A 57671-nucleotide genomic window follows, 5' to 3' on the forward strand; every position below is an offset into this window, starting at 1 on the left:
CCGGAGACAGAACACAGGTTGACCTTCCAAAAGGTGTAAAATCAGGCCTGATTGCAGCAGAAGACACACTTAAGGGTGTAAGCGGACTATCATTCGTTCACTTGGAACAAAGTGATGTTGTGCGGCATCCGCTTGTGGCCAGGATTATTCAGGCATACCAAAAAGAAGATAGCCAATGAACCTTTAAGCCGCCGTTTTGGCGGTTTTTTCTTTAGATGATAAAATCGGCAGGTAATTACCATGGAATTATTTGCTATTAATGAAATGTTTAGGTAACCTGTTGTTAGATAGGTCTTTTTCATTGGTGAAAACCAACAGAAAAACTGTTATGATCTTACATAATTAATAATTAAAATATTTAAGAATATTGGAAGTTTTTTTACCCAGGACAGGAGGGGTAAATGTGCCAAATCTTCAGCAAAGTATGACTACAATCAGAAATTTACTTAATATGACCTTTTTTCGTGTTCTCTTATTTTTTCTTTTGGGAGTTGCTATGTATTTTTCCATGTATAGCAATGTGAAACCTGAAAAGCTGGATTTAAGTCTGTTCTCTGTAGCTGAACAGACAATAAGGTCACCCATAACAATAGAGGATAAAGCAAGCACAGAAAGAAAGAGAAAAGAAGCTGAAAATAATGTTAAGGATATTTACGTTGTAAAAAAAGAGATTGCCCAAAACAGAGTTGACCTGGTTACCTCCATTTTCGGGTCAGTTTCGGAAGTGAATGAAGAAGTAAAAGAAGAGATGGAAGAGAAAAAGAAGGCTGCTGCAAATGAGTCAGACAAAGATGTAGTGGAACCGGACCCTTCCGCCCCTGGTCCTGAAGAGAAATTGTCCATGGTTAAAGAAAAACTCACTGATGACGTAACACGTGAAGTATCGGATGGCGTCTTCCTTACCTTGCTGCAGGCCAAGGAGGGTGAACTGAGCATTGCGAAAGACCTTACTGTTACTGCCATCAATAAAATCATGAATAATGAAATTCCGGCCGAACAGGTGGAGAACGCTAAGAAGCGCGTTGAAGAAGAACTGAAGTTCACCAGCTTAAATTCAGAAATAAAAAAAGCCGCAATAGAGCTGGGGCGCTATGCAATATATCAAAATCAATTTTATGATCCTGCTGCCACAGAAGAATTGCGGCAGCAGACCATTGAGAGTGTCGAGCCAGTAAAAATCCTTCAGGGACAGATCATTGTTGAAGAAAATCAGCTGATCAGCAGGGACATATACCGACAGCTTGAACTTGTAGGGCTTCTGGACAGTGTTAATTCGATTCAGCCTTTTATCGGCTTATCTCTAATCATTGTCATTGTTTTATCAGCCCTATATTATTATTTCCACGAACTGAATGTACAGAGAGAATTAAAGCAAAGCTATTTATTGCTGTTCAGCCTTGTCTTTATCTTATCGATATTGCTTATGAAGGTCATAAGCCTTTTCCAATACGCTGATTACTCAGAGATAGGGTATATATATCCTGCAGCAATGGGAGCTATGCTGATCAAGATACTGATTGATGAAAAGCTTGCAATGTACTACACAATTATTATGGCTATCAGCGGAAGCATCATTTTTAATGAAGGTGTTACAGGGACATTCCAGCTGACATCAGCCATTTACATCCTTTGCAGCGGATTGGCGGCCATATTGTTTTTAAGTAAGCAGAATCGCCGCTCCAAAATATTGCAGGCTGGTTTATTTGTATCTGCGGTAAACATCCTTGTTATCTTTTCAATGCTTTTCTTAAGAAATGGCCACTATGAGACGATTGAATATGGATTTTACTTTGTAATCGCTCTGATTTCAGGAATCTCATCTGCAGTCCTGGCCATTGGCTTGCTGCCATATTTTGAGGCGGGATTTGGAATCTTGTCTACTATGAGGCTGATTGAGCTATCCAATCCTAATCATCCGCTGCTGAGAAAGATACTAACTGAATCTCCCGGAACCTACCATCATAGTGTAATGGTTGCAAATCTCTCCGAGTCAGCTTGTGAAGCTATTGGGGCAAATGGACTTTTAGCAAGGGTGGGCTGCTACTATCACGATATCGGCAAGACGAAACGGCCGCAGTTTTTTATCGAAAATCAGGTGAATATTGAAAATCCGCATGATCGGCTTCCTCCCCAGACCAGTAAGAATATTATTATCGCCCATGCCGCAGATGGTGCTGAAATGCTGAGAAAGCATAAGATGCCTAAGGAGATAGTGGATATTGCCGAACAGCATCATGGAACAACATTGCTGAAATATTTTTACTACAAAGCAAATCAGAATGGTCTCGAGGTAAAAGAAGAGGACTACCGCTATCCTGGACCTAAACCGCAATCAAAAGAGTCGGCAGTCATTGGCATTGCGGATAGCGTAGAAGCTGCAGTCCGTTCGATGGCACATCCTACAACAGAGCAAATAGAGGATTTAGTCAAAAAGATAATCGCAGACAGGCTTCAGGATGGACAGCTGAATGAATGTGATTTAACCTTAAAAGAACTGGAAACTGTTTCACACTCGTTCTGTGAAACGTTAAACGGAATTTTCCATTCACGTATTGAGTATCCTGAAATGACAAAACAGAAGGTGAAACAGGCATGAATTTAAACATTGATTTTTTAGACGAAACGACTGAGCTCCAGGAAAATGATATAGCCAAAATCAAAGAGTTAATTAACTTTGCGGCTTCAAAAGAATCTGTGGAGCCTGAAAGCGAAGTATCCATTACTTTTGTGACCAATGAGCGCATCCGCGAAATCAACAGGGAGTACCGGGATAAAGATCGGCCGACAGATGTTATTTCTTTCGCGATGGAAGAGCTGGGTGAAGGTGAAGTTGAACTGATTGGTGCTGATATGCCGCGAATCCTGGGGGATATCATTATCGCTACTGCTAAGGCGAAGGAGCAGGCGGAGGAGTATGGACATTCTTTTATTAGGGAGCTTGGCTTTTTGGCGGTTCATGGCTTCCTGCATCTTCTTGGCTATGATCATGAAAATCCGGAAGATGAGAAAAAAATGTTTTCCCGCCAGAAGGATATACTTGATGAATTCGGGCTCACAAGATAAAAAAGTCCGAAAACACAATGTCCTCAAATCCTTTGTGTTTGCTTTTTCCGGAATTAGAATGGCGTTAGTGAATGAAAGGAATCTGCAGATACATTTGGCAGTATCCCTGGCTGTCATGTTTTCTGGAATATATTTTGGCATTACCAGGCTTGAATGGATGATCATTCTGCTGGCCATCGGGGGAATGTTCTCACTTGAATTGCTGAATACAGCCATTGAAAGGGCTGTGGATCTGTCAACAGAAGATTACCATCCCCTTGCCAAACAGGCGAAGGATATAGCCGCTGGAGCGGTGCTGGTGTTTGCTATTATAAGTGTAATAATAGGCGGAGTAATATTCCTCCCTAAAATCCTGAAATTTTTGCAGTAAAGTGAAGCTGTCCGAATGGGCAGCTTTGCTTTTTTGCTTTTTCTATATTAATAATTATGGCTGACCGTAATCTGCTTTGAATTATCGGGCCTGAGTTTGAAAACGTTCACTGAATCAGCTAAAATGACAGAACAGCATTAAATTTCACAGGCCGGGGAGATTTTGAGGGATGCCACTTAGATATCAATGGCCAGATAAAATTTAAACAGCCTGCATATTTTTAGAAAATTCAATTTTTTTATTACGTTTTTGCTACAAACGATGAAAATCAAAGTAAAATGTTGTAAAATAAGAGAGAAGCGGCTGCTTTTCACAGAAAGAAGCTTTGCGAGCCCCAAGGCCCATGATTGCATCGGGAGCAGTTCCGTTTTACAGGAAAGGAAGAAATATTTGTGAATAACGATCAACTAATACAGGAAGCAAAGATTGCAAGAGATAGAGCATATGTGCCATATTCAAAATTCAAAGTGGGAGCGGCGCTATTAAGCAGTGACGGTCAGGTTTTTCACGGCTGCAACATAGAAAATGCAGCGTACAGCATGTGTAATTGCGCTGAAAGGACTGCTCTCTTCAAAGCATATTCTGATGGCGTAAAAAACTTTTCAGCCATTGCTGTTGTTGCGGACACAGACCGTCCTGTCCCCCCATGCGGTGCATGCAGACAGGTAATATCCGAATTATGTCCGCCTGAAATGAAAGTTGTTTTAACCAACTTAAAAGGGGATATTAAAGAATTAACAGTTGAAGAATTACTGCCAGGAGCATTTTCACCGGAGGACTTACATGAATAATACACAACAAGGACACAAATCAGGCTTTATTTCCATAATCGGCAGACCAAACGTAGGAAAGTCAACATTCTTAAATCGCGTAATTGGGCAGAAAATTGCCATTATGAGTGATAAGCCGCAAACAACGCGCAATAAAGTTCAGGGTGTCCTGACAACCAATGACGCTCAATTTATTTTTATTGATACGCCAGGAATCCATAAGCCAAAGCATAAACTGGGAGACTTTATGATGAAAGTTGCCCAAAACACACTGAAAGAAGTGGATGTCATCCTGTTTATGGTAAATGCCCAGGAAGGCTTTGGACGCGGTGAAGAATTCATACTTGAGAAATTTCAGTCAGTCCGTACGCCAATTTTCCTTGTGATCAATAAGATTGACCAGGTGCATCCAGATGAACTTTTTAAAATTATTGAGTCTTACAAGGAAAAGTACGATTTCAGTGAAATTATCCCCATTTCTGCTTTGGAAGGCAATAATGTAGAGACGCTCTTAGAACAGATTAAAAAATATATTCCGGAAGGGCCGCAGTTTTATCCTGCTGATCAGGTAACAGATCACCCTGAGAGATTTATCGTTTCTGAACTGATCAGGGAAAAAGCGCTGCATTTAACAAGAGAGGAAATACCGCACTCGCTTGCTGTAACTATTGATAAAATGGAGCGCCGCGAAGATAAAGAAGTCGTTCATGTCATGGCTACGATCATTGTGGAACGTGACTCCCAGAAAGGCATTGTCATTGGAAAGCAAGGAAAAATGCTCAAGGAAATCGGAAAAAGAGCAAGGGTGGATATTGAAAATCTTCTTGGATCACAGGTTTTTCTGGAGCTGTGGGTCAAAGTCCAGAAAGACTGGCGCAATAAAATGTCTCAGCTCCGCGATTTTGGCTTCCGTGAAGATGAGTACTGAACCAGCCCTAATTAAAGTATTATCCATTTCTGGTTTATATGCATACAGGTGATTGACAATATTTTCGTCTCATGATTTTACAAAGACAGGCTATGATATAGATAAATGTATTGGGATAAAGAATTGCTAGTTGAATAACTGAAAGGTGGGGTTTTCGATGATGGATTTTACCTGGAGAGTGTTTTCCCAGACAGGAAACATTGACACATATCTTCTCTTCAAGGAGCTAGAAAAGGAAACTCAGGATATACCCGGCAGCAATGACGAAGAGCTAGCAGAAGCTGATTTTCCCATCTCATAGGTTTGTCGAAAGACAGGGATGGTGTCACGGTTGCTTGATAAATGTGAAGGCATTGTCATCAGGACAACTAATTATAGTGAAACAAATAAGATAGTTACTTTATATACCCGTGAATGGGGAAAAGTTGGTGTGATGGCACGAGGAGCGAAAAAACCGAACAGCAGACTTGCTGCTGTCACCCAGCTTTTTACATACGGGAATTTTTTAGTTCAGCGCGGAAGCGGTCTGGGCACCCTGCAGCAGGGTGACATGATTTCATCCATGCGATCTATTAAAGAAGATATTTTTCTTACGGCTTATGCAAGCTATATTGTCGATTTAACGGATAAAAGCAGTGAGGATAAGAAGCCCAACCCATTTTTGTTCGAATTGCTGCATCAAACGCTAAATTTAATAAACGAAGGATATGATCCGGAGATTCTCACGAACATTTATGAAATGAAAATGCTGAATGGTTTGGGTTTATATCCAGTTCTTGATCAATGTTCTGTCTGCGGAAGCACTGACGGGCATTTTGCATTTTCAATCCGGGAAAACGGCCTCATTTGTCACCGCTGTCTTGATAAGGATCCTTATCATTATAAAGTATCACAGGCGACAATTAAGCTGCTGCGCCTGTTTTATTTTTTTGACTTGTCCAGGCTCGGCAATATCTCTGTTAAACCGGAAACCAAAGCTGAATTGAAAAAGATTATCTCTGCTTATTATGAAGAGTATTCCGGCTTAAGCCTTAAGACTAAGAAGTTTTTGAATCAAATGGACAAGTTTAATGATCTGATGTAATGAGCTCGTCTTGCTTTTTATTAAAGATTGACAATCCAATGTGATTCCGCTATGATTCAAATTAATAAAATATTATTGCTGTGAAGGAGAAGAGTACTTAACTTTTTCTCATTAAAGCGAACCCGGGACAGTGGGAGCCGGGTATGGATAGTTAAGGAAGGGCGCTCTGGAGCAATTTTGTCTATTGACAACCAAAGAGGCTGCGTTCAAACTCGCAGCAAATAGGGTGGAACCGCGGGTAACTCTCGTCCCTATGCCATTTGGCATAGAGACGGGAGTTTTTTATGTTCCGCAGGAAAAGCGAGCAGCCTGGAGCGGAAATCAACGGACAACATTGAGAGACGAAATATAACTATTTATACGAAAGAGGTGTCCTATGAATATTCAAAACATGATATTAACACTTCAAAAACATTGGTCTGAACAGGGTTGTATCCTGATGCAGGCTTATGATACTGAAAAGGGCGCAGGTACTATGAGCCCATATACATTTTTACGTGCAATCGGACCAGAGCCGTGGAATGTGGCTTATGTAGAGCCTTCACGCCGTCCGGCTGATGGCCGATATGGAGAGAATCCCAACCGGCTTTATCAGCATCATCAATTTCAGGTGATCATGAAGCCATCCCCTGATAATATCCAGGAGCTGTATCTTGATTCACTTAAGGCACTGGGCATTGATCCGCTTGAACATGACATCCGGTTTGTGGAAGATAACTGGGAGAATCCTTCACTGGGCTGTGCGGGCTTAGGGTGGGAAGTGTGGCTTGATGGAATGGAAATAACACAGTTCACATACTTCCAGCAGGTAGGCGGATTGGAATGCAAGCCTGTGTCTGTTGAAATTACATATGGAATTGAAAGGCTTGCCTCTTACATCCAGGATAAGGAAAATGTCTTTGACCTTGAATGGACAGAAGGATTTACAGTTAGGGACATTTTCCTGCAGCCCGAGTTTGAGCATTCGAAATACACGTTTGAAACATCAGATCAGGAAATGCTCTTCAATTTGTTCAATATTTATGAGAAAGAAGCACATAGGCAAATGGATGAAGGGCTTGTACACCCGGCTTATGACTATGTATTGAAATGTTCCCATACTTTTAACCTGCTCGATGCCAGGGGAGCGATCTCAGTAACAGAAAGAACAGGCTATATTGCAAGGTGCCGTAATCTGGCCAGAAAAATAGCCAAGACCTTTTATGAAGAGAGGGAAAAACTTGGCTTCCCAATTCTAAAGGATAAGGAGGAAGGCTCTCATGAATAAGAAAGATCTTCTGCTGGAAATTGGACTCGAAGAAATGCCTGCCAGATTTGTCACTAATTCAATGAATCAGCTTTCAGATAAAGTGAAATCATGGCTTTTGGAAAAGAAAATATCTTTTGAAGAGATCAGCGCTTTCTCCTCTCCCCGCCGTTTGGCTGTTCTTGTAAGGGGAGTGGATACCGCCCAGGAGGACATAAATGAGGAAGCGAAAGGACCTGCGAAAAAAATCGCTTTAACAGAAGATGGAGAATGGTCAAAAGCTGCGGTTGGATTCAGCCGGGGTCAGGGAGCTTCTATTGAAGATATATTTTTTAAAGAAATTAACGGCGTTGAATACGCCCATGTCAGCAAATTCATTAAAGGTCAGGAAACAGCTGCTCTTCTGCCTGAACTTCAGCAGATTATTACCTCGCTATCATTCCCGAAGAACATGCGCTGGGCAAACCAGGATTTGCGTTTTATCAGGCCGATCAAATGGCTTATTGCATTATTCGGAAATGAAGTCATTCCTTTTTCAATCACAAATGTCCAGACCTCCAATCTTACAAGAGGTCACCGCTTTTTAGGGGAAGAGATTGAGATTAACAATCCTGCTGATTATGAAAAGGCATTGCTGGCTCAATATGTGATCACTAACCCTCAGGAAAGAAAAAGTGCCATTCTCTCTCAATTGGAAAAAATTGAGGAAGAACATGGCTGGGTTGTCCCGGTGGATGAAGATTTATTGGAAGAAGTAAATAATCTGGTTGAGTACCCGACTGCATTATATGGCAAGTTTGAAGAAGAATACCTTGAGCTTCCGGAAGAGGTGTTAATTACTTCCATGAAAGAGCATCAGCGCTATTTCCCGGTAAAGTCCAAAGATGGCACTCTTCTTCCTTACTTTGTTACAGTCCGGAATGGTTCTCATGAACATTTGGAAAAAGTGGCTAAAGGAAATGAGAAGGTATTGCGGGCAAGGCTTTCTGATGCAGCTTTCTTCTACAGAGAAGACCAAAAAACGGATATCTCAGCATCGCTCGAAAAACTCAATAACATTGTGTATCACGAAGAAATTGGAACCCTTGCTGAAAAGGTAAACCGTGTCCGCCAGCTGGCAGCAAAGCTGAGTGAGATTCTTGACTTCAGTGGTGAAGCAAAAGCAGTGACAGACCGCGCTGCTGAAATCTCTAAGTTTGACCTTGTTTCACATATGGTTTACGAATTTCCTGAGCTGCAAGGGTTTATGGGAGAAAAATACGCCTTGCAAAAAGGTGAAAAGGAACCTGTGGCGCGTGCAATTAATGAACATTACATGCCGCGCAATGCAGAGGACCAGACGCCGGAAAGTGATGCTGGTGCAGTGCTTTCCATTGCTGAGAAGCTGGACACGATTGTGTCATCCTTTGCAATTGGAATTATTCCAAGCGGTTCCCAGGATCCATATGCTTTAAGAAGACAGGCATCCGGTATCATCCAGACGTTACTGGCTAAACACTGGGATTTGAAACTCGAAGAATTGATCGCATTATCTATAGAGACCGTGCTTAATGCGAATATAGGAAAGAAATCAAAAAATGATTTAATGCAGGAATTAGTTTCTTTCTTTAAATTAAGAATTAAATATATGCTGCAGGAAAAAGCAATACGCTATGACTTAATTGAAGCTGTATTAGGAAATGATATCGGCTCAGTGCCTTCACTTGTGAATAGGGCTCAGGTATTGGAATCCAACAAGGATGCAGATGGCTTCAAGGAAAGCATTGAAGCTCTTAGCCGGGTAATCAACATTGCTTCTAAGGCTGAAGATAAAGGGGATATTGACAGCGGCTTATTTGAAAATGAAAATGAAAAAGCTCTGTTCAGTAAATATTTATCAGTAACCGAGGAGTTGAAAAAAGAGGTTAAAGAGGAAGAAGCCTTTAACTTGCTAATCAGCTTGAAACCTGAAATTGATCAGTACTTTGAGCATACTATGGTAATGGATGAGAATCAGGAAATTCGCCGCAATAGGCTGCATCAAATGGCACATTTGTCTGATGTGATAAAGAAATTTGCAAATATGAACGAAATAATTGTTAAGTAATAAGCTAAAACTTTGCGTCTTATGCTTGAATACGATTAAAATCTAAGATGAGGACAGCTGCCGTGGCTGTCAGGAAAGAGCCTGTTTATCACACTGACGGGCTCTTTCGTATTTTGGGCATATTAGGCAGCGTAAATCAAACTATAGATGAAACACATCTTTTCATTTATGACAAATAGTATATAATAATTATATAAAAGTATAACCTTATTATAGTGGGAAATGAGTGCCAAAAGCATCTCCTTTTCAGATTAGGTGGTGAGAAAAATCGAATTAAATAAAAGGCAGGAAAAAATAATAGAAATCGTTAAGGAAAACGGGCCGATCACTGGTGAGAGTATTGCGGAACAGCTTAATTTAACGAGGGCAACACTAAGGCCGGATCTGGCTATATTAACGATGGCAGGCTATTTAGATGCCCGTCCGCGTGTAGGCTATTTTTATACAGGGAAGACTGGGGCGCAGCTGCTGACTGAAAACCTTCAAAAGCTATATGTAAGGGATTATCAATCTATTCCTGTAGTGGTTAATGAGAATGTGTCGGTATATGATGCAATTGTGACAATGTTTCTGGAAGATGTCGGCACGTTATTTGTTGTCGATCAGGGTTCACTGCTTGTTGGGGTTCTGTCAAGGAAGGATTTACTCCGTGCAAGTATTGGCAAGCAGGAGCTAAATTCCATCCCTGTAAATATCATTATGACCAGAATGCCTAACATTACCATGTGTGAAAAAGATGATTTGCTTATCGAAGTTGCCAAAAAGCTGATTGAAAAGCAGATCGACGCCCTTCCTGTTGTAAAAAAGACGGAGAAAGGGTTTGAAGTAAACGGCAGGATAACCAAAACAAATCTGACGAAAGCATTCTTGGCTCTAGCCGGGGAAAAGTAGCAGTGAAAGAAGGAGATGGTGTTAAAGGATGGAAAAATTGCCAGTCATTTATGTCGTTTCAGACTCAGTGGGAGAAACGGCTGAACTTGTAACAAAAGCTGCAACGAGCCAATTCAATGGCAGCGATATATCTATCAAGCGTTTTCCATATGTTGAAGAAAAAGTACATATTGATGAAGTTATTTCACTCGCAAAGCTTGATAATGGGATGATAGCCTATACGATGGTCAAGCCGGACATGAGGAAATATATTAACCAGCGGGCTGCTGAAGAAGGGATATATGCTTTTGATATTGTTGGCCCTTTAATGGATCAAATCCAAAGAGCCTGCGGCATTACACCGCTTTTCGAACCAGGACTGGTCAGAAAGCTGGATGAAGATTATTTTAAAAAGATTGAAGCAATCGAGTTCGCTGTAAAATATGATGATGGCCGTGACCCCCGTGGTATATTAAAGGCTGATATAGTGCTTATCGGTGTATCAAGGACTTCAAAAACACCTCTTTCCCAGTATCTTGCCCACAAGCGCCTTAAAGTGGCTAACGTGCCCCTTGTGCCTGAAGTCGATCCTCCAGAAGAGCTGTTTCTAGTCCCGCCGGATAAGTGCTTCGGTCTGAAAATCAGTCCTGAAAAATTAAACTTTATTCGAAGAGAACGCCTGATATCATTAGGTCTAAGCGATAATGCCAGCTATGCAAATATAGAGAGAATCAAAGAAGAAATAGGTTACTTTGAAAAAACCGTTTCCAAAATTAAATGCCCGGTTATTGATGTTACGAACAAAGCAGTAGAAGAAACAGCCAATATGATCCTAAATCAATACCGGAAAAACTTTCCAAAAAGCTAGCACATAAATTCTTTATGTGCCTTTTCTTTTTTTTACCCGGCAAGGTTACAAGGGCTTTTTTCATATAAAAACTGCAAAATTAAATTATATTCTTGCCAGATAAAATAATGGCAAAATAGAGATTAATGTACTATAATAAAAAATTGTGATAAAAATGTATCCGAATAGGTTTAGAGTTCATTGCCAAGGAATAAACTATTTATTGTGGCATGTCAAGCTTTCGACCAAGAAAAAATTCGACATATCTCACTATGCAAAAGTTATTCATGTAAAGAAGGATTATGCGGAGTGATGTAGAATTATTAGAACATTAGGCAAACCAATCATTAAGGTGGATGCTGATTCCTGTCCTGTAAAAGAAGAAATTGTCGAAATAGCCAATTCCTTTACTGTGGACGCAGTGTTTGTTGCTTCTTATGCCCATATGCAAAATGACCTGAATGGGGCTGTCTGGAAATTTGTTGACAGCAGTAAGGAAGCTGCAGATTTATTCATAATGAACAATGTGAAAACAGGAGATGCAGTTGTAACTCAAGATATTGGATTGGCATCAACTCTTTTGTTAAAGGGTGTTTATGTCCTTTATCCCAGGGGAATTTTATTTGAGGAAAGTGAAATTCGAACCGCTTTGGAAATGAGGCACCTTTCAGCCAAGGCGCGAAGAAGAGGGGTTTATGGGAAAGGCCCAAAACCATTTAGTCAAGAGGACCGATCCAGGTTTGTGCAGCAGCTGACAAAGATTTTGTCGAATTTTGAAGGGATTCAGTAACGTTTATCGAATACCTCAGTAAGTAATGGAGTTGTTCATATGGCAGAACGGATCGCCGAGGAGAAAGTAAATGAGATTCGGCAAGCTGTAGATATTGTTGATGTCATTGGCGACTATATCCAATTAAACAAGCAAGGACGCAACTACTTTGGGCTTTGTCCTTTTCATGGCGAAAATACTCCTTCCTTTTCTGTATCACCCGAAAAGCAAATCTACCATTGCTTTGGATGCGGAGCAGGAGGCAATGCGTTTTCTTTCATAATGGATTTAGAAGGATATTCCTTTCAGGAAGCCGCATTAAAACTCGCTGAAAAGGGAAATATCAAGCTCGAAATTGATGCATCCGCAGCATCAGCAAAATCAATGCCTGTGGATATACAGCAGATGATGGAAGCCCATGAGCTTCTGCGTAAATTTTATCACCATCTGCTTGTAAACACAAAAGATGGTCAGCATGCATTAGAATATTTGCTGAATAGAGGCTTTACGATGGAATCGATTGAGAAATTTCAAATCGGTTATTCATTAAAGTCCTGGGATTTTGTCTTCAAGTTCCTGACTAAAAGAAAGTTCCCCGAAGGCGTCATGGAAAGAGCAGGACTGATCATCAAAAGGGAGAAAGATGGGAACTATTTTGACCGCTTCAGAGATAGAATTATGTTCCCGATTTTTGACCGCAGCGGAAATACGATTGCTTTCTCAGGGAGATCCCTTGGGGCCGATGAGCCCAAATATTTAAATAGCCCTGAAACAGCAATCTTTAATAAAAGCAAAACTTTATATAATTTTCATTTGGCGAGACCACAGATTAAAAAATTGCAGAGAGCCGTTCTTTTTGAAGGGTTTGCAGATGTAATCGCCGCTGATCGTGCTGGCGTCGGTAATGGTGTTGGTACGATGGGCACTGCTTTAACTGAAGAACATGTTGCTTCCTTAAGAAGAAATGTTCAATCAATCACGATCTGTTATGATTCCGATAATGCCGGTATCGAAGCCGCATACCGGGCAGCAAACCTGCTAACGGAAGCAGGCTGCCAGATCAGAGTGGCACTGATGCCTGACGGCTATGATCCGGATGATTATATTAAAGAATACGGAGAAGAAAAATTTCGTCATGATGTAATCGAATCCAGCATAACCTTTATGGCATTTAAACTTCTTTATCTCCGCAGAGGCAAAAGGCTTCAAAATGAAGGAGATAGGCTCCTTTATATCGAAGAGGTATTAAAAGAAATCAGCCGGCTTGATAAAGCGGTGGAAAGAGACCATTATCTTCGCCAGATGGCGAATGAATTTTCACTTTCTCTGGAAGCCTTGAAAGAGCAGCAAAAACAGGTTTATTACACGGAGAAGAGAAAAAGCAGCCAGAAGGGCAAAGGTGCTTTCGAGCCTCAAAAAAGGCTGCAGACACCCAAAAGGGCTGATAGTCTTAAACCCGCCTTTCATACAGCGGAAAGAAGGCTGATTGCCCATATGCTCAGGAATAGTGACATAGCATTTAAAGTTCAGGATATGCTTCAGGGAAATACATTTAACATCGATGAACACCAGGCTATTATTACCTATCTTTTAGGTTTCTACGAAAAAGGCCATACGCCTGATCCGAGTGCATTCATAAATTTTATAAATGATGAAAAGCTTAAGCGTATTGTGGTGGATATAGAAATGATGTCCATAAATGATGAAATAAGTGAACAGGAATTATCAGATTACCTTAAACAGGTGTTGAATTATCAAAAGATGTTAAAAATAAAAGAAAAACTAAATGAAGAAAAGGAAGCAGAACGCCAGAAGGATTATGCTAAAGCGGCTTTAATCGCAATGGAAATTCTTCATTTGCGAAAGTCACTATAAGAAGGCTGTGTGCCTTGAATAAATGTTTTGGGATTAGCATTACCTTAGGAAAAGTCCCATTTTAAGAAGATTTAGAATGTGTGTGATTTTTGGAAGGAGGGGGACATATGGCTGAAAAGTCGGCCCGTTCAAAAGAGGTTGATACAGAATTGACCCTTGAACAAGCGAAAGATCAATTAGTTGAAATAGGAAAAAAGACAGGTGTCCTTGCCTATGATGATATAGCAGAAAGATTGTCTCAATTTGAACTTGATTCCCACCAGATGGATGAATTCTATGAATTCCTCGGAGATCAGGGTGTTGAGTTAGTTGGTGATAATGAGAATGAAGATCCGAATGTTCAGGAACTTGCAAAAAATGAGGAAGAATTTGATCTTAATGATTTAAGTGTCCCTCCGGGTGTGAAAATTAATGATCCTGTCCGTATGTACTTAAAAGAAATTGGACGTGTTGATTTACTCTCTGCAGAAGAAGAGATTGCACTTGCCAACCGTATTGAGGAAGGCGATGAAGAAGCTAAAAGACGCCTGGCAGAAGCGAACCTCCGATTGGTTGTGAGTATCGCGAAAAGGTATGTAGGACGCGGAATGCTGTTCCTTGACCTTATCCAGGAAGGGAATATGGGACTGATAAAAGCGGTTGAAAAATTCGATTACCGCAAAGGATTCAAGTTCAGTACGTATGCAACATGGTGGATACGCCAGGCCATTACGAGAGCAATTGCTGACCAGGCCAGAACGATACGTATTCCTGTCCATATGGTGGAAACCATCAATAAATTGATTCGTGTTCAGCGCCAGCTTCTTCAGGATCTTGGCCGTGAACCAACACCGGAAGAAATTGCTGAAGATATGGATTTAACTCCAGACAAAGTAAGAGAAATTCTTAAGATTGCACAGGAACCTGTTTCATTAGAAACACCTATCGGTGAGGAGGATGACTCTCACTTAGGTGACTTCATCGAAGATCAGGATGCCACTTCTCCATCGGAGCATGCGGCATACGAGCTTCTGAAAGAACAGCTTGAAGATGTTCTGGACACACTGACTGACCGAGAAGAAAACGTTCTGCGTCTTCGATTCGGCCTTGACGATGGCCGTACGAGAACTTTGGAAGAAGTCGGCAAGGTATTTGGCGTTACCCGCGAACGTATTCGCCAAATCGAAGCCAAAGCCTTAAGAAAGCTGCGCCATCCGAGCAGAAGCAAACGTTTAAAAGACTTTTTAGAATAAAAAATAATTGCCAGTGGATAGTTTACTTCTTACAATGGAAGTAAACTATTTTTTTTTGACAGGATGTGCTTTGGTTGGAAGAAAACAGAAAAAAAATCATTGTTAACGAGCTGCTGCATTGGAAAAAGAGCCGAATGCTCCCTGACCATTATTGTGACTACCTGCTTGCTCTTTACACCGAAGGAAGTCAGCCGAAGGGAATAAAAAAACGTAAAAAAACAGTGGTTTTATATCTTGCCAACCTTATCCTCCTACTGCTGATTCCAATTTCTGCTTTATTAATTTATTTTACTGAATTGTCTATTACTTTGCAAACCGTCATTTTAATTCTTTTCATTTCTTCGGATATTTTCTTTATTTTTTATTTTTCTAAAAAAGTAAAAATGATACATATCCCCATCATATCAGGCGCTTTGATTTTACTAATGGGATCTGTTGATATTGTATCGGTGTTATATCCAGGAAACGAGAGAATTCTCTATGTTTCCCTAGTAATTAATTGTGTTCTTTGGCTGTTTTCAGGATTAAAATGGAAATTCCTATATCTATGGATTTCAGGGGCTCTTGGCTTTTCTTTATTAGTTATTTCTATATTCATATAATAAAATATTTTAAAAAGTTTTTAAATGTTGAGAAAACTCTAATATCCCTTATATAATAGTAATGAAAGCGTATACAACTTTTGTTCTTATAAGGGGGATTTACATGAATTTTGACTTAACTGCAGAACAGAATATGATCCTTAAAACAATCAGGGAATTTGCTCAGGAAGAAGTTGCACCGGGAGCTTTGGAAAGAGACCGTACAAAGGAATTTCCAGTAGAAGTATTTAAGAAAATGGCTGAGCTTGGCTTGATGGGGCTTCCTTTCCCTGAAGAATATGGTGGGGCAGGGGCAGATACTGTTAGCTTTGCTATTGTAACAGAGGAGTTGAGCAGGGCTTGCGCGTCAACTGGAATCACATATTCCGCGCATATATCACTTGGCGGAGCACCGCTTTATTTATTCGGTACCGAAGAGCAGAAGCAAAAGTATCTGGTGCCTATCTGTACAGGTGAGTCTTTTGGAGCTTTCGGGCTGACAGAGCCTAATGCAGGCTCAGATGCTGGCGGTACCAGAACAACAGCTGTCGAAAAAGATGGTGAATATTTCATTAATGGTAATAAATGCTTTATTACGAATGCCAGCTATGCGAAGCATTTAGCTTTGACTGCTGTCACGGGTGAAGTGGATGGAAAAAAAGAAATCAGTGCGATTATTGTTCCAACGGATGCAGAAGGATTTACCGTTATCGATAATTATGAAAAAATGGGACTCAATGCCTCTAATACAACTGAACTGGTACTTGAAGACGTACGCGTTCCGACTGAGCACTTGCTCGGCAAAAAAGGAGAGGGCTTCAAACAGTTTTTAATCACACTGGATGGAGGGCGTATTGGTATTGGGGCAATGGCTTTGGGGATAGCGCAGGCTGCTTATGATAAAGCGCTTCAATATGCAAAGGAGCGCCAGCAGTTCGGCCGTTCTCTCTCAAACTTCCAAGCTATTCAGTTTAAACTTGCCGATATGGCGATGAAAATTGAATTAGCACGAAATATGGTTTACAAGGCTGCATGGCTGAAAGATCAGGGGAGACCATTTGCCAAAGAAGCTTCCATGTGCAAGCTCTATGCCTCTGAAATTTGTATGGAAATCGCCGACCAGGCTGTCCAGATCCACGGCGGATACGGCTATATGAAAGAATACCATGTTGAACGATACATGAGGGACGGTAAGCTCACAGAAATCGGTGAAGGTACCTCTGAAGTACAAAGAATGGTCATTGCGCGCCTCATCGGATGCTAAGACTGTATATTATAGGTATGAATAAGATATGCAGGTGAAATAATTAGCAAAAACTCCATCCTCAAGATGGAGTTTTTTGTCCATTTTATGAACAAGATTTGACAAAGTTTACAATAGGGCTTTTCCTTCTGTCTTTTTTAAAGTAAAATAGACATTGTTTGTATACTTACTTAAACTGAATGTGCTTACATAAGGGAGGTTAAATCATGAATCGCAATCCAATCATTCCATTTGTGTTAATTATGGTTTTTGGTGTGGTAGCAATGTTCCTAGTTTCTTTTAAAGGTCTTGGCGATATGGAAGAGCTTGCAAAAGAACAGGAAGGCGGCGGTGCTGAAACTGAAGAAACTGCAGCTGCGACCCCTGAAGAAATTTACCAGAAGAGCTGTATCGGATGTCACGGTGACCAGTATCAAGGCGGAGTTGGTCCTGCTCTAACAGGTGTAGGCGATCGTTTATCGCAGGATGAGATCGCTGATATCGTAGTAAACGGTAAAGGCTCAATGCCTCCAGGATTAGTGCCTCAAGACAAAGCTGCCGAAATGGCTGAATGGTTAGCAGGCCTTAAGTAATACCTATAATAAAAGTCCTTTGCATATGTAAAGGACTTTTTTTATACTATAAGAAAGGCTATCGTAAATTGACGATAGCTTTTTTAGCTTTTGCTCAGGAAGAGCAGGCGCTTTGCGCTTTTTACAATACATAAATAAGTGGTGACAGAATGAATACTGAAAAATTATCAAATCGGCTTGAAGCTGTAACAAATTATATTCCCTCAGGCGCACGAGTAGCTGATATCGGCTCAGACCACGCGTATTTGCCATGCTATGCAGTAAAGAAAGGGATTGCCTCTTTTGCTGTTGCTGGTGAAGTGGTTGATGGTCCCTATCAATCCGCCCAAAAACAGGTGAAAATGGAAGGGCTCGAAAATCAGATCTCCGTAAGAAAAGGAAACGGGCTTGAAGTAATTGGGCCAAATGAAGTTGACTGCATAACTATTGCAGGCATGGGTGGGGCTTTAATTGCGAGCATTCTTGAAGAGGGGAAGAGCAAGCTTGCTTCTGTAAAGAGGCTGATCCTCCAGCCGAATTTAAGTGCAATCTCAATTAGAAGCTGGCTGATTGACAATGGCTGGGAGTTAATAGCCGAACAAATCCTTGAAGAAGACGGAAAGATCTATGAAATCCTTGCAGCTGAAAAAGGAGAGCCATTGAAACCCTACAAAAATAGAGAACAAGGTTTATTGATGGGCCCTTTTCTTATGGAGCAAAAATCAGCCGTATTTCAAAACAAGTGGCTCGGTGAAAAGAAGAATTGGGAGAGAATCCTTTTGCAGCTTGAAAAAGCAGCATACTCCAGTGAAACAGAGAAGAGAAAACAGGAGTTAAAGCGAAAAATCAAAATGGCAGAGGAGGTATTGATGCAGTGAAAAAAATAAATGGACATGAGATTATCCAACTATTTGAGCAGTTCTCCCCTAAAGGGTATGCGATGGAAGGAGACAAGATTGGCCTCCAGGTTGGCAGGCTTAACACTCCTGTTGAAAATGTCATGATTGCTCTGGATGTTCTCGAAGGTGTAGTTGATGAGGCAATTGCAAAGAATGTTCAGCTGATCATAGCTCATCACCCGTTAATATACAGACCTCTGCAAAAAATTCCCACTGATACTCCATCAGGAAGAATTATTGAAAAGCTTATCAAACATAATATAGCTGTGTATGCAGCACATACAAATTTGGATATCGCCAAAGGCGGCGTCAATGATATGCTGGCTGATGCACTGAAGCTTTCCAATACGGAAGTCTTATATCCCACATACGAAACTGTATTGAAAAAGCTAGCTGTGTTTGTGCCTGAAGAAAATGCTGAGTCTTTAAGACAAGCACTTGGAAACGCAGGGGCTGGTTCAATCGGCAATTACAGTCATTGCTCCTTTACGTCTTCAGGGACAGGGCAGTTTAAGCCTGGCAGTGAAGCAAATCCTCATATTGGCCAGCTGGGTGAGCTTGCGGCTGTTAGTGAAGTCTGCATTGAGACCATTTTTCCCGAACATATAGAAAAGAAAGTGCTTTCTGCTATGTTCAAAAACCATCCTTATGAAGAAGTTGCCTATGATATTTACAAGCTTGAAAACAAGGGTGAAGTTCTGGGGCTGGGTAAAATTGGAGTGATTGGCGAGATGACTCTGGGGGAATTTGCGGAGCATGTAAAACAAACATTTGAAGTGGAGAGAGTTCGTGTAGTGGGCGATCTTTCTTCAAAAGTGAAGAAAGTTGCTGTTCTGGGGGGAGATGGAAACAAGTACTTTATGTCAGCAAAGATGAAGGGTGCTGATGTATATGTGACGGGGGACATGTATTACCATGTGGCACATGATGCGATGATGACGGGCCTGAATATTGTTGATCCCGGCCATAATGTTGAAAAGGTAATGAAAAAAGGAGTCACCCAAAAATTATCTCAGATGTGTACAGAAAAAGGGTATAGCGTATCCATTTTTCCTTCTGAAGTTCATACGGATCCGTTTAAATTTGTCTGATAATAAACAGAACCGGCCTCCCTCAGGGACAGGTTCTGTTTATTGCAGTCTAACGGGCAGTAAGATCCCACTTCAAGAATCAGAGAAATCAAATGAGGGTAAGTGGGGGTCAAACTGCCCGTAAAGGCCCGATCGGTTTAACTAACAATCAGCGGGGGATAAAGCCCCCCGCTGATTGAAGTTTCACTTTATATGCACTTCCGTTTTTCTTATAAATTTGCAGGCTTCTTTACTTTCGGAAGTATTTTATTTAGCGGCACTTTCTTCTCGCGTGACCATGTGGACTCATCAGCCGGATCAAATTGTTCAAGGAAAGTAATAACTTCCTTTGTAATCGGTGTCGGGGTTGAGGCTCCTGATGTAACGGCAACTGTTGATGCCTCTTTAATCCAATTCACATCCAGTTCAGTAATATCAGCAATACGGTAGGCTTTTGTCCCCGCAATTTCTTCTGATACCTGTGCAAGACGATTGGAGTTATTGCTCTTAGGGTCACCTACAACGATTAATACATCGGCCTGGCCAGCTTGTTCTGCAACTGCTTCCTGGCGGACCTGGGTAGCCATGCAGATTTCTTTGTGGAACTCTGCATGAGGGTATTTTTCCTTAATCTGATCCATTACATGGACAACATCCCATTGGCTCATTGTAGTCTGATTTGTCACCAGTATTTTATCAGCCTGTATGTTAAGTTCATTTACATCCTCAACAGTCTGCACTAAATGAACTGCATGGGGAGCCACTCCAACTGCACCTTCAGGTTCAGGATGGCCTTTCTTACCAATGTAAATGATTTGAAAGCCTTCCTTTTCCTTTTCCCTGATCAAGTCATGTGTCCTTGTTACATCAGGGCAGGTTGCATCAAGTGTTACAAGGCCTTTTTGTTTCGCTGCTTCCCGCACTTCAGGTGAAATGCCATGTGCTGTAAAAATGACAGTGCCTTTGTCCACTTTATCCAGGATTTCTTTGCGGTCTTTACCATCAAGTGTAACAATGCCTTCCTCTTCAAAAGCATCTGTCACATGTTTGTTATGGACGATCATACCCAAAATATAGATGGGTCTCGGCAAAGATGGGTCAAGTGCAGCGTTCCTTGCAATCACCATTGCATCCACCACACCGTAACAATACCCCCGAGGAGAGATTTTTATGACGTTCATCGGTATATCCTCCCTAATTAAAAGCTTATATATGAATTGAACTGAGTTCTGTTTCTAAACGGAAAAACTCCATATTGCATCTTTATTATATAAGAGATAAACCGATAATACAAAAGGAGTAATTTTTCTAAGGAAAAAGAAAAAAGAATGCCCCGGCATCCTTTTCTTTAAATATATAATTTGGGTTTGGAAATACCTTCTGCTGATGATCGCTTGGCAGCGGGCTGCTCCTTATTGATGTTTTTTGGCCTTGAATTCTGTTTCTTTTTTTCTGTATTTGCCTGAGGGGATTCCGCTTTAGCTTCTGAAGCTGTCTCATCAGCTTCAGGTGCATCCTTTATGCCTCTATAAAGCTTCCACATGGCAGGAAGATTCCTGACCAGCGGTCCATACTGCTGAACCATAGGTCCGATCTGCTGTGCTGTATTTAAGACCTTTTGAGTGTTGGTTAAAAAACCGTTTATGGAAGATGGGTTGCTTATTGACTGAAGGATGCCTCCGCCTGCCTGCGAGCCCCCTGCAGCTCTTGCAGCTCCCATTCCTGCTCCAGGCTGGGCATTTCCTTTTCCTAATATTTTGGAGAGCAATCCTCCTCCTCCGCGTTTCATTCCCGGAGGACCGCCCATCATTGGCCCCATGGGAGGTCTACCCTGCATCGGGGTCATAAAAGGATGGGGATGCATCCCTCCGCGCATAGGGGGTCTTGAACCTGGCATCATATTAATTTGGCCTCCTTTCGCTGCATAGTTCTTCTTCTTAAATAAAAAATCATATTATAAAGTATGCGTTTATCCCATTTTGGTTTAGGCATTATGCAGAAGAAACCAATTTATTTATTAAAATCACCTAAAAAGCTCATCATAAAAATATAAATGCCTGTTTGAGTGGTTATTTGCAGGAAACTTTATTATAATAACAGGATGTAAGAAAAGCTCGGAACCAGCAAGTTGTCAGTTGATACTAGTAGATCTTACTCACTAATATATGTTTCGGATGAAGCCTGAACCAGGGCAAATCTGAATAATTGAGGAGTTTTTTATATGAACGAAACGAAATTTGACCGATTTAATTTAAAGCCATTTATTATAGAAGCGGTTAAAGATTTTGGCTTTTTTGAGCCGACAGAAATTCAGGAAAGAATGATCCCTGCCGTGCTGAAGGGTGAAAGCGCAATAGGACAATCACAGACAGGAACAGGAAAAACGCACTCATATGTGCTGCCTATCCTTCATAAGGTTGATCCTTCCCGTCAGGAGGTTCAGGCTATTATAACAGCTCCAACCAGAGAGCTTGCCAATCAGATATATCATGAAATTCTTAAGGTTACAGAGCATTGCCCGGAGGGAGAAGAAATAACTGCACGCTGCTATATTGGCGGTACGGACAAGCAGAGAACCATTGAAAAGCTTAAAAAACAGCCTCATGTGGTTGTAGGCACACCGGGAAGGATCAATGATCTTGTAAAAGAACAGGCATTATTTGTGCATACTGCCGAAATCCTTATTGTGGATGAAGCAGATTTAATGCTCGATATGGGGTTCATTGAAGATGTTGATCAGATTGCAGCAAGGATGCCGGAGAAGCTCCAGATGCTGGTATTCTCAGCTACCATTCCAGAGAAGCTGAAGCCTTTCCTGAAAAAATACATGGAAAATCCTAAATATGTTCACGTGGAGCCTAAGCAGGCCGCAGCAGCCAATATTGAGCACTGGCTTCTTCCATCCAAACACCGTAATAAAGTGGAGCTGGTCTATCAGGCACTGACTTCCTTAAATCCTTACTTAGCCATTGTTTTCACCAACACCAAGAAAAAAGCAGATGAAGTGGCAGACGGATTAATCAGCAAAGGCCTGAAAGTCGGACGTATCCACGGGGACCTTAACCCGCGTGAAAGAAAGAAAATGATGAAGCAGATTCTCGACCTTGAGTTTCAATATATTGTGGCTACAGACCTGGCTGCCCGGGGCATTGATATACAGGGAATCAGCCATGTAATCAACTATGAGCTTCCAACTGATCTTGATTTTTATATACATCGGGTTGGGCGTACAGCGCGTGCAGGTTTCTCAGGAATTGCTGTAACAGTGTATGAGATTTCCGATGAGGATGCATTAAACAGACTTGAAAAAATGGGAATCGAATTCAGGCACAAAGATCTGCAAAAAGGTGAATGGACAGACCTGGAAAATCGCAACAAGCGGAAAACAAGACAGAAACAAACAGATGACATTGATAAAAAAGCCGCTTCATTGGTGAAAAAGCCGAAAAAAGTAAAACCAGGCTACAAAAAGAAAATGAAATGGGAAATGGACAAAATAAAAAAACGCGAAAGAAGAATCAAGCGTAAATAAAGTATTAAAGGGAGAGGTATTGTCATGCTGAAAATTGGATCACATGTTTCCATGAGCGGGAAAAAAATGCTTTTAGCAGCAAGTGAAGAAGCTGTTTCATATGGCTCCAATACATTTATGATCTATACAGGAGCTCCGCAAAACACAAGAAGAAAAAAAATCGAAGATCTGAACATTGATGCCGGGCTGAAGCATATGGCAGAGAACGGGATTGCTGATATTGTTGTACATGCTCCTTACATTATCAATATCGGGAATACTTCAAACCCATCAACATTTGAATTGGGCGTTAATTTTCTTCGCTCTGAAATCGACCGCACCGAAGCGATTGGAGCTAAGCAGATCGTTCTCCATCCCGGCGCCCATGTTGGGGCAGGAACGGAGGCCGGCATCAAAAAGATCGTAGAAGGCTTAAATGAAGTCTTAAACGGCGAAGAAAATGTGCAGATAGCACTTGAGACCATGGCGGGAAAAGGATCGGAGTGTGGGAGGTCCTTTGAAGAGCTGGCTATGATTATAGAGGGAGTCAATTATAACAACCACTTATCTGTATGCTTTGATACTTGCCATACACATGATGCAGGATATGACATTGTGAATGATTTTGACGGGGTATTGGAAGAATTCGATAAAGTTATTGGACTTGACCGCCTGAAAGTTCTCCATATCAATGACAGCAAGAATGAGCGCGGAATGCGTAAAGACCGCCATGCAAATATCGGCTTCGGCCACATCGGCTTCAGCGCGTTAAATTATATTGTCCATCATCCTCAATTAAAGGATATCCCTAAAATTCTGGAGACTCCTTATGTTGGCGAAGATAAAAATAATAAAAAAGCCCCTTATAAACATGAAATTGATATGCTGCGCAGCCAGGAATTCAATGAAAGCTTATTAGAAGCTATTACGGCTGTATAAAATAGTAAAAAGCTGTGCCTGAGCTGCACAGCTTTTTGCATGAGAAATTAAGTATCATAAACTAAGTTCTATTTTGTAAATTGCAAAAATAGCCTGTTTACTTCCCTTGCAGTTTCCGGGCCGGCAATCCTGGCAATTTCCTTTATGATTTTTGTTCTTTCCCGGTCATCAAAGATGTTTACCTGTTTGCCTCTCAAATGATCTGCAATTTTTTGGGCCTGCGCTTTTGTTATCTGGATGTTGAACTGCTCCCCATATTTTAATAATTCATCTGCGGTTATATTGCTTAATTTATGATTAATGATGTTTTCGAATATTTTCACTTTCATCACTCCTCCTCAGTACTGTATGAGTAAAGAATGTGAATAGTGACAATAAGTTTTAAGATTTATGATAAAAGCATGTACCTTTACTTTAAATGCAGGTTCCTGTATACTGTGTTAGTAAATCGTAATGATTCTTAATATTTTAGGTGATAAAAATGGAACAGCCAATAATTGAAATAGCTCATGTATCTTATAGATATGAGAAAGAGAATGTTCTTGAGGATATCAATCTGACCATTAATTCAGGAGATTTCCTCGGAATTGTAGGTCCCAATGGGTCGGGTAAATCAACCCTTTTAAAGCTTATTCTGAATTTGCTTAAAGTGCAGAAGGGGAGCGTCAAACTGTTCGGCCAGGAAATCAGCCGATTTAAGGATTGGCAGAATATTGGATTTGTTTCTCAAAAGGCAAATTCATTTAATACAGGATTCCCGGCAACAGTCTTTGAAGTCGTTTCAAGCGGTCTTACAAAGAAGCTGGGGCTTTTTAAATTTATGGGCAAGGCCGATCAGGCAAAAGTTATGCGTGCAATTGAATCTGTTGGCATGCATGAGTATGCAGGACGTAATATTGGCGAGCTTTCAGGCGGGCAGCAGCAGCGGGTCTTCATCGCCCGGGCATTGGTAAGCGACCCGAAATTATTAATATTGGATGAACCTACAGTAGGTGTGGATGTGAAAAATGTTCAGTCCTTTTATGAAATGCTGGATGATTTAAATAAGGAGCTGGGCATTACTTTATTGCTTGTTACGCATGATATTGGGACAATTTCTGATAAAGTCACTCATGTGGCATGCCTGAATAAAAATTTGCATTTCCATGGAAATACAGCAGAATTTGAAAGCTTGAATATAAATGAAATGTCGGAAATCTACGGACATGATGTACATGTCCTGACACATAACCATGATCACCATGACTATCACCACCACGATAAAGGAGCAGGCAGATGATTTCGGGAATCCTTCAATATGAATTTTTACAAAATGCTTTTTTAACTGGAATGATCATCGGGATCATTGCTCCTCTTCTGGGTGTGTTTATTGTTGTCAGAAGGCTATCTTTAATTGCCGATGCTTTAAGCCATGTCACACTTGCAGGCATCGCTGCAAGCCTGCTGCTCGAAAAGAAATTTATCGGTCTGAGCGGGTTGAACCCTTTGTATATGGGGATGGCTTTTTCAGTAGCCGGGTCGTTGTTTATTGAAAAGTTGAGAGCTGTTTATAAGCACTATCAGGAGCTGGCTATTCCCATTATATTATCTGGCGGCATTGGGCTTGGAGTCATATTCATTTCACTAGCTGACGGATTCAATACAGATTTATTCAGTTATCTCTTTGGCAGCGTCAGTGCAGTCAGCCGGCTTGATTTATGGACTATTTTGATTATCAGCGTGCTTGTCATTGCACTTGTGGTCTTGCTCTATAAAGAATTGTTTTTGCTGTCATTTGATGAAGAGCATGCCAAGGCATCCGGAATAGCTGCCAAAAGTGTCCACTTCATATTTATTGTAATGGTGGCCCTGGTTATAGCTGCTTCCATGAGAATAGTGGGTATTTTATTAGTTTCCTCCCTTATGACATTGCCGGTTGCTGCGAGCATCAGAATTGCAAAAGGATTCAAGCAGACCATTTTCCTGTCCATGCTTTTTGGTGAAATATCAGTTCTGGGCGGATTGACTATTTCCTACTATATTGATTTGGCGCCGGGCGGAACAATCGTTATGATTGCTGTATTAATACTGATTGCAACAATATTGCTGAAAAAACTTGCGGGCATGAGGCCGGCATAAATTTATGTGACTTCTATCCCAGATGATTTAAAAGCAAAAAAGAGGTGGAAAGAATGAATGTTGATGAAGCCATGCAGCTTTTAAAGGATAAAGGCTATAAGCATACGGGGAAAAGGGAAGAAATGCTTCAGCTGTTTGCCGACAGTGATAAATATATAACGGCTAAAGATGTTCTCGAAAAAATGAAAGATAATTACCCTGGACTTAGTTTTGATACCATTTACAGAAATTTATCGTTATTCGTGGAACTGGGTATTTTTGAAATGACAGAGCTGTCAGGCGAAAAACACTTCCGCTTTACGTGCTCTCATGATCATCATCATCATCATTTTATATGCCTGGATTGCGGAAAGACGAAAGAAATTGAAGTCTGTCCTATGAAACAGGTGCAGGAAAATCTAAAGGGCTATGATGTTTCAGGACATAAGTTTGAAATATATGGTAAATGCCCGGAGTGTTTTTAATACTGGAACAAAAAAAGAAGCATGGAGCTATTTTTCCATGCTTCTTTTTTGCTGAAGCCAATCTTCTGCCCATGCATTGGCTTCCTTCCAGTTTCGGACTCTTATGACGCCATTGGGAAGGGGATCCTGATTATAGGGTGTATCGAATAAAATGACAGGAATTCCGCAAGCCTCATGAATCATGACCGCATTATCATGCTTGTCTTCCAAAAAGATATCCACCTCATACTTTTTGGCAGCTTCGATTTTATCATGGTTTCCGATCAGTTCGATATGATCAAACTCCAAAGCGTTCTCTAAAAACCATTCCTCTGTGACTTGCTGCAGGTGAGAACCCCTGGCACTTATAAAATACAATTCATGCTCCCGTTTCCATTTGGTCAGAACTTCCTTTGCGCCTTTTGCCAGGGGGGATTCTTTGTAGATAATGGGCTCATTTTCATAAAACCAATGTGCAAATTGTTCTTCTGAGATCGTCACTAAAGGTGTTAAATCGTATTGCTTAATATCATTTAAAGTAATATTCAAATTAAATGCTTCATTTAAATACGGAACCATGGCTTCAGGGCTGGTAACCGTTCCGTCTATATCGATGCCAAAGCGCTTCTTCATTTTAATAATCTCCTTTAATGCATATATCCCTTATCTTAACAAAAGTCATGGCCTTGCAAAAGAGTGCTGCAGGCCAGATTTCACAGTTAAACATTAACATCTTAAAAAAGTCTTTTATCGCAAACACTATAAATGCTCCATTAAGCAAACAATACGCTTTAGGAACACCGCAAAGAAAGAGAGGGATCATGATGGCAGACCAAGATCGCACCAATGAAGAATATGACCTTCGATACAGTGAGCGAATTGGTGAAGCAGATGCAGCAGATTATTCAGAAGAAGCTGCTGCAGAAATAGCGGCGCCGGGTGTCTATGACAGGTCGCTTGATCGGGATGAGGAAATCGAAGAAGAAGCAGTTCAGGCCAATTATTCTGAGGAGACCTCAGCAGAAATAGCAGCGCCAGGTGTCTACAATAGATCATTGGACAGGGATGAAGAGAATGAAACCGCTACAGCCGGCAGAGGAGTCGGTTATGCAGCCCTGGCACTTTCCATTTTATCTTTGTTTGTACTGCCGGTTCTTTTTGGAGCAACAGGAATTGTCCTAGGTTTTATCGCAAGAAGAAGAGGTTCAGAAAGCCTTGGAGGCTGGGCGATTGCCATAGGAGCAATTTCCATTATTGTCGGTATGTTTATACTGCCGTTTTTTTAGAAAATAAGAAAAAAGCCTGGCTTCCAAATATAATTTGGTGCCAGGCTTTTCTGTTTAATTTATCGTGCGGTTCTTTCTATGGCTGCAGGCTTTCTGACTGTGCTTTTTCTTCTTCCTGTTTTGCAAAATATTCTTCAGCGATTTTGTCGATTTCAATCTTAAGTTCCTCGACCATCGTTTCTTCTGGAACCTTCCTTACAATCTGGCCTTTGCGGAACAGAAGACCTTCTCCGCGGGCGCCGGCAATGCCGATATCAGCTTCCCTGGCTTCACCAGGTCCGTTAACCGCACAGCCCAATACAGCAACCTTAATGGGCGCTTTAATTTTTTGAATATATTCTTCCACTTCATTAGCAATACTGATTAAGTCAATCTCAATCCGTCCGCATGTTGGACAGGAGATCAGCGTGGCAGCATTGGAGGATAAGCCAAACACTTTAAGAAGTTCGCGGGCAACCTTGACTTCTTCAACCGGGTCTGCACTCAATGAAATTCTTAATGTGTTTCCAATGCCTTTGCTTAATATTGCCCCGAGTCCGGCAGCGCTTTTCACAGTACCGGCAAAAAGTGTACCTGATTCTGTTATACCTAAATGAAGAGGGTAGTCAAAAGCTTGTGAAGCTTTCTCATATGCTTCAATGGCCAAGTTCACATCGGAAGCCTTCATAGAAACGATGATGTCATGGAAATCAAGGTCTTCTAAGATTTTGATATGATGCAGGGCGCTTTCAACCATGCCATCTGCTGTAGGGTATCCATATTTCTCGAGGATTCTTTTCTCAAGAGAACCTGCATTTACCCCAATCCGGATAGGTATTCCTTTTGCTTTGGCAGCCTTGACGACTGCTTCCACTTTTTCTCGTTTACCGATATTTCCGGGATTAATGCGGATTTTATCTGCTCCGCCCTCGATAGCCTTAAGAGCCAGCTTGTAATCAAAGTGTATATCAACAACAAGCGGTATGTTAATTTGTCTTTTAATATCTGCTATGGCATTTGCAGCTCTTTCATCTGGGCAAGCAACACGTACGATCTGACAGCCTGCTTCTTCCAGCCTTTTAATTTCGGCAACAGTTGCTTCAACATCATGTGTTTTTGTTGTGGTCATGCTCTGGATGAACAGCTCATTGCTTCCGCCAATTGTTAAAGGCCCAACTTTTACAGGCCTTGTTTTCGTGCGATGTATAATTTCACTCAATGGAGATTCGCTCCTTTTTATCTATTCATATAACAGCTGAATAGTACGCTGTTAGAGAAGGTCCACTCTATTGTATCAATGAACCGCTGATATTGACAAGAATGATGATTAGTTGTCCTGACTATATTTTGGGAATCTATAGGTTTTACCGGATTTTATTTCTTCTGGCTGCATTCCATTGTTCAATTCCGAGAAGTCAGATACCACCTGGTCTATGCCAACCGGAATTGGCCCATCAAGGTTTAGTTCAATTATTGAAAGAACTGTCTCTCCCGGATTGACCTTTTTCTCAAAAAAGCCTGCTTCTGTTTCTGCAGATGGAATTGTGCTGGCCTCCATAGACGGGTTTTGCCCAGCTGGGAGTGTACCATGATTCAAGTCATAAAAAATTACGTAAATTACAAGGACTGAAAGCAATACTCCCGCGAGTTTCTTCATATTGGACAAACCTCCTGCAAATAGCATGTTTACCCAATATGTATGCTTGTCCTATCGGTCTTAGAACAACAAAAGATCTTTTTTATTATTCTGCAGACACAAGAGAATTATTTTAATGCAAAATAAAAAACGCGCTGGGTGCACGTTTTATTTTGGGTTATGAGCAGGAACTTCCCTAATGGCCAGCAGAAGAATAATAAGGGAAACAAGCCAGTTAATAATTGCCCCGTTTTGCACGGTGGTTTGCAGGGCTGACATGATAGCAAAGAAAATGGTTGGCAAAGTAATACTGTAGGCAGACATGCGCCATAACTGGCGGTATTCCAGTTTTTTGGCAAGAGCTTTTTTAATTAGAAGACCTGCCAGTGCTAAAATAGATATCTCAATAAATCGAATGGCCGCTGCAAAAATATAAATGACAATCCCTATTAAGGGAATAATAATCGGCATAAGGGATTCTGCAGAAGCAAGGAACTCGGAAAGATCACTTTTGGAAATTGTGCCGCCCGACAGCATCGAGTATGGATATGTCTGTTCCTGTCCTTCTGCACGTATGTAGACTTCATTTGTCAATAAAGCAATCGTATTGCCGCTTTCGGTTAGAACTGAAGGGTCAACTGCACCAGTCGAATCAACAATGATTGTAAAGTCACCCTTGCTGATGGTAACTGGTGCTTTTTCATCTGTATAAAGCTGTCCATTTTTTATTTCAAAATTAGGTAATTGATTATCAATGGTTTCATCAATAGCATTGAAGCCATTCATGATACCTGTCCCTGAATAAAATACGGTTGGCAATACTGACAGCAGGGTAAGGAAAAACACATACAAAATCGTCTTGCCTATTCCCTGATGCCTGAATAAAGCAATATCTTTAGGAGAAAACAAACTTTTATAAAACTGAACAAAAATATTCATTTGCACACACCCTTTTTGAGATTCACATTCTTATTTTAGCCAAATTCCAAGGAGTTACAAGGGAAATACTCTTTTCGTATTAAAGCAATACTTCTTCTGTTTTTGTAATGAAACTGTAATATTAGGGGCCAATGTTAAGGAATTGTAAATTTGGCTCTGATTATATTTACTTTTATCTTGAATAACATTAATAATTGTATGGGGTTTGATGAATCATGTCGAATAAATTATAGGGGTTGAAAATTGTGGAACTAAATGTTCAGCAAATGCTTTTTGAATTTTTGGGGGGGCTTGGTATTTTCCTTTATGGAATCAAGTTCATGGGTGACGGGCTCCAAAAATCAGCTGGTGACCGGCTGAGAGATTTATTAGATCGTTTTACGACAAATCCGCTAATGGGGGTATTGGCGGGTGTACTTGTCACCATCCTAATACAAAGCAGCTCTGCAACTACAGTAATTACAGTTGGTTTAGTATCAGCCGGGTTCATGACTTTGCGCCAGGCGATAGGTGTAATTATGGGGGCTAATATAGGAACTACAGTTACTGCATTCATCATTGGGATTGATATCGGGGAGTATGCTCTGCCGATCATTGCTTTAGGCTCAATCTTATTATTTTTCTTTAAAAAACAGAAAATCCACAATATCGGGCAAATTGTTTTTGGCTTTGGTGCGTTATTTTACGGTTTGGAATTAATGAGCGGAGGAATGAAGCCTCTTCGCACATTGGAATCTTTCCATGACTTGACCGTCAGCATGAGTTCAAATCCAATTCTGGGTGTAGTTGTCGGAACTGTGTTTACAGTTATTGTTCAAAGCTCGAGTGCCACAATCGGTATACTTCAGGGCTTGTTTTCTGAAGAACTTATCAATTTGGATGCTGCACTGCCCGTTCTGTTTGGAGATAATATTGGTACAACCATTACAGCGGTTTTAGCTGCTATTGGTGCTTCTGTTGCTGCAAGAAGAGCTGCAGCTGTACACGTAATGTTTAACTTAATTGGTACAACCATTTTCTTGATTTTATTAAAGCCTTTTACATTCTTAGTTGAAACACTGCAGGGTAAAATGGATTTAAATCCTGAAATGACAATTGCCTTTGCACATGGAATTTTTAATACGTCAAATACAATTATTCAGCTTCCATTTGTAGCTGTACTGGCTTGGATCGTGACCAAGCTAATTCCGGGTGAAGATGCGGTTGCTGATTATAAAGCAAAGCATTTGGATCCTATGTTTATTGAACAATCACCATCAATTGCACTTGGACAAGCTAAGGAAGAAGTGCTCCGTATGGGAACATTCTCTTTACGCGGACTTGAAGAAACGGTTCAATATTTAAAAACAGGCAATCAAAAACATTCTGATACCGCATACCAGTTAGAAGATGCAATCAATAACCTTGACCGTAAAATTACAGATTATTTGATTAAGCTCTCTACAAGCTCACTTTCTGCAAATGAATCTGCTGAGCACACAATGCTGATGGATACGGTAAGAGATATTGAGCGTATCGGTGACCATTTCGAAAATGTAATAGAACTGATTGATTATAAACAGGCAAATAAAGTGTCCATTACTGATTCAGCCATGGCAGATCTGGAGCAAATGTTCAAATTAACTATTTCCACCGTCAAAGAAGCTATGCAGGCACTGGATCATAATGATAAAATTGCTGCAGAGCATGTTGTAAAAAAAGAAGAAGAGATTGACAAGATGGAAAGAAAGCTCCGCAAACAGCACATTCTTCGATTGAATGAAGGCCTCTGCACTGGACAGGCCGGCATTGTGTATGTCGACATTGTCAGCAACCTGGAGCGTATCGGTGATCACGCTGTGAATATTGCTGAAGCTGTTTTAGGCGAAGAATAAGTGGTAAAATAAGCAGGGGATAATCCCGTGCTTATTTTATTTTAATGAAGAGGTGCTGATAGTGGAGATAGTTTATTGGACACTGATTATTCTGTTGTTTATTATCGCTTTTGCGGGTCTGGTTTTTCCAATTATACCAAGTGTGCTGTTTTTGCTGGGCGGTTTTATCCTTTATGGAGTCCTTTTTTCTTTTGAACCGTTTAACTGGCTATTTTGGACGATTCAGGGGCTGTTTGTTCTCCTGCTGTTTGGAGCTGATTACGTAGCCAATATGATTGGCGTGAAAAAATATGGCGGTTCAAAAGCTGGTGTATGGGGAAGTACAATCGGCCTTTTAGCTGGCCCATTTGTCATTCCTGTACTGGGAATCCTGATTGGCCCATTTCTTGGAGCGGTTATTGCTGAACTCGCAGTTAACAGGACAAACTTTAATGATGCTTTAAAGATTGGATTCGGATCTGTAATCGGATTTGTCAGCAGCGCAGCAGCCAAAGCGGTAATCCAGGGAGTTATGATTATTTATTTTCTTTTTGTGGTTCTATAAATAAGGCTGTTTTCGCAAGGTTTGATGCTTTTTATATATTATTTACTGAGCTGATTGCAGCGGAAGGTGCGATATCCTCGAAAATGCATTCGCATTTTCTTCGTGTGGTGTTTACTCAAGGGGCTTATTCAATGTCGTGCGGGCGTAGCGGGACAGGTGAGACCCCGCAGACGCGAAGTGTCGAGGAGGCTCACCGCACGCCCCGCGGTTCGCTGAGCAGCCTGGAGTTGAAATCAAGGGTTAACATTGTAGGCGAAAAAACAACTATTTATATGAAAAGAGCCTTATATAAGCAAAACCTGCGGATTAAATAATACTAATTTGGATAATGTATATATGTAGCAAAGCATTTTGTTTGAAACAAAAATCCAACTTTGGTAATCTTAATCTAAAGACCTTAGAAACATTATAAAATCTGAATTTTATAAATGATTGAATTGTTTCGGGGGCTGACCAAATCAGATACATAGGGAGGAATTTTATTATGGCATTCGAATTACCGCAATTACCTTACGCTTACGATGCATTGGAACCAAACATCGACAAAGAAACGATGAATATCCACCATACAAAGCATCACAATACTTATGTAACAAACCTTAACAATGCTTTAGAAGGAAACGAAGAGCTTCTTTCTAAAACTGTTGAAGAAGTGGTATCCAACCTGGATGCTGTTCCTGAAGCTGCCCGTACTGCTGTACGCAACAACGGCGGCGGTCATGCAAACCATTCTCTTTTCTGGCAGATCATTTCTCCTAATGGTGGCGGAGAGCCAACAGGTGAATTAGCAGATGCCATCAGCAGCAAATTCGGAAGCTATGACAGCTTTAAAGAAGAGTTCGCTAAGGCGGCTACAACTCGCTTTGGTTCAGGCTGGGCATGGCTTGTAGTAAACAATGGTGAACTTGAAGTAACAAGCACACCTAATCAGGATTCACCATTAATGGAAGGCAAGACTCCAATCCTTGGCCTTGACGTTTGGGAGCATGCTTACTACTTAAAATATCAAAACCGCCGTCCTGAATACATCAATTCTTTCTGGAATGTTGTTAACTGGGATGAGGTTACTAAGCGTTACAGCGCTGCAAAATAATAAATCTAACAGCACGGCAGATTATATCTGCCGTGTTTTTCTTTTTCACATTGATTTTGCGGCGGTTCTTGTGCAAATTTCTAAATCATTGCATAACCCCACTGGCTTTGTAGGAGACTACCCTTAGAACCAAAGGGGAGTTTTTTTATGAGCAGATTTAAAAAACTGATCGGTAATGTTGATTTAACGAAAGATTTAACATTGCTATTATTTATTGGCGGGCTGTATTCTTTAAGTGCTGCACTTTCAAACACGTTTGTAAATATCTATCTCTGGAAGCAGTCTGGTGAGTTCAGTGATCTGGCTTTGTATAACCTGGCCATTGTTGTTCTGCAGCCTTTGACTTTTATTCTGGCGGGGAGATGGGCGAAGAAGATTGATCGTGTCATTGTACTGAGAATCGGTGTGATTTTTTTAGCCCTTTTTTATCTGACTGTTCTTTTTATTGGAACAAACGCCTCGAAATTTTTATTGCTTCTCGGTGCTTTGCTGGGGGTAGGGTATGGGTTCTACTGGCTTGCTTTCAATGTACTCACTTTTGAAATAACTGAGCCGGAGAATCGGGATTTCTTTAATGGCTTCCTTGGAATACTAACATCCGTTGGGGGTATGATTGGCCCGATTGCAGCGGGTTTCATTATTTCAAGGATGGAAAAGTTCACCGGTTATTCCGTTATTTTCGGAATCTCCCTGACCCTTTTTTCAATAGCTGTCTTTTTAAGTTTCTTTCTTAAAAGGCGGCCGGCAGATGGAAGGTATTTATTTAGAAGAATTCTTGCAGAACGAAAAAACAGCCTGAATTGGCGCATGATTACAAATGCCCACTTCTTTCAGGGGCTCAGAGAAGGAACCTTTATATTTGTAATATCAGTTTATGTCTTCATTTCAACTGGCAGTGAATTGGCTCTTGGTACATACGGTTTGGTCAACTCAAGTATATCTTTTTTAGGGTATTATCTTGTGTCAAGACTCTTGAAAAAAGAGTATCGGAAAAGAGCCATACTGATCGGCGGATTAGTACTGTATGCGGCCATATTCTTTATTGTATTTGATGTCACCTATCCAAAGCTGCTGATGTATGCAGCTGCGATTGCTGTAGCGTATCCTCTCCTGCTTGTGCCTTATATCTCATTAACCTATGATGTCATTGGCAGAGGGTGGAAGGCTGCGGAGATGAGGATTGAGTATATTGTCGTCAGGGAAATCTTTTTAAATGCAGGACGTATAGTATCGATTTTAAGTTTTTTAGCTGCGGTAACTTTTTTTCAGGAAGAAAAAAGCATCCCTATTCTTCTCCTGATAATAGGAGCCGGACATTCAGTCATTTATTTTTTCGTCAGAAAAATTCAATTTCAGTCTGCATGAGAGAGGAAATCCTCTCTCTTTTTTTTACCAATAAAATTATCTTTGTCGAAAAAGGGTTCTTTATAGAATTTATTGTTATTTTCTTTTAGAATGGGATTATGAGACTTTTTTAAAGGAAGTGTGCGTAATTTGAATAGGAAGAAAAAGAAGACCCATGTTCCTTTCCGTCTGAATATGCTCTTCTTTGCTGTGTTTTTATTGTTTTCTATGCTGATCCTCCGGCTTGGGATGGTTCAGATTGTTTATGGCGATGATTATAAGCGTGAGATTGAAAGAACGGAAGATGTTACAGTCAACAGTCCTGTGCCAAGAGGTAAAATGTTCGACCGAAATGGACAGGTGATTGTCGATAATACCCCGCAAAATGCCATCACTTATACTAATAATGGGTACAAGCAGGATGAAATGCTTGAGGTGGCAGAAAAGCTGGCCAAGCTGATAGACAAAGATACCAAAAAGGTTCAGGAACGCGATAAGAAAGATTACTGGATCATGAAGAATCCTGAAAAGGCAGAAGAAAAGGTTACTAAAAAAGATAAAGAAGAACTTGAAAAGAAGTATGAGGGTAAGGAAAAGGAGCTGGATAAGGCCCTATATCAGCTCACTTTGGATCGGATTACAGAAGAGGAATTAAGTGAATTAACAAAAGACGATCTTGAAGTTCTTGCTATCTACAGAGAATTTACAAGCGGATATGCTTTAACACCCCAAATCGTTAAGAATAAAAAAGTAACACCTGAGGAATTTGCAGTTGTCAGTGAAAATCTGCAGCTTTTACCAGGTGTTGATACAACAACCGACTGGGAAAGATATTATGCCTTTGGAGATACTTTGAAATCAGTGCTTGGAAAAGTAACCAGCTCTGATGAAGGTCTTCCGGCTGAACAGATTGAATACTATATGGCACGTGACTACAGCCGTAATGACCGTGTAGGAAAAAGTTACATTGAGATGCAATATGAAGAAGTACTCCACGGCCAAAAGGCAAAAGTGAAAAATATTACGGACAAAGCCGGGAATGTCCTTGAAACTATTCCCATTACAGATGGTCAAAGAGGCAAGGACCTTGTGCTGAGCATTGATATGGATCTTCAGAAGGAAGTTGAGAAAATCATTGAAGAGGAATTGCGTAAAGCCAAGGCATCATCCGGAACTTCATTACTGGACAGGGCTTATGTGGTACTGATGGACCCGCATACCGGAGAAGTTCTTTCAATGGCCGGCAAAAAGATTGTAAAGGATAAAGACACAGGCCAATCCGAAATGCAGGATGATGCATTAGGCAACATCACGACTACTTATAATGTCGGTTCAGCTGTGAAGGGTGCTACCATACTTACCGGTTATAAAACGGGTGCTATTAATCCCGGAACCGTCTTTTATGATCGTCCTTTAAAAATTAAAGGAACACCAGTAAAGAAATCCTGGAGAAATTTCGGCCCTTTAAATGATATTAATGCTCTTAAATTTTCCTCAAACGTTTATATGTTTGAAACTGTCATCAACATAGGCGGGGGGAAATATGAGTTCGAGAAGCCATTATGGATAGATAAAAAAGCGTTTAGTACTGTAAGGGAATCCTTTGCACAATTCGGTCTTGGCGTCCGGACAGGGATTGATTTGCCAAATGAGCAAACAGGATTTAAAGGGATGAGTACATTGCCTGGTTTCATGCTTGACCTTTCGATTGGACAGTACGACACTTATTCCAACATGCAGCTTGCCCAATATGTGTCTGTCATTGCCAATGGCGGCAATAGGATGGAGCCTCATATTGTAAAAGAAATCCGTGAGCCATTAATGGAAAATAATGAACTTGGCCCTATTGTTCAGGAAATGGAGCCAAAGGTTCTTAATAGGGTTGAACTTGAAGATGGCTGGATGGACCGTGTCCAGGAAGGCTTCCGCAAAGTCATGCAGGAAAAAGGCGGTACAGGTTATTCTTATTTTGCCGGCAAAGAGTATAAACCAGCGGGTAAAACAGGTACAGCAGAGGCCTTTTATGATGGACCTGAGCGGAGCAAATTTGGAAAAGAGCCACCTGAGGTCATGAATCTCAGTCTTGTTGGTTATGCACCATCAGAGAATCCAGAGATTGCCATGGCTGTTTTAGTTCCATGGGCCTATCAGGGAAGCGTGGACCACGGAGCGAATAAAAAAATTGGCGAACGTGTTCTGGATGCTTACTTTGAGCTTAAAAAGGAGCGTCACAAGAAAGGCAGCGACAACAAAGAGTCTGTTCAAAAAGTGGAAAATATCGATGAAGTAATTGAAGGGCAGGAAGATGCTCGCAAGGAAAATGAAGAAAATGAATAAGCTTGATGGACTGTCTCCCTATTTAAACGGGAGACAGTTTTTTTGTCTTAGTATCTTTGATATCTAAATAAAACGTTATACCTCTAATTCGACATATTTACACAAGAATTGCTGACATTTACAAAAGCTTTACAATCAGTTAAAACCGCGTTAACAGTCAACCCTTATTCTAAATGCGTAGGACAAAACAACCAAATTTCTTAGGGGGAATTCAGGAATGAAACGTCTTAAAAAAATGAGCCTTTTACTAATGCTATCAGCCGTAATGGCATTCACTGCAGCATGCGGAGGCGAAGAAGGCACCAGCGCAAATGGAGATAACAATGAAGCACTGGAAGGCAGTGTGGTCATAGACGGTTCTGGTACAGTTTATCCATTCATGGCACGCATGGCTGAAAATTATATGGGAGAACAGGAAAATGTCTCTGTAGAAGTCAGCCGCTCCGGAACTTCAGCTGGCTTTAAGAAATTCCTTGCCGAAGACGGAACAGATTTTAATGACGCTTCCCGCCAAATTAAAGATGAGGAGAAAGCTTCCGCTGAAGATCTTGGCATTGATGTACAGGAAATGAAGGTAGCTTTAGACGGTATCACAATCGTAATTAACAAAGAAAATGAATGGGCTAAAGAGCTTACACAGCAGGAAGTTGTTGATATCTTCCTTGCAAGTGCAGGAAAGAAAAAATGGTCGGATGTTCGCCCTGATTTCCCGGATGAAGAAATTCAAACATATGGTCCAAATGAAAACCACGGCACTTACGAATTTATGTTTGAGAATATTCTCGAAGAACAGGATCTTCCAGAAAATATCAATCTGCAGCAGGATTACTCAACTTTAGTGGATCTTGTATCTAAAGATAAAAATGCTATCGGATTCTTTGGCTATGGTTACTATGATAGCAACAAAGATAAATTGTCTGCAGTAAAAGTAGACTTTGGCAACGGGCCTGTTGAACCATCATTAGACACAATCAAAGAAGACGGAGATTATGCTCCATTTACTCGCCCGGTATTCACATACCTGAATACAAATATGGCGAAAGAAAAGCCGCAAGTTCTTGATTATGCTATCTATACAATGGAAAATGCACAGGATGTTGCAGCAGAAACTGGATTCGCACCATTATCAGACGAAGATATCCAAGCTTCTCTGGATGCTTTGAACGGATTGAAATAAAGAAGTTTTGTTATGAGAAGATGAGAGGTTTGCCTTCTCATCTTCTTGTGATGTTCATGTAAAGAGTTCTTCTTTGGATGAGAAGGCTGAAAGGGGTTTTACAATTGGCTAAAAGTTCTGTTCAACACGTTAACAAAACGCTGAATGTACGAGAAATCATTCAGCAAAAGAAAAAATCTCGAAGTGTCAATAATTACACAGAAAAATTAATACCGAAAATATTATTTGGCATCGCAGCAATTTCAGTTCTTACTACTATTGGAATTGTACTTACATTAATTACGGAAACAATCGCCTTTTTTAAAGACGTTTCTTTTATAGATTTCTTTACAGGCACGGAGTTAAAGCCTTTAGGTGAAAATGCTGTCTTTGGTGTTCTGCCCTTATTGACGGGAACCATCATTTCGACTTTAATAGCTATGCTGGTTGCGATTCCAGTAGGACTGATGACAGCCATATTTTTAAGTGAATACGCATCAGAAAAAACAAGAAAGGCATTAAAGCCTCTTCTTGAAATACTGGCCGGTATTCCTACCATTGTTTATGGATTTTTTGCTTTTACGTTTGTAACACCTTTATTAAGATCTTTTATTCCTGGTCTTGAACCAACAAATATATTAAGCCCCGGGATTGTAATGGGAATCATGATTATCCCAATGGTAGCTTCTCTTTCTGAAGATGCAATGAGTTCTGTACCAAATGCGATGAGGGAGGGTGCTCTTGCACTGGGGGCAACAAAGCTTGAGGTAACCTGGAAAGTGGTTGTACCAGCAGCAATTTCGGGTATCATTGCTTCGTTTGTATTAGGAATTTCCAGAGCAATCGGGGAAACGATGATCGTCACCATTGCGAGCGGAAGTTCGAAAAATTTCACGTTTGATGTTACACAGTCCATGCAGACTATGACTGCTTATATTGTGGAAGTTACAGGCGGGGAAGCAGCCGCAGGAACAACTTTATATTATAGCCTTTACGCTGTTGCAATGACATTGTTTGTGTTTACGTTAATAATGAACCTTCTTGCTCAGTATATCTCTCGCAGGTTTAGGGAGGAATATTAATGAAATATGTAGATACGGAACAAGTGCATAAAAAAATGGGCAGCCGCCTGCTTGCCAATAACCTGGCTAAAACACTATTCTTTTTGGCCACTTTATTCGGTCTGGTTGTATTAATTGTATTAATCTATCGGGTCCTCGCTGATGGTTTAAGCTGGATCAATGTGGATTTTCTGATGAATCGCTTATCAACAGATCCTGAAAGGGCTGGGATCTGGGGAGCCATAACAGGAACATTTTGGCTGATGCTTGTAGTTGCTCCTGTAACGATGATTCTTGGAGTAGGCACAGCAATTTACCTTGAAGAATATGCAGCCAAGGGCCGCGTTTCTTCATTTATTAAGACGAACATTTCCAACCTGGCGGGCGTTCCGTCAGTTGTTTTTGGAATCCTTGGATTGACTGTTTTTGCAAGAGCGTTAGATTTGGGTTCTGTAGTTCTCGCAGGAGGACTCACAATGGCACTGCTTGTTCTTCCTGTTGTAGTAGTTGCCAGCCAGGAAGCAATCCGTGCTGTTCCCCAATTTCTAAGAGAAGCCTCTTACGGAATGGGAGCAACAAAGTGGCAAACGATTAAAAATGTAGTACTTCCAGCAGCATTACCTGGAATCCTTACGGGGGTTATTCTTGCATTATCGCGGGCAATAGGCGAAACAGCGCCATTGGTTGTTATTGGAATACCGGCTTTGTTAATTCCCGTTCCTGATGGAATCTTTGATAAATTTACGATTTTGCCGGTACAAATTTATTATTGGACAATCGACTCTGCTCTAGTAGCAGAATATGCAAACCTGGCAGCTGCAACGATCGTTATATTATTAATTGTTTTATTCGCGATGAACTCAATAGCCATCTTAATTCGGAACAAGTTCCAAAAAAGATATTAGCCTGGGAGGTTTTCTAAAATGCCTGTAGTGACAGAAAAAACAAATCCAAATGTAAAAAAAGAAAGCATAGCTCCACATTCAGCAGAAAACAAAAAAGTTGTTTATAATACAAAAGATCTTAACTTATGGTATGGTGAAGGCCATGCTTTAAAAAATATAAATCTAGCCATCAATGAAAATGAAGTAACGGCAATTATCGGACCATCAGGATGCGGTAAATCCACATATATTAAAACGCTGAACCGCATGGTTGAACTTGTGCCTTCAGTAAGAATTTCTGGAGAAATCTTATACCGGGAGCGAAATATTCTTGATAAATCATTTAAAGTGGAGGATTTAAGAACAAATGTGGGGATGGTTTTTCAAAAGCCAAATCCATTTCCAAAGTCCATTTATGAAAATGTAGCGTATGGACCGAAAATTCACGGTATCCGCGATAAAAAAATCCTTGATGAGATTGTTGAGAAGAGTTTAAGGGGAGCGGCAATCTGGGATGAAGTAAAGGATCGGCTGAACCAGAATGCGTACGGCCTTTCCGGCGGGCAGCAGCAGCGCCTTTGCATTGCACGCTGTCTTGCCATTGAACCGGATGTCATTTTAATGGATGAGCCAACATCTGCTCTTGACCCTATCTCTACATTAAAGGTGGAGGAGCTTGTACAGGAGCTTAAGCAAGAATTCAGCATTATCATTGTTACTCATAATATGCAGCAGGCAGCACGTATTTCTGATAAAACAGCTTTCTTCTTAAATGGTGAAGTAATCGAGTTTGCCGATACGGATAAGATATTTTCTACCCCTTCAGATAAACGGACTGAAGATTATATCACTGGACGATTCGGCTGATCTATTATATTGGTTTGTATCAACGATTTTAATCATTACTATTAGGATGAAGGGGGATTACATTGATGGTAGTACGTGAGAGGTTTGAATATGATCTGCAGGAGCTTCAAAAGAAACTGATTGAAATAGGCAATTTTGCAGGAGAAGCTTTGCATAGGTCGGTTGAAGCGCTTGAAACCAAAAATATAGAATTGGCACTTGAGATTATTGATGATGATAACCAGGCAGATATTTTATATGAGGAAATAAATGATTTAGCGATACTGTTAATTGCTAAACAGCAGCCAGTGGCTATTGACCTTCGCCGCATCATTGTGGCTATAAAGATCGCAACAGACATTGAACGAATTGCTGACTTTGGAGTGAATATTGCTAAGTCCACTATACGGATTGGATCAGAGCCGCTAATTAAGCCGATTGAACATATAAAGAAAATGTATGAAATTTCAACTGAAATGCTGCGTCTATCACTGGAAGCTTTCACTGAAGAAGATACTGCAAAAGCCAAAAAAGTTGCCGATATGGATGATCAGGTCGATGACCTCTATGGTGAAACCATTAAAGAGCTGCTGCAAATTAATCTGCAGAAACCGGAATACCTTCCGCAGATCACCCAGCTTTCATTTATTTGCCGTTATTTAGAAAGAGCAGCTGACCATGTTACGAATATTTCTGAACACATTTTTTATTTAGTTAAAGGACGCCAGTATGATTTAAATAATTAACAAGAAAAGCGGAAGCGTCTTGCCATAAAGGAGCTGCAGTAAAAAAAGCTAAAAGGAATTTTAACCTTTTAGCTTTTTGTTATGATTTTAGCAATTTCTTTATAGCTCATGTTATGGGTCAGTTCAAATGTGCCCAGCTGTATTTTTTTGCTGTACCCGTATTCCTCCAGGTAATTGCCGAAGTCTGCTGCCTGGTCGATTACACCTGCTTTTTCAAGCAGTGACGCGATTTCCCCGGGTGTCATGCCGCTCTCAATGGTTAGCTGATAGATCTTCTGAGACTCTTCTTCCTGCTCCGTATTCTTCTCAGCAGGTTCTTCTTTTACTTCCTTATTCTCGTTTTGGTCTTTAGCGTCCGTCTGCTGTAGGAGAGTATATTCTTCGTTTGTTAATACAGTGTAGCCGTGTGCCTGCAGGAATTTTTTTGCGCTGTTTTCATCGATTGTTCTATTTTCAGTATGCTCCGGTTTATTCAAAAAGTAGGCTGTGCCAAAGGCTATGACAGCAATAAGGATGCCAAATGCAAATGCCCTGGTATTTCTTTTATTCATGGCTATGGCCTCTAAATTTCATTTCTGTTTGAATGGTCCTTACTTCATCAGGAGAGAGTGAAGATTGTCTTGCAATTTGTTCTACTGACAGCCCTTGCCTGGTAAGCAGAATCACCTGATTTTTTATTATTTCATGAACTTCCCTTTTTTCTGCAGAATGAATAAAAGGCTCTGCAGGAACGTGCTGAGTAAAGGGTTCATCCGCCACGAGCAGTTCTTCTTCCAATACTTTTAATTTCTTTTTAATTTGATACATTTCCTGGATTTGCTGCATGGACATTTGGTCCATTTCATCGCGCAGCTCTTTATAAGGATCTCTCAAAAACACTGAAAGAATGAATAGCCCTATAGATAAGATCAATAATGACAGTAAGATTGATTCCAATAAAAGTCACCTCTAATTCATTGCACAGAAATATTTTACCATCTAAATTGACAAATTTCGATATATAATCCATAAACAGGTGAAATTTAAAGATTCTTGTCGCTGAAGCTCTGTCGAATCAGAAGCTCAGCAAACGTTTTAAAAGTTTTTTCTATTTGAAATCGGGAAGGCATGTGCATTCGCAAGAAGCGACAATTTCCGTTCATTGTAGGCTATCCATATCAGTGATAACATTGAGTTATATAAATAGTCATAAAATTTTGCGTTTTGTCATATAGAACCCTTTTTCCATGAAAATAATTGCAAGAGGTGCCGTCATGATAGATGAAATTATTAAGCTTCGCCGCAGGGGGCTGTCATTCCGTAAAATCGCCAGTAAGCTTGATACAACAGTAGGAAAGGTACAGTACCAGTGGACCAAACTTATCCAAAATAAAGGGAAACGCGACAGCGGGGAGTCTTTAGGGGAAAAATTAATATCTGAAGAAAACATTGTGCAAAATCAATCGAAAGATCATTTGACATTAACACGCTCAAGCGATGATAAGGCAAAAGTATCCTGGAGATTGTCTATTCAGAAGGTGAAGATGCTATCACTATACTTGGACAAGCCTGTATCCTCCTTGAGAAAATCTTTAAGAATCTATGATGTTACCGGGGTTGTTTTTGACGGAGCCAATGCAGTCTGTGATCATGAAGTTATCCTGTCCGATCATTCTGAATGGACCTTTAAAGGGCTCAAACCCGGCAAAGTGTATTGTGTTGAGCTGGGCATTAAAATAACAGATACTCATTTCATCCCGTTACTGCGTTCAGAAGCACTATATACTTCTGAGGAATCACCTTCCCAAGAAAAAAGTGAATCTGAGGTTCAGCCTGCATGGACGGTAAATGTGAGTACATACACCTATTATGAATCAGTGAGTGAAGGAGAAGGAAAAGAATGATGGACTCGGTAACTTCAGAACTAACTAATAATAGTATCATTAATAATAAACCTAAAATCCTTCTTCTTACCTGGGAGTATCCTCCCCATGTAGTAGGCGGTTTATCAAGGCATGTGTATGGACTTGCAGGAGGATTAAAACAGGATTATGAGGTTCATATACTGACTGCTAATCCCGGCACTCTTTCCAGCTATGAACATATAAACGGTATCTATATCCACCGGGTTAAGCCGCTAAATGAAAAAGATCCTAATTTTCTGCACTGGATTTTGGGATTGAATTTGGCGATGGAGCAAAAAGCCATTGAACTGTCATCCTTCCACCACTTTGAAATCATTCATGCACATGACTGGCTTGTAGGTGCATGCGGCCTGTCCTTAAAGGAGAGCTTGCACTGTCCTTTAATTACAACTATACATGCAACAGAATATGGAAGGAATAATGGGATTTACACAGAATTGCAGAAATTTATCCATACAAAAGAAGAGCAGCTGATCATTGGATCAGATCAGGTTATTGTCTGCAGTGAATATATGAAAGAAGAAGTACTTCAGCAATTTTCAATTGCCAGGGAAAAAATAGCTGTTATCGCAAACGGAATCAGCAAAGAATCACTTCTTGATGATCCTGACAGCTTATTGGAAGGGGTTCCGGTAAAAAAAGGCGGAAGGCTGATATTCTCCATTGGACGGATGGTGAGGGAGAAAGGGTTTGAAACCTTGATTGAGGCAGCGCCTATAATAAAAGAGAAGTATCAGGATGCTTATATAATCGTTGCCGGCAAAGGTCCTATGCTTGAAGCACACAGAAAAAAAGCAAGAGAACTGAAGGTTGATGATGTCATACTTTTTCCGGGATTTATAAATGACATGCAAAGATTAGCTCTCTTTCAGAAGTGCGAAATCGCTGCTTTTCCAAGTTATTATGAGCCATTTGGCATTGTAGCCCTCGAAGCAATGATCACAGGAAAGCCGGCGATCGTTTCCTATACAGGAGGGTTAAAGGGAATTGTTAAACATGAATATTCCGGACTGTTCATGGTTCCAGGAGATCCACACAGCTTCGCAGAGCAGGCTTCCGCTCTTCTTGAGAACCCTAAAGCCGCCGATACAATTGGCAAACAAGGTCAAAAGGTCGCAGAAAGCCTGTTCAGCTGGAGACGCATTGCTGATGAAACAAATAGAGTATTTCAAGAAACCCGGATCAGCCAGAAGCTTGAAGATCTGGTGTGATATATTTTACCTGCCATTAAAATGATGTTAAAAAAATTATAGAAAAAGGTGCATAAAGATGAATACATTAAATTGGATTCAATCTGATGTTTATGAAGAAATGGAGAAAGCGCCGATCGGGAAATTGAGGATGATTCCCGGATTATGGATAGACGGGAAAACTTACTGGATGGAAAATGTCAGTAAAGAAATGTTTCCTGATGAAAATATTTCTGTTCAAATTAAAACAGAAAAAATCCACTCTAAAATTTCCTATTTTAGGTGCTATATTACGAACCATGCGGACGAGCCCAGAACGATTAAGCTTCTATTGCAGCACAGACATGCGTTTTCTTCCCGTGAACACCTTTCTTTCATTTCTCCCGCAGAAAATGTAATCTTTCATATGGCTGATTCCAAGCTGTTTTTGGTCAATGGCCAGCTAAACGGCAAAAAAATGGAAGAGTGTACGATTCAGCCATACTGGAACATTTTCAGTGACCAAATATGGAACTGCAAAAAGAAGGGGACATTAAAATACCACCCTATGGCCCAAGGGAATGCAATAAGCATCTTCGCACTTAATGCAGTATTTAATGGCAGAGGAACAGCAGAAGGGGAGTCATGGATTATCAACGGAAACAGCAAATCAGAGACGCTTCAGTATAACAGCCTGCTGATAGACAGGGTTAAAGAGGATACTTTTAAAAAAACGTACTAGCATTTCGATTTAAAAAATGATATTATAGAAAAGTCGTATGAACGAACTAGTTTGAACATAGTTTGGAGGGAAATTACATGCGTGTAAACATTACGTTAGCTTGCACAGAATGTGGAGATCGTAACTATATTTCTAAAAAAAATAAACGAAATAATCCAGATCGTCTTGAGCTTAAAAAATATTGCCCAAGAGACAAGCGTTCGACTGCACATCGCGAAACAAAATAAGTGGTAGGATCATTCCTACTGCTTTTTTTGTTGACTTTTTTTATGGGTATCCTTCCCTTTTCTGGATAAATTATTGTTAGCTTTATAAAAACTGGAGGTTTTTATATGGAAATTGATAAAAGGGTCCTTAGGAAGCAAATGCAGGATCGGATGAAGGAATTGAGCAAGCCTGAGTATGAACAGCTATCCTATCAAATTGCCTGCAGCCTTTATAGCACCCCTTTATGGAGCCAGGCCAAAACGATAGGAATAACGGTTTCAAAGGCGCCTGAGGCTGATACATGGCAGATCATCAGAAGAGCTTGGGAAGAAGGGAAGAGGGTTGTTGTCCCGAAGTGCATACCTCAATCAAAGCAAATGGAGTTCCGTGAATTGAATAGCTTCATGGATTTGGAGTCAGTATTTTATGGATTATGGGAGCCAAATCCGGAAAAAACGGATGAAGTCCGCAGTGAAGAAATCGATACTTTAATCGTTCCCGGACTGGCATACATGAAAAACGGCTTCCGGCTAGGGTTTGGTGGAGGATATTATGATCGTTTTCTCGAGCATTATAAAGGAAGAACGGTTTCACTGGCTTTTGAAATGCAGGTTATAACCCGCTTTCCAGTGGAAAACCATGACAAGCCGGTGGAAATGATTATTACCGATCAGCAGGTGTGTGATGTTTGAATCCATAGCTATTATTATTTTTATATTGATCACATCCCTGGCCGGATATTATTTCCGATTACTGACCTTTTCAGGCAGTATAGCGGCATTCATTGTGGGTGCGGCAGCAGGCTGGGGATTTGGTTTTTATGGCCTTCTTGTCCTGGGGTTCTTTTTTGCAAGTTCAAGCTTCTGGTCAAAATTTAAAAGCCATAAAAAAAAGGAATTCGAAAATAAGCATGCAAAAGGATCAAGAAGGGATTGGCAGCAGGTTGCTGCAAATGGAGGCATAGCCGCAATTGCCAGCATATTTAATCTGCTGGATCCATCACAGGTTTGGCTGATAATGTTTCTTATCGGACTGGCTGCAGCAAACTCGGATACATGGGCATCAGAAATTGGCTCATTAAGTCAAACCCCCCCCATTTCTCTGAAGACCTGGAGGACAATCGAAACGGGTACTTCCGGTGCTGTCAGCTCTCTCGGGACACTTGCAGCTTTGTCAGGTTCTTTTATGATAGCCCTTCTATCAAATGTGCTGTTTGACATTACAGTTTATGAGGTTTTACTGATTGGAGTTTTTGGGTTTGCAGGGAATTTGATTGATTCTTTATTGGGTGCTTTTCTTCAAGCTGAATACAAGTGCCAGATATGCAGTTCAAACGTGGAAACAGCACAACATTGCGGGCAGCCGGCCTCTTTGATAAAAGGCTGGCTTTTTGCAGATAATGATTTTGTTAATTTTTTTTCAGGTTTAGCTTCTGCCTCGGTGGGAATGCTTCTATATATCTTATTGGCATAAAGGGACTTTGCTGTTCTCTACAATTAAGTAAAGGGGAGTTATTATGATAAATCGGGTAAACAGAGTGGTGCTGATCGGAACTGGCTTCGTTGGATCAAGCTATGCGTTTGCACTATTAAATCAAGGTGTTATAGAAGAACTGGTGCTGATTGATTTAAATAAGGATAAATCTGAAGGAGATGCCATGGACTTAAATCACGGCATGCCCTTTGCCCCTTCCCCAACATCGATCTGGTTTGGAGATTATTCCGATTGCAAAGATGCTGATTTGATTGTCATTACTGCAGGAGCGAATCAAAAACCCGGTGAGACCCGCCTGAATCTTGTAGAAAAAAATTCTAAAATCTTTAAAGGAATAGTTGAGCATGTCATGAACAGCGGTTTTGATGGCATTTTTCTGGTTGCGACAAATCCAGTAGATATTCTCACGTATGCTGTCTGGAAATACTCCGGGCTCCCAAAAGAAAGAGTAATTGGATCCGGAACGATATTGGATACGGCCAGATTCAGATTTCTGCTGGGTGAATATTTCAAGGTCGATACGAGAAATGTTCATGCTTATATAATAGGTGAACACGGAGATACTGAATTGCCTGTATGGAGCCATGCCGATATTGCAGGGAAAAGCATTGAAGACTGGATGAAGAAAGAAGAGAACTATAGGCAGGAAGATCTTAACGGGTTATTCCTTAATGTCAGAGATGCAGCTTATCATATTATCGAGCGAAAAGGTGCGACTTATTATGGAATAGCCATGGGTCTGGTCAGACTGACGAAAGCCATCCTTCAGAACGAAAATTCCGTCCTTACGGTGTCAGCTTATTTAGATGGGGAATATGGTCATGAGGATGTTTATATTGGGGTGCCTGCTATAGTCAATAGAAATGGCATTCGTGATATTGTTGAACTTCACCTAAACACCGAAGAGAAGAATCAGTTTACCCATTCAGTTAATGTTCTCAAGAAAACGATGGAACCGATATTGAAGGATTAATTAGCTTATATCAATGGTGAAATTTATCGCAGTCTAACGGGCAGTAAGACCCCCACTTCAAGACTCAGAGGAATCAAAGGAGGATAAGTGGGGGTCAAACTGCTCGTAAAGGCCCGATTGGTGAGATACAGTGAAACTTGCCGACGCGCAGGCAGAGGCTTAGTTGAACCAATCGGGTTCGTAGTGTCGATTGATCGAAGCGCTAGCGGAGATCTTAGCGACACTAGAACGCGACTAACAATCAGTGGGGGATAAGGAAAATCCCCACTGATTGAAGTTTCACTTTATTTTGCTATAGAGAATGGATAAAAATTATTCCCTCTTCTCACAATAAGGAGGAGGAGGGAATTCAATGTCTCGATTACTATCTATTTTTATGATTGGGCTGGGTACTTATTTTGCCTATCATAACCGTTATCGATTGATTAATGTTATGTTTGGGAATGTTTTTCTGCGGAAGCTGCTGGTTACTTCAGTCATGAGTTTTCCGCTTGTCCGCGACAGGATGATGAGCTCTGTTTTCTCTTCCGGGCCATCAGAAGGGCGGCAATCTTGAAGTAAAAAGACCGTAATAGGTCTTTTTATTTTGCCGATATCTAAAGGTGCTTTTTCTTTTACAAAAGGTTTCTTTTTTGCCTATAGTTAAATAAAGTATAGTAATTAATGCAACATATAGAGAGTGGGGGAAGAATTGGCCGTTCAAGAGGATTATGTATTTTGGAAACTTGCGGATTATTTAATATCTGAACACGGGTACAGAATGATTCAGTTGTCTGGAGATCAGGATGAATTGTGGCTTGAAAGGATGGAGGATAAAAACATAAAGGCAATCAGGCTCTTAAAATATGACCTTGACTGGAGCAATTGGATGCAGCGGGATATTGAAGTGACGGCCGCAAAAGCTGAATCGGTCAGGAAGCAGCTTGGAAAAAGGGAAATGCCGGTTTTAAATATCTATGTTTCTGCGTACCTGCCTGTTGATGACTATGAATTCCGCATCACAGACCCCTTCATGCCTGAAAATGGGAAAGCGTCTGTTCAAAGCATGATCATTGAATCCGGCAAACCGGAAAGCCTGCATGCGGTTGAAGAAATTTTCGAAAAACCGTTAATCCTTCCGTCCGGAAATTATACGGAAATGGATGCCGATGCCCTGAAGCATACTGCTCTTTCTAAAGCGGTAAAAACAGCAAAAAAAGAAAAGGAAATGTTCAATTTTGGGAAGCCTTTTTTCACGTTTATATTTATGGTTATTCAAGTTGCTGTTTTTTTAATTTTGGAAGCGATGGGCGGCAGTACAGATACCTCGACGTTAATTAAGTATGGGGCTAAATTTAATCCATTAATTTTAGATGGGGAATGGTGGAGATTTTTAACCCCGATTGTCCTTCATATTGGATTGCTTCATTTACTAATGAATACACTTGCCTTATTTTATCTTGGATCCGCAGTGGAACGTGTGTATGGAAATTTAAGATTCCTATTTATCTATTTGGCTGCTGGATTTGGCGGAACATTAGCCAGTTTTGTTTTTAGCCCTGCACTTTCAGCAGGGGCCAGCGGTGCTATTTTTGGCTGCTTTGGGGCACTTTTATATTTTGGGCTCATTTATCCAGGCCTTTTCTTCCGGACTATGGGTTTTAATATACTTGTTGTATTAGGAATCAACCTTGCATTTGGATTTACCATCCCGGGAATTGATAATGCCGGACATATAGGAGGGCTGATTGGCGGATTTCTTGCTACTGGCATTGTGCATTTTCCCAAGAAGAAAAAGCCATTGCTTCAGCTGCTGTTTTTAGCTGGAACATTCTGTCTGGCAGCCGGCTTGATGAAGTATGGATTCAATGAACCGGGAAGACTATTAAATGAACAAACAGCTATGGTAATGGCCGAGGAACATATCAATGGTGAAGAGTTTGAAAAGGCTCGTTTAATGCTTGCTGATTTTATTGAAGAAGGGAATGCTTCACCGGAAGTCTATTTTCTATTATCATATACTGAAATAAAAGTGGGGAGATTAAAAGAAGCAGAAGAGCACCTGCTTCATGTAATTAAGGAAGATGATTCTTTTCATGAAGCACATTATAATCTTGCACTAATCTATTTAGAAGAAAAGCAGCCGGAAAAAGCAAGAAATCATGCACAAAAGGCCGCTGATCTTCAGCCGGATCAGGAGGAGTATCAAAAGCTGTTAAATCAAATAGAATGATGCTGACAGAATTTTCAGCTTACTTCCTGGGAAATAACAGCTGAATTTCCCTGCGAATTTTTATGAATCATGCCATTCATTGGTATGATTTTTTTTTTGCATGTCAATGATGTTGAATAGTATGCAAGGAAAAGAATGGAACAGAATGCTGAGGTGGGGATTTTGGAGAAAGCGAGAAGAGAGCCTGTAAAGGTTTCTCTAAAAGATAATATTGAGTATCTTAGAGATGCTCTTGGAGTTGAAAAAAGCTTCGATGTGATTCAGCTTGATGTTGAATATGCAGAAAGGGAAATGGCTTTATATCTGGTAGACGGCTTTGTAAAAGATGACATTCTGCACTATCTGATGAAAATGCTTGCCGGCCTGGATGCAGCCCAGCTGGAAGGAGATACATTATCCAGACTGATAAAAACGTATATACCATACGTTGAAGTTGAAACAACTGATGACCTGGATAAAGTGGTGGATATGGTGCTGGCAGGGCCGACTGCTCTAGTCGTGGATGGTATCGATGAAGTAATTCTCATTGATGCACGTACATATCCGGTAAGAGGCCCTCAGGAGCCTGATATTGAACGTGTTGTCCGCGGCTCAAGGGATGGGTTTGTAGAAACACTCGTTTTTAATACAGCTTTAACGAGGAGAAGAATTAGGGACAGAACACTGCGCATGGAATATATGCAGGTGGGCAGGCGTTCCAAGACAGATATTGTTGTCAGTTATATTGAAGACATTGCAGATCCGGATATGGTGAAGAAAATAAAGAAGTCTATCTCTAAAATTGATACTGATGGATTGCCGATGGCCGAAAAATCAATAGAGGAATTCATTTCAGGCCGCCATTGGAATCCGTATCCCATGGTAAGGTATACTGAAAGGCCTGATACGGCAGCAACCCACCTTTATGAAGGCCACGTCTGCATCATCGTCGATGGTTCGCCAAGTGTTATCATAACACCTACAACCTTCTGGCATCACCTGCAGCATGCTGAAGAGTACAGGAATAAGCCGCTTGTAGGCGCTTATTTGCGATTTGTCCGATTTTTAGCTGTATGGGCTTCCATTTTCCTTTTGCCATTATGGTATTTATTTGCGATAGAGCCGCAGCTGCTTCCTGATGCATTATCCTATATCGGGCCCAATGACACGGGAGAGCTGCCATTAGTCGTTCAGTTCCTGATGATAGAGCTTGGTCTTGATATGCTTAGGATGGCTGCAATCCATACACCTTCCGCTCTGGCCACTGCATTGGGACTCGTGGCGGCCCTGATGATTGGTCAGGTAGCAGTTGAAGTGGGTTTGTTTATAAATGAAGTCATTCTTTATTTAGCGATAGCGGCAATTGGTACATTTTCAACCCCAAGCTATGAAATGAGCCTGGCAAACAGGCTGATAAGAATCGGTCTGCTGATATCAACCAGTATTTTTCATACCTACGGCTATGTAGTTGGCATCCTGCTGATGATTATCATGCTTGCCAGAATGAAGTCTTTTGGAGTGCCCTATTTATGGCCGTTCATCCCTTTCAATCTGAGAGCATTCAGGGATGTATTGCTAAGGTCACCAATACCATTGAAGAACAGGCGGCCGCGTTTCCTGCATCCAAAGGATCCGGACCGCTAATCTAAATCCCTTCCTGCTGGAAGGGATTTTTTATATATTCTAGGCGCTTCTCTGTCTTGAGAAGGGGGGGATTTTAGATTATACTTTAATGTGGTATAAACTTATCAATAAGGCAGAGGTACAGAATGAAAACCATTTATGATATACAGCAGTTTCTGAAGAAATACGGAACTATCATCTACATAGGGGATCGGGAAGCTGATTTGGAGCTTATGGCTGCTGAATTAACAGAGCTATATGACTCTCAGCTTATTGATGTAAAAGATTATCAGAGCAGCATCTTGATTCTGCGGACGGAAATTCAGAATCTTAAAGAGAATAAATAGAAAGAAAAGGTGATGGAGTTTGGCAGAAAAATGGCTGGTAGGGGTAGATTTAGGCGGAACAACAACAAAGCTTGCTTTTATTAACTACTATGGAGAAATAATGCATAAATGGGAAATTCCCACGGACAATAGTGAAGAAGGAAAGAATATTACTATAAATATAGCTAAAGCCATCGACCATAAGTTAGAGGAATTGGATTTAAGCAAGGATAAAATTATCGGCATTGGCATGGGGGCGCCGGGTCCAGTAAATCTGGCAACAGGTGTTGTATATAACACTGTTAATTTAGGCTGGAAAGATAATTACCCGCTGAAGGATCTGCTTGAAGTGGAAACATCACTTCCAGTCATCATTGATAATGATGCTAACTGTGCTGCCCTTGGGGAAATGTGGAAGGGTGCCGGAAATGGTGCTAAAGATCTGGTCTGTGTAACACTTGGAACAGGTGTCGGCGGAGGTGTAATTGCCAACGGAGATATTGTGCAGGGAGTCAGCGGAGCTGCAGGTGAAATAGGCCATATTACGTCCATTCCTGTTGGCGGGGCACAGTGTAATTGCGGCAAAACTGGCTGCCTTGAAACAATTGCATCTGCTACAGGCATTGTCCGGCAGGCTCTGGAAAGCCTGGAATCTGGCGGAGAAGGGGCTCTATCTCAATTGTACAAGGCCAACGGGTTTATTACAGCAAAAGATGTTTTTGATTCTGCAAGGAATGGGGATGAAACATCACTTCTGACAGTCAATAATACAGCTATGCACCTTGGCTTGGCACTGGCAAATATTGCGAATACGTTAAATCCTGAGAAAATAGTATTGGGCGGTGGAGTTTCCAGAGCAGGAGATATACTGCTTAAGCCGGTTATTGCAAATTTCATTAAATTTGCGTTTCCAGGAGTGAAGGAGTCAACAGTCATTGATATTGCGACATTGGGCAATGATGCTGGAGTAATTGGTGCAGCCTGGCTGGCAAAAAATAAGTAAACTGAGAGAAAAGTACCTGATGTGCAGGTGCTTTTTCTTTTTCTCCAAAATTGAGAGTTTAGACAAGAATCTCTGGTTACATACCAGCTGCTCATTTTTACAAAGTTGTACAGTCATCTTTTTTTCTTTTTCTCATAAAATTGAAATGATGGAAAGGGGGAGAAAAGATGAAAGTCAAAGTCCGCTCAGGAGATTCCTTATGGTATTACAGTCAGCTCTTTATGATGCCAGTCAATCTCATTGCTGATGCTAATCCCGGGATTAATCCTGCATCACTAAAGATAGGCCAGGAAATTAACATTCCCGGCTTTACATTACTAAATTATACGGTTAAGTCAGGTGACACCTTTTGGAAGCTGAGTTCTTCACGCAACCTCTCTGTGGATGCTCTTCTCCTGGTTAATCAATCCCTTAATCCGAACAGCCTGATCCCTGGTACAGCTATAAAACTGCCGAGGCGCGTCATTTCCCCAATTGTATCAGGCAGGAGGAATTATGATTATAAAGCATTAACAGCTGATATCTCCATGCTGGCAGATATTTATCCGTTTATAAAAGTAAATACAATTGGCCAGAGTGTTCTTGGAAAGCCGATTCAGGAAATACGGTTGGGAAAAGGGAATAAGAAAGTGCAAATCAATGCCTCTTTTCATGCGAATGAATGGATTACGACCCCTATATTAATGGCTTTGTTGAACACTTATCTTTTATCCATTACAAATGTCCGGCCGATAAGAGGGGTTTCAACAATGCCTTTGTATAATTCGGTTGACCTTTCCGTAGTGCCAATGGTGAACCCTGACGGGGTTGACCTGGTTTTGAATGGGCCTCCAGCGGAAGTCAGGGAGGAAGTTATTTCAATAAATAGGGGCAGCACTGATTTCACAGGCTGGAAGGCTAATATTAGAGGGGTTGATTTAAATAATCAGTTTCCTGCCAAATGGGACTTTGAGAAACAGAGAAGTGAACAAAGCGGCCCGGCACCAAGAGATTATCTTGGCGAAGCCCCGTTAACGGAACCGGAAGCCATAGCGATGGCGGAGCTGGCAAGAGATAATCAATTCGATCGGATGCTGGCCTTCCATACACAAGGTGCAGAGTTTTATTGGGGATTTGAGGGAATGGAGCCGCCGGAATCGGAGGTAATCGCGCAAGAGTTCGAGCGTGTCAGCGGATATAGGGCAGTCCAGTACATTGATAGCTTTGCCGGTTATAAGGATTGGTTTATACAGGATTTCCGGATGCCGGGATTCACAATTGAATTGGGAAGAGGCATTAATCCGCTGCCCCTGTCACAGTATGATGATATTTATGAAGAGGTGCTCGGCATTTTTCTTGCATCGCTTTATATGTGAAAAAATTATCTTTAAAATTGATTCTGTATTGTATTTTAATCAAGCAGACATTAAAATTACTATCATACTAACATCACTATGCCAATAGTTCTATGGAAACCAGCCGCTTTTCCAAAATGAAGACGGAAAAACGGCTTTTTCCTATTAAGCTTATTAATTCTACTTTTATTGAAACATTTTCATGCAATTTACGTACTTATATTTAGGGAGAAAAGGAGGTGCGGATTTGGTAAACATTGCAGATCAAAGGAAGTTTCTATTATTATCTTTTATTCTGCTGGTTTCCTTATTTTTAATAACCGGCTGCGTACAGCCTGAAAAAACTGAGATAGAGCAGAATAAGGATCAGGAAAAAGAAGCTTCTGAACCTTCCGCACCACCTGATGAAGCCGGAAACAAGAGCATTAAGACTATTCGGATAAAAGAAGGGGAATTTCAGGGAGCAAATGGCTGGCTCAACAATGATCAAATTGTTTACACTGTAAATGATGGCGCAGCTTCCAGGATTTATGCTTATAGCCTGTTTTCAGGTGAACAAGAGCTTCTCTATGAAAGTTCACACCCGATTGCGTCTGTAACGGTAAGCCCAGCCGGCAAATATATACTGATTCGATCATCACCTGGAACTTATGAAGCAGCCTTAACGGTTATAAAATCAAATGGAAAAGTTGTCTGGGAGGAAAATGTTACTGGCTTTGATTTTGCTGTTGAGTGGAACCCTTATCATGAAGAGTCTATATTAATTGCTTCATTTACTGAAGACTGGGATTTCACACCTTACCATATAGATATCGCACAAGGGACATTAGCAGAATTAAATTTAAGGGAGCCTTTTGCTAAATGGGGGGATTCAAATCATCTTATTTTCCTTGATTGGGACAGTGAAAACCCGTCACTTTTCGCACCGCTCGTTAAGCAATCTATTGCTGGAAATAATGAAATCCTTGTTGAGGAAGACATTTTTCAATTCGATGCTGCCAGGGACAGGCTGATGACCATTACTGTGCCCGCGGATCAATCAGACCAAGCTCTGTATACTTTTATGGATAATGATTTTAAAGAGCTGGCTTCATTTTCAATACCTCATTTGACAAGGTTTTCAGATTGGCTGGTGCCGTACTATGACTGGACTCCCCGGGGAATCATTACTTTTCAGCCATTGTACAGCGCTGAGAGTGATATGTATGCTGGGGGATTTCAGCTTATATCCGTTGAAAGTGAAACCGGTGATAAGGAAGTGCTTTTCGAAGATATGGAAAACGCGCCGCTTAGCTGTTCACCCAACGGGAAAGCCTGTTTAACAGGATTCTATCTTGAGGAACTGATCATGACCGACAGAAAAGAGGTCATCCAGTTAGTTGGACAAAACGAGTAATCAAACAGGCAAAGGAGCAGAGATATGGCAATTGCAGATGTTACAGTCATTCCAATTGGAACGGAAACACCAAGTGTCAGCAGTTATGTGGCTGACATTCAGCGTGTATTACAAAAGTACGAGGAAAGCGGCACAATCCGATTTCAGCTGACACCCATGAGTACCATTATTGAAGGGGAGCTTCCTGATTTGTTTGAAGTTATTCAGGCAATGCATGAAGTCCCTTTTGAAAAAGGCTTAATGAGAGTGGCGACAAATATCCGCATTGATGACAGAAGAGATGTTAAGAGGAAAATGGAAGAAAAGGTCCAAAGAGTTGAAAGCCGGCTAAATGTCTAAAATAAAAGGGCTCCCACTGAGGGAAGCCCTTTTATTTCTTAAGGTAAAGCATGATGTGTTTTTCTTAGTGAACAGCAGGATATCCACTGTTAATTAAGGTCATTACAGAGAACCATCCGAAAACGGCAAGTGTTCCTACAGCAAAAACCAAGCCAAGGAAGTTCTTGTTCTTCAGTGCACTAAATGCACCAAATGCTGCAAGAACTGCGACTAATGCAAAAATGATTGGTAGTCCCATTAAAACAGCCCCCTTTATTTCGTGATCAGCAGGCAAAAGCCATATCAAAATCATTCTTCAGGTTATATACCCATTATGTAAAACCCAAGTATATACATTCGTCCTTTATTTTATATTTTTTTCTTCTATTTGTCGAGGTCTAAAAATGACACTTGTATGTCATATGCTTCAGCAATGCCGATTATTAAATCCTTTAGATGAAGTTCTGTAAAATAAACTGCCGGCATTTTTTCTTCTTTCGCCGTGAAGACTAGATGCTCCTGAAATTGATAGACAGCCATCCGGATATCTTCCTTATTGCCCCCGGTTATTGTAAAGGCGCTAAGGAGCTCAGTGAACAAGCAAACTCCGCTTTCTGTTTCAATCGTAAAGTCTTCAAAAGTTTCTCCCTTTACACCCGATTTTATGTAATAAAGATTAAAAAATTCTTCAAATAGTCCGGCCTCGACCAGGACGCTTTTGGTAAATTCCGCATGAGTCCTCTCTTCAAA

62 protein-coding genes and 1 other annotated feature (2 of these 63 running past the window's edge) are annotated in these 57671 nt (G+C 40.8%); of the genes, 51 read left to right on the top strand and 11 right to left on the bottom strand.

The annotated features are described in order from the left end of the window. The 20 genes from AC3WTL_RS12315 to AC3WTL_RS12410 form a co-directional block, all read left to right on the top strand. Window positions 1–179, top strand: the 3' end of a protein-coding gene (locus AC3WTL_RS12315) for a PhoH family protein (RefSeq protein WP_048010287.1). 787 nt of this gene lie to the left of the window's left edge; the window shows 179 of its 966 coding nt (coding positions 788–966); its start codon lies off the left edge, out of view; the stop codon is at window positions 177–179. Between the two features lie 224 nt (window positions 180–403). Further along, complete coding sequence (locus AC3WTL_RS12320; RefSeq protein ID WP_492369454.1) at window positions 404–2596, top strand: HD family phosphohydrolase; 2193 nt, start codon at window positions 404–406, stop codon at window positions 2594–2596. Then, on the top strand, window positions 2593–3063 hold the full coding sequence (ybeY, locus tag AC3WTL_RS12325) for an rRNA maturation RNase YbeY (protein WP_222497737.1): 471 nt from the start codon (window positions 2593–2595) through the stop codon (window positions 3061–3063). Before AC3WTL_RS12320 ends, ybeY begins: the two co-directional genes overlap by 4 nt. Next, window positions 3041–3433 carry a diacylglycerol kinase family protein gene (locus AC3WTL_RS12330; RefSeq protein WP_048011158.1) on the top strand — a complete coding sequence of 131 codons (393 nt, stop codon included), beginning with the start codon at window positions 3041–3043 and terminating at the stop codon, window positions 3431–3433. The genes ybeY and AC3WTL_RS12330 overlap by 23 nt, the downstream gene beginning before the upstream one ends. 392 nt (window positions 3434–3825) lie before the next feature. Next, a complete protein-coding gene (locus AC3WTL_RS12335; RefSeq protein WP_492369455.1) occupies window positions 3826–4224 on the top strand; it encodes a cytidine deaminase in 399 nt (132 codons plus the stop codon). Further along, complete coding sequence (gene era, locus AC3WTL_RS12340) at window positions 4217–5131, top strand: GTPase Era (protein ID WP_222497741.1); 915 nt, start codon at window positions 4217–4219, stop codon at window positions 5129–5131. Before AC3WTL_RS12335 ends, era begins: the two co-directional genes overlap by 8 nt. Before the next feature lie 157 nt (window positions 5132–5288). Then, entirely contained in the window at window positions 5289–5432 is a 144-nt protein-coding gene (locus AC3WTL_RS12345; protein ID WP_009332996.1) for a YqzL family protein, read from the top strand. Between the two features lie 30 nt (window positions 5433–5462). Beyond that, window positions 5463–6215 carry a DNA repair protein RecO gene (recO, locus tag AC3WTL_RS12350; RefSeq protein ID WP_048011156.1) on the top strand — a complete coding sequence of 251 codons (753 nt, stop codon included), beginning with the start codon at window positions 5463–5465 and terminating at the stop codon, window positions 6213–6215. A gap of 71 nt (window positions 6216–6286) precedes the next feature. Continuing rightward, window positions 6287–6471, top strand: a binding site (T-box leader). Window positions 6472–6591: 120 nt separating this feature from the next. Beyond that, window positions 6592–7482: a glycine--tRNA ligase subunit alpha gene (gene glyQ, locus AC3WTL_RS12355; protein ID WP_035331136.1), complete on the top strand. Its 891-nt coding sequence runs from the start codon at window positions 6592–6594 to the stop codon at window positions 7480–7482. Beyond that, on the top strand, window positions 7475–9547 hold the full coding sequence (gene glyS, locus AC3WTL_RS12360) for a glycine--tRNA ligase subunit beta (RefSeq protein WP_492369456.1): 2073 nt from the start codon (window positions 7475–7477) through the stop codon (window positions 9545–9547). Before glyQ ends, glyS begins: the two co-directional genes overlap by 8 nt. Window positions 9548–9802: 255 nt before the next feature. Next, window positions 9803–10438 carry a transcriptional regulator CcpN gene (gene ccpN / locus AC3WTL_RS12365; protein ID WP_048011153.1) on the top strand — a complete coding sequence of 212 codons (636 nt, stop codon included), beginning with the start codon at window positions 9803–9805 and terminating at the stop codon, window positions 10436–10438. Window positions 10439–10466: 28 nt separating this feature from the next. Beyond that, window positions 10467–11285, top strand: a complete 819-nt coding sequence (locus AC3WTL_RS12370; protein ID WP_048011152.1) for a pyruvate, water dikinase regulatory protein — start codon at window positions 10467–10469, stop codon at window positions 11283–11285. Between the two features lie 331 nt (window positions 11286–11616). Next, window positions 11617–12054 carry a YaiI/YqxD family protein gene (locus AC3WTL_RS12375; protein WP_222498086.1) on the top strand — a complete coding sequence of 146 codons (438 nt, stop codon included), beginning with the start codon at window positions 11617–11619 and terminating at the stop codon, window positions 12052–12054. 39 nt (window positions 12055–12093) lie between these two features. Beyond that, window positions 12094–13908: a DNA primase gene (dnaG, locus tag AC3WTL_RS12380; protein WP_197213408.1), complete on the top strand. Its 1815-nt coding sequence runs from the start codon at window positions 12094–12096 to the stop codon at window positions 13906–13908. 107 nt (window positions 13909–14015) lie between these two features. Then, on the top strand, window positions 14016–15140 hold the full coding sequence (gene rpoD / locus AC3WTL_RS12385; protein WP_035332682.1) for an RNA polymerase sigma factor RpoD: 1125 nt from the start codon (window positions 14016–14018) through the stop codon (window positions 15138–15140). A gap of 65 nt (window positions 15141–15205) precedes the next feature. Next, window positions 15206–15742: a hypothetical protein gene (locus AC3WTL_RS12390; protein ID WP_248348373.1), complete on the top strand. Its 537-nt coding sequence runs from the start codon at window positions 15206–15208 to the stop codon at window positions 15740–15742. A gap of 103 nt (window positions 15743–15845) precedes the next feature. Next, the gene (locus tag AC3WTL_RS12395; protein ID WP_492369457.1) at window positions 15846–16985 is read left to right on the top strand and encodes an acyl-CoA dehydrogenase; all 1140 of its coding nucleotides are present in this window, start codon (window positions 15846–15848) and stop codon (window positions 16983–16985) included. A gap of 206 nt (window positions 16986–17191) precedes the next feature. Next, a complete protein-coding gene (gene cccA / locus AC3WTL_RS12400; RefSeq protein ID WP_026583849.1) occupies window positions 17192–17557 on the top strand; it encodes a cytochrome c550 in 366 nt (121 codons plus the stop codon). A 149-nt stretch (window positions 17558–17706) separates the two neighbouring features. Then, window positions 17707–18414 carry a tRNA (adenine(22)-N(1))-methyltransferase gene (locus AC3WTL_RS12405; protein ID WP_492369458.1) on the top strand — a complete coding sequence of 236 codons (708 nt, stop codon included), beginning with the start codon at window positions 17707–17709 and terminating at the stop codon, window positions 18412–18414. After that, window positions 18411–19526 (top strand): Nif3-like dinuclear metal center hexameric protein, encoded by a 1116-nt coding sequence (locus AC3WTL_RS12410; RefSeq protein ID WP_492369459.1) that lies wholly within the window; start codon window positions 18411–18413, stop codon window positions 19524–19526. Before AC3WTL_RS12405 ends, AC3WTL_RS12410 begins: the two co-directional genes overlap by 4 nt. 209 nt (window positions 19527–19735) lie before the next feature. Here the strand turns inward: AC3WTL_RS12410 and AC3WTL_RS12415 are convergent, their stop codons facing one another. After that, complete coding sequence (locus tag AC3WTL_RS12415) at window positions 19736–20686, bottom strand: 4-hydroxy-3-methylbut-2-enyl diphosphate reductase (RefSeq protein ID WP_492369460.1); 951 nt, start codon at window positions 20684–20686, stop codon at window positions 19736–19738. A 167-nt stretch (window positions 20687–20853) separates the two neighbouring features. Next, window positions 20854–21405 (bottom strand): VrrA/YqfQ family protein, encoded by a 552-nt coding sequence (vrrA, locus tag AC3WTL_RS12420; RefSeq protein WP_492369461.1) that lies wholly within the window; start codon window positions 21403–21405, stop codon window positions 20854–20856. A gap of 321 nt (window positions 21406–21726) precedes the next feature. On the opposite strand from vrrA, the gene AC3WTL_RS12425 reads away from it, so the two are divergent. Both AC3WTL_RS12425 and AC3WTL_RS12430 read left to right on the top strand, forming a co-directional pair. After that, a complete protein-coding gene (locus tag AC3WTL_RS12425; protein ID WP_048011144.1) occupies window positions 21727–23037 on the top strand; it encodes a DEAD/DEAH box helicase in 1311 nt (436 codons plus the stop codon). A gap of 24 nt (window positions 23038–23061) precedes the next feature. Continuing rightward, window positions 23062–23955: a deoxyribonuclease IV gene (locus AC3WTL_RS12430; protein ID WP_163143460.1), complete on the top strand. Its 894-nt coding sequence runs from the start codon at window positions 23062–23064 to the stop codon at window positions 23953–23955. A 68-nt stretch (window positions 23956–24023) separates the two neighbouring features. On the opposite strand, the gene AC3WTL_RS12435 is transcribed toward AC3WTL_RS12430, so the two are convergent. After that, a complete protein-coding gene (locus AC3WTL_RS12435) occupies window positions 24024–24284 on the bottom strand; it encodes a DUF2624 domain-containing protein (RefSeq protein WP_048011142.1) in 261 nt (86 codons plus the stop codon). A 152-nt stretch (window positions 24285–24436) separates the two neighbouring features. Between AC3WTL_RS12435 and AC3WTL_RS12440 the strand changes: the two genes are divergently transcribed. The 3 genes from AC3WTL_RS12440 to zur are packed head-to-tail and all read left to right on the top strand — an operon-like array spanning window position 24437 to window position 26537. Next, window positions 24437–25234, top strand: a complete 798-nt coding sequence (locus AC3WTL_RS12440; protein WP_492369462.1) for a metal ABC transporter ATP-binding protein — start codon at window positions 24437–24439, stop codon at window positions 25232–25234. Then, window positions 25231–26073 (top strand): metal ABC transporter permease, encoded by an 843-nt coding sequence (locus AC3WTL_RS12445; protein ID WP_048011140.1) that lies wholly within the window; start codon window positions 25231–25233, stop codon window positions 26071–26073. The genes AC3WTL_RS12440 and AC3WTL_RS12445 overlap by 4 nt, the downstream gene beginning before the upstream one ends. A gap of 53 nt (window positions 26074–26126) precedes the next feature. Then, complete coding sequence (gene zur, locus AC3WTL_RS12450) at window positions 26127–26537, top strand: zinc uptake transcriptional repressor Zur (RefSeq protein ID WP_035332694.1); 411 nt, start codon at window positions 26127–26129, stop codon at window positions 26535–26537. A gap of 27 nt (window positions 26538–26564) precedes the next feature. Here the strand turns inward: zur and AC3WTL_RS12455 are convergent, their stop codons facing one another. Further along, on the bottom strand, window positions 26565–27149 hold the full coding sequence (locus AC3WTL_RS12455) for a hypothetical protein (RefSeq protein ID WP_197248164.1): 585 nt from the start codon (window positions 27147–27149) through the stop codon (window positions 26565–26567). A gap of 188 nt (window positions 27150–27337) precedes the next feature. Here AC3WTL_RS12455 and AC3WTL_RS12460 point away from each other — a divergent pair, with 188 nt between their 5' ends. After that, window positions 27338–27802, top strand: a complete 465-nt coding sequence (locus AC3WTL_RS12460; RefSeq protein ID WP_492369463.1) for a DUF4190 domain-containing protein — start codon at window positions 27338–27340, stop codon at window positions 27800–27802. 76 nt (window positions 27803–27878) lie between these two features. Here AC3WTL_RS12460 and ispG read toward each other — a convergent pair whose 3' ends face one another. The 3 genes from ispG to AC3WTL_RS12475 form a co-directional block, all read right to left on the bottom strand. After that, window positions 27879–28991, bottom strand: coding sequence for a flavodoxin-dependent (E)-4-hydroxy-3-methylbut-2-enyl-diphosphate synthase (gene ispG / locus AC3WTL_RS12465; protein ID WP_174749694.1), 1113 nt, complete (start codon window positions 28989–28991; stop codon window positions 27879–27881). 117 nt (window positions 28992–29108) lie between these two features. Next, window positions 29109–29438 (bottom strand): hypothetical protein, encoded by a 330-nt coding sequence (locus AC3WTL_RS12470; protein WP_492369464.1) that lies wholly within the window; start codon window positions 29436–29438, stop codon window positions 29109–29111. A gap of 147 nt (window positions 29439–29585) precedes the next feature. Continuing rightward, a complete protein-coding gene (locus tag AC3WTL_RS12475; protein WP_492369465.1) occupies window positions 29586–30356 on the bottom strand; it encodes a DUF1189 domain-containing protein in 771 nt (256 codons plus the stop codon). A gap of 266 nt (window positions 30357–30622) precedes the next feature. Between AC3WTL_RS12475 and AC3WTL_RS12480 the strand changes: the two genes are divergently transcribed. From AC3WTL_RS12480 to phoU, 10 genes are all read left to right on the top strand, one after another. After that, entirely contained in the window at window positions 30623–32230 is a 1608-nt protein-coding gene (locus tag AC3WTL_RS12480; RefSeq protein ID WP_492369506.1) for a Na/Pi cotransporter family protein, read from the top strand. Window positions 32231–32291: 61 nt separating this feature from the next. Beyond that, window positions 32292–32774, top strand: a complete 483-nt coding sequence (locus AC3WTL_RS12485) for a DUF456 domain-containing protein (RefSeq protein ID WP_492369466.1) — start codon at window positions 32292–32294, stop codon at window positions 32772–32774. 484 nt (window positions 32775–33258) lie between these two features. After that, window positions 33259–33867 (top strand): superoxide dismutase, encoded by a 609-nt coding sequence (locus tag AC3WTL_RS12490; RefSeq protein WP_095245680.1) that lies wholly within the window; start codon window positions 33259–33261, stop codon window positions 33865–33867. Window positions 33868–34014: 147 nt separating this feature from the next. Next, on the top strand, window positions 34015–35232 hold the full coding sequence (locus AC3WTL_RS12495; RefSeq protein WP_197247476.1) for an MFS transporter: 1218 nt from the start codon (window positions 34015–34017) through the stop codon (window positions 35230–35232). Between the two features lie 129 nt (window positions 35233–35361). Continuing rightward, window positions 35362–37548, top strand: coding sequence for a peptidoglycan D,D-transpeptidase FtsI family protein (locus tag AC3WTL_RS12500; protein ID WP_492369467.1), 2187 nt, complete (start codon window positions 35362–35364; stop codon window positions 37546–37548). A 217-nt stretch (window positions 37549–37765) separates the two neighbouring features. After that, window positions 37766–38725 (top strand): PstS family phosphate ABC transporter substrate-binding protein, encoded by a 960-nt coding sequence (locus AC3WTL_RS12505; protein ID WP_048011131.1) that lies wholly within the window; start codon window positions 37766–37768, stop codon window positions 38723–38725. 104 nt (window positions 38726–38829) lie between these two features. Continuing rightward, window positions 38830–39786 (top strand): phosphate ABC transporter permease subunit PstC, encoded by a 957-nt coding sequence (gene pstC / locus AC3WTL_RS12510; RefSeq protein ID WP_492369468.1) that lies wholly within the window; start codon window positions 38830–38832, stop codon window positions 39784–39786. Next, window positions 39786–40670, top strand: a complete 885-nt coding sequence (gene pstA / locus AC3WTL_RS12515; RefSeq protein WP_248348383.1) for a phosphate ABC transporter permease PstA — start codon at window positions 39786–39788, stop codon at window positions 40668–40670. Before pstC ends, pstA begins: the two co-directional genes overlap by 1 nt. An 18-nt stretch (window positions 40671–40688) precedes the next feature. Further along, complete coding sequence (gene pstB / locus AC3WTL_RS12520) at window positions 40689–41516, top strand: phosphate ABC transporter ATP-binding protein PstB (RefSeq protein WP_248348385.1); 828 nt, start codon at window positions 40689–40691, stop codon at window positions 41514–41516. 65 nt (window positions 41517–41581) lie between these two features. Then, on the top strand, window positions 41582–42241 hold the full coding sequence (phoU, locus tag AC3WTL_RS12525) for a phosphate signaling complex protein PhoU (protein WP_197208710.1): 660 nt from the start codon (window positions 41582–41584) through the stop codon (window positions 42239–42241). Between the two features lie 68 nt (window positions 42242–42309). On the opposite strand, the gene AC3WTL_RS12530 is transcribed toward phoU, so the two are convergent. Together AC3WTL_RS12530 and AC3WTL_RS12535 are read right to left on the bottom strand one after the other, a co-directional pair. After that, window positions 42310–42792 (bottom strand): hypothetical protein, encoded by a 483-nt coding sequence (locus tag AC3WTL_RS12530; protein ID WP_492369469.1) that lies wholly within the window; start codon window positions 42790–42792, stop codon window positions 42310–42312. Continuing rightward, window positions 42785–43177, bottom strand: a complete 393-nt coding sequence (locus AC3WTL_RS12535; protein ID WP_248348388.1) for a hypothetical protein — start codon at window positions 43175–43177, stop codon at window positions 42785–42787. Before AC3WTL_RS12535 ends, AC3WTL_RS12530 begins: the two co-directional genes overlap by 8 nt. Window positions 43178–43494: 317 nt before the next feature. On the opposite strand from AC3WTL_RS12535, the gene AC3WTL_RS12540 reads away from it, so the two are divergent. The 15 genes from AC3WTL_RS12540 (at window position 43495) to AC3WTL_RS12610 (ending at window position 56942) form a co-directional block, all read left to right on the top strand. Beyond that, window positions 43495–44124: a DUF4912 domain-containing protein gene (locus AC3WTL_RS12540; RefSeq protein ID WP_231594034.1), complete on the top strand. Its 630-nt coding sequence runs from the start codon at window positions 43495–43497 to the stop codon at window positions 44122–44124. Next, window positions 44121–45356 carry a glycosyltransferase family 4 protein gene (locus AC3WTL_RS12545; protein ID WP_197247489.1) on the top strand — a complete coding sequence of 412 codons (1236 nt, stop codon included), beginning with the start codon at window positions 44121–44123 and terminating at the stop codon, window positions 45354–45356. The genes AC3WTL_RS12540 and AC3WTL_RS12545 overlap by 4 nt, the downstream gene beginning before the upstream one ends. A 58-nt stretch (window positions 45357–45414) precedes the next feature. After that, window positions 45415–46056 carry a hypothetical protein gene (locus tag AC3WTL_RS12550; protein WP_248348393.1) on the top strand — a complete coding sequence of 214 codons (642 nt, stop codon included), beginning with the start codon at window positions 45415–45417 and terminating at the stop codon, window positions 46054–46056. A 77-nt stretch (window positions 46057–46133) separates the two neighbouring features. Next, window positions 46134–46283, top strand: a complete 150-nt coding sequence (rpmG, locus tag AC3WTL_RS12555) for a 50S ribosomal protein L33 (protein ID WP_053434400.1) — start codon at window positions 46134–46136, stop codon at window positions 46281–46283. 105 nt (window positions 46284–46388) lie between these two features. Beyond that, window positions 46389–46955, top strand: coding sequence for a 5-formyltetrahydrofolate cyclo-ligase (locus AC3WTL_RS12560; RefSeq protein WP_197247490.1), 567 nt, complete (start codon window positions 46389–46391; stop codon window positions 46953–46955). Continuing rightward, entirely contained in the window at window positions 46948–47736 is a 789-nt protein-coding gene (locus AC3WTL_RS12565; RefSeq protein WP_492369470.1) for a DUF92 domain-containing protein, read from the top strand. Before AC3WTL_RS12560 ends, AC3WTL_RS12565 begins: the two co-directional genes overlap by 8 nt. A 43-nt stretch (window positions 47737–47779) precedes the next feature. Then, on the top strand, window positions 47780–48730 hold the full coding sequence (locus tag AC3WTL_RS12570) for an L-lactate dehydrogenase (protein ID WP_492369471.1): 951 nt from the start codon (window positions 47780–47782) through the stop codon (window positions 48728–48730). Between the two features lie 352 nt (window positions 48731–49082). Next, window positions 49083–49286: a protein YqgO gene (yqgO, locus tag AC3WTL_RS12575; protein ID WP_048008275.1), complete on the top strand. Its 204-nt coding sequence runs from the start codon at window positions 49083–49085 to the stop codon at window positions 49284–49286. Between the two features lie 135 nt (window positions 49287–49421). After that, entirely contained in the window at window positions 49422–50942 is a 1521-nt protein-coding gene (locus AC3WTL_RS12580; protein WP_492369472.1) for a rhomboid family intramembrane serine protease, read from the top strand. Between the two features lie 135 nt (window positions 50943–51077). Continuing rightward, entirely contained in the window at window positions 51078–52565 is a 1488-nt protein-coding gene (locus AC3WTL_RS12585; RefSeq protein WP_492369473.1) for a spore germination protein, read from the top strand. 125 nt (window positions 52566–52690) lie between these two features. Next, window positions 52691–52891 carry a YqgQ family protein gene (locus tag AC3WTL_RS12590; RefSeq protein ID WP_048008273.1) on the top strand — a complete coding sequence of 67 codons (201 nt, stop codon included), beginning with the start codon at window positions 52691–52693 and terminating at the stop codon, window positions 52889–52891. 19 nt (window positions 52892–52910) lie between these two features. Then, window positions 52911–53873 (top strand): ROK family glucokinase, encoded by a 963-nt coding sequence (locus AC3WTL_RS12595; protein ID WP_197247499.1) that lies wholly within the window; start codon window positions 52911–52913, stop codon window positions 53871–53873. Window positions 53874–54040: 167 nt separating this feature from the next. Further along, window positions 54041–55228: a M14 family metallopeptidase gene (locus AC3WTL_RS12600; protein WP_163143413.1), complete on the top strand. Its 1188-nt coding sequence runs from the start codon at window positions 54041–54043 to the stop codon at window positions 55226–55228. A gap of 226 nt (window positions 55229–55454) precedes the next feature. Beyond that, complete coding sequence (locus tag AC3WTL_RS12605; RefSeq protein WP_248348398.1) at window positions 55455–56603, top strand: YqgU-like beta propeller domain-containing protein; 1149 nt, start codon at window positions 55455–55457, stop codon at window positions 56601–56603. A gap of 24 nt (window positions 56604–56627) precedes the next feature. Further along, window positions 56628–56942, top strand: a complete 315-nt coding sequence (locus tag AC3WTL_RS12610; RefSeq protein WP_163143410.1) for an MTH1187 family thiamine-binding protein — start codon at window positions 56628–56630, stop codon at window positions 56940–56942. Window positions 56943–57006: 64 nt separating this feature from the next. Here AC3WTL_RS12610 and AC3WTL_RS12615 read toward each other — a convergent pair whose 3' ends face one another. Both AC3WTL_RS12615 and AC3WTL_RS12620 read right to left on the bottom strand, forming a co-directional pair. Then, the gene (locus AC3WTL_RS12615; protein ID WP_048008269.1) at window positions 57007–57180 is read right to left on the bottom strand and encodes a DUF2759 domain-containing protein; all 174 of its coding nucleotides are present in this window, start codon (window positions 57178–57180) and stop codon (window positions 57007–57009) included. A 125-nt stretch (window positions 57181–57305) separates the two neighbouring features. Further along, on the bottom strand, window positions 57306–57671 hold the 3' portion of the coding sequence (locus AC3WTL_RS12620; RefSeq protein ID WP_248348399.1) for a hypothetical protein. 114 nt of this gene lie beyond the right edge of the window; the window shows 366 of its 480 coding nt (coding positions 115–480); the start codon falls outside the window, past its right edge — the gene reads right to left on this strand; the stop codon is at window positions 57306–57308.

Source organism: Cytobacillus sp. EB106-05-05-XG126 (assembly GCF_058791715.1).

Excerpts from the sequence above, each read along its gene's own strand:
- ybeY (WP_222497737.1), top strand. The coding sequence starts at position 2,593 with ATGAATTTAAACATTGATTTTTTAGACGAAACGACTGAGCTCCAGGAA.
- AC3WTL_RS12330 (WP_048011158.1), top strand. The coding sequence starts at position 3,041 with ATGAATTCGGGCTCACAAGATAAAAAAGTCCGAAAACACAATGTCCTC.
- era (WP_222497741.1), top strand. The coding sequence starts at position 4,217 with ATGAATAATACACAACAAGGACACAAATCAGGCTTTATTTCCATAATC.
- AC3WTL_RS12345 (WP_009332996.1), top strand. The coding sequence starts at position 5,289 with ATGATGGATTTTACCTGGAGAGTGTTTTCCCAGACAGGAAACATTGAC.
- glyQ (WP_035331136.1), top strand. The coding sequence starts at position 6,592 with ATGAATATTCAAAACATGATATTAACACTTCAAAAACATTGGTCTGAA.
- glyS (WP_492369456.1), top strand. The coding sequence starts at position 7,475 with ATGAATAAGAAAGATCTTCTGCTGGAAATTGGACTCGAAGAAATGCCT.
- AC3WTL_RS12370 (WP_048011152.1), top strand. The coding sequence starts at position 10,467 with ATGGAAAAATTGCCAGTCATTTATGTCGTTTCAGACTCAGTGGGAGAA.
- dnaG (WP_197213408.1), top strand. The coding sequence starts at position 12,094 with ATGGCAGAACGGATCGCCGAGGAGAAAGTAAATGAGATTCGGCAAGCT.
- rpoD (WP_035332682.1), top strand. The coding sequence starts at position 14,016 with ATGGCTGAAAAGTCGGCCCGTTCAAAAGAGGTTGATACAGAATTGACC.
- AC3WTL_RS12395 (WP_492369457.1), top strand. The coding sequence starts at position 15,846 with ATGAATTTTGACTTAACTGCAGAACAGAATATGATCCTTAAAACAATC.
- cccA (WP_026583849.1), top strand. The coding sequence starts at position 17,192 with ATGAATCGCAATCCAATCATTCCATTTGTGTTAATTATGGTTTTTGGT.
- AC3WTL_RS12405 (WP_492369458.1), top strand. The coding sequence starts at position 17,707 with ATGAATACTGAAAAATTATCAAATCGGCTTGAAGCTGTAACAAATTAT.
- AC3WTL_RS12415 (WP_492369460.1), bottom strand. The coding sequence starts at position 20,686 with ATGAACGTCATAAAAATCTCTCCTCGGGGGTATTGTTACGGTGTGGTG.
- vrrA (WP_492369461.1), bottom strand. The coding sequence starts at position 21,405 with ATGATGCCAGGTTCAAGACCCCCTATGCGCGGAGGGATGCATCCCCAT.
- AC3WTL_RS12425 (WP_048011144.1), top strand. The coding sequence starts at position 21,727 with ATGAACGAAACGAAATTTGACCGATTTAATTTAAAGCCATTTATTATA.
- AC3WTL_RS12430 (WP_163143460.1), top strand. The coding sequence starts at position 23,062 with ATGCTGAAAATTGGATCACATGTTTCCATGAGCGGGAAAAAAATGCTT.
- AC3WTL_RS12435 (WP_048011142.1), bottom strand. The coding sequence starts at position 24,284 with ATGAAAGTGAAAATATTCGAAAACATCATTAATCATAAATTAAGCAAT.
- AC3WTL_RS12440 (WP_492369462.1), top strand. The coding sequence starts at position 24,437 with ATGGAACAGCCAATAATTGAAATAGCTCATGTATCTTATAGATATGAG.
- AC3WTL_RS12445 (WP_048011140.1), top strand. The coding sequence starts at position 25,231 with ATGATTTCGGGAATCCTTCAATATGAATTTTTACAAAATGCTTTTTTA.
- zur (WP_035332694.1), top strand. The coding sequence starts at position 26,127 with ATGAATGTTGATGAAGCCATGCAGCTTTTAAAGGATAAAGGCTATAAG.
- AC3WTL_RS12455 (WP_197248164.1), bottom strand. The coding sequence starts at position 27,149 with ATGAAGAAGCGCTTTGGCATCGATATAGACGGAACGGTTACCAGCCCT.
- AC3WTL_RS12460 (WP_492369463.1), top strand. The coding sequence starts at position 27,338 with ATGATGGCAGACCAAGATCGCACCAATGAAGAATATGACCTTCGATAC.
- AC3WTL_RS12470 (WP_492369464.1), bottom strand. The coding sequence starts at position 29,438 with ATGAAGAAACTCGCGGGAGTATTGCTTTCAGTCCTTGTAATTTACGTA.
- AC3WTL_RS12475 (WP_492369465.1), bottom strand. The coding sequence starts at position 30,356 with ATGAATATTTTTGTTCAGTTTTATAAAAGTTTGTTTTCTCCTAAAGAT.
- AC3WTL_RS12480 (WP_492369506.1), top strand. The coding sequence starts at position 30,623 with ATGCTTTTTGAATTTTTGGGGGGGCTTGGTATTTTCCTTTATGGAATC.
- AC3WTL_RS12490 (WP_095245680.1), top strand. The coding sequence starts at position 33,259 with ATGGCATTCGAATTACCGCAATTACCTTACGCTTACGATGCATTGGAA.
- AC3WTL_RS12495 (WP_197247476.1), top strand. The coding sequence starts at position 34,015 with ATGAGCAGATTTAAAAAACTGATCGGTAATGTTGATTTAACGAAAGAT.
- AC3WTL_RS12505 (WP_048011131.1), top strand. The coding sequence starts at position 37,766 with ATGAAACGTCTTAAAAAAATGAGCCTTTTACTAATGCTATCAGCCGTA.
- pstA (WP_248348383.1), top strand. The coding sequence starts at position 39,786 with ATGAAATATGTAGATACGGAACAAGTGCATAAAAAAATGGGCAGCCGC.
- pstB (WP_248348385.1), top strand. The coding sequence starts at position 40,689 with ATGCCTGTAGTGACAGAAAAAACAAATCCAAATGTAAAAAAAGAAAGC.
- phoU (WP_197208710.1), top strand. The coding sequence starts at position 41,582 with ATGGTAGTACGTGAGAGGTTTGAATATGATCTGCAGGAGCTTCAAAAG.
- AC3WTL_RS12530 (WP_492369469.1), bottom strand. The coding sequence starts at position 42,792 with ATGAATAAAAGAAATACCAGGGCATTTGCATTTGGCATCCTTATTGCT.
- AC3WTL_RS12540 (WP_231594034.1), top strand. The coding sequence starts at position 43,495 with ATGATAGATGAAATTATTAAGCTTCGCCGCAGGGGGCTGTCATTCCGT.
- AC3WTL_RS12545 (WP_197247489.1), top strand. The coding sequence starts at position 44,121 with ATGATGGACTCGGTAACTTCAGAACTAACTAATAATAGTATCATTAAT.
- AC3WTL_RS12550 (WP_248348393.1), top strand. The coding sequence starts at position 45,415 with ATGAATACATTAAATTGGATTCAATCTGATGTTTATGAAGAAATGGAG.
- rpmG (WP_053434400.1), top strand. The coding sequence starts at position 46,134 with ATGCGTGTAAACATTACGTTAGCTTGCACAGAATGTGGAGATCGTAAC.
- AC3WTL_RS12560 (WP_197247490.1), top strand. The coding sequence starts at position 46,389 with ATGGAAATTGATAAAAGGGTCCTTAGGAAGCAAATGCAGGATCGGATG.
- AC3WTL_RS12565 (WP_492369470.1), top strand. The coding sequence starts at position 46,948 with ATGTTTGAATCCATAGCTATTATTATTTTTATATTGATCACATCCCTG.
- AC3WTL_RS12570 (WP_492369471.1), top strand. The coding sequence starts at position 47,780 with ATGATAAATCGGGTAAACAGAGTGGTGCTGATCGGAACTGGCTTCGTT.
- yqgO (WP_048008275.1), top strand. The coding sequence starts at position 49,083 with ATGTCTCGATTACTATCTATTTTTATGATTGGGCTGGGTACTTATTTT.
- AC3WTL_RS12585 (WP_492369473.1), top strand. The coding sequence starts at position 51,078 with ATGGAACAGAATGCTGAGGTGGGGATTTTGGAGAAAGCGAGAAGAGAG.
- AC3WTL_RS12590 (WP_048008273.1), top strand. The coding sequence starts at position 52,691 with ATGAAAACCATTTATGATATACAGCAGTTTCTGAAGAAATACGGAACT.
- AC3WTL_RS12600 (WP_163143413.1), top strand. The coding sequence starts at position 54,041 with ATGAAAGTCAAAGTCCGCTCAGGAGATTCCTTATGGTATTACAGTCAG.
- AC3WTL_RS12610 (WP_163143410.1), top strand. The coding sequence starts at position 56,628 with ATGGCAATTGCAGATGTTACAGTCATTCCAATTGGAACGGAAACACCA.
- AC3WTL_RS12615 (WP_048008269.1), bottom strand. The coding sequence starts at position 57,180 with ATGGGACTACCAATCATTTTTGCATTAGTCGCAGTTCTTGCAGCATTT.